Source organism: Burkholderia sp. Tr-20390, from assembly GCF_017104595.1.
Taxonomy (GTDB): Bacteria; Pseudomonadota; Gammaproteobacteria; order Burkholderiales; family Burkholderiaceae; genus Burkholderia.
This window is the reverse complement of record NZ_JAAGPC010000002.1, coordinates 1-57671: the sequence shown is the minus strand read 5'-3', so window position 1 is coordinate 57671 and position 57671 is coordinate 1. Positions and strand designations below refer to the sequence as shown.

Annotated in this window: 52 protein-coding genes and 3 pseudogenes; 19 read left to right on the top strand and 36 right to left on the bottom strand. The window is 61.5% G+C overall.

Translation table 11 applies throughout. From position 1 onward, the window contains the following. Positions 1-18: 18 nt before the first annotated feature. Positions 19-783, top strand: a complete 765-nt coding sequence (locus G3N98_RS01390; protein ID WP_206146952.1) for an SDR family NAD(P)-dependent oxidoreductase — start codon at positions 19-21, stop codon at positions 781-783. 118 nt (positions 784-901) lie between these two features. Here the strand turns inward: G3N98_RS01390 and G3N98_RS01385 are convergent, their stop codons facing one another. The 18 genes from G3N98_RS01385 to G3N98_RS01300 form a co-directional block, all read right to left on the bottom strand. Beyond that, on the bottom strand, positions 902-1924 hold the full coding sequence (locus G3N98_RS01385; RefSeq protein WP_241025681.1) for an amidohydrolase family protein: 1023 nt from the start codon (positions 1922-1924) through the stop codon (positions 902-904). A gap of 31 nt (positions 1925-1955) precedes the next feature. Beyond that, positions 1956-2648 carry an ABC transporter ATP-binding protein gene (locus tag G3N98_RS01380; protein ID WP_206146951.1) on the bottom strand — a complete coding sequence of 231 codons (693 nt, stop codon included), beginning with the start codon at positions 2646-2648 and terminating at the stop codon, positions 1956-1958. A 2-nt stretch (positions 2649-2650) separates the two neighbouring features. Beyond that, positions 2651-3418 carry an ABC transporter ATP-binding protein gene (locus G3N98_RS01375; RefSeq protein ID WP_206146950.1) on the bottom strand — a complete coding sequence of 256 codons (768 nt, stop codon included), beginning with the start codon at positions 3416-3418 and terminating at the stop codon, positions 2651-2653. Further along, entirely contained in the window at positions 3415-4413 is a 999-nt protein-coding gene (locus G3N98_RS01370; RefSeq protein ID WP_206146949.1) for a branched-chain amino acid ABC transporter permease, read from the bottom strand. The genes G3N98_RS01375 and G3N98_RS01370 overlap by 4 nt, the downstream gene beginning before the upstream one ends. Before the next feature lie 3 nt (positions 4414-4416). Further along, on the bottom strand, positions 4417-5283 hold the full coding sequence (locus G3N98_RS01365) for a branched-chain amino acid ABC transporter permease (RefSeq protein ID WP_206146948.1): 867 nt from the start codon (positions 5281-5283) through the stop codon (positions 4417-4419). Between the two features lie 96 nt (positions 5284-5379). Further along, complete coding sequence (locus G3N98_RS01360; RefSeq protein WP_206146947.1) at positions 5380-5625, bottom strand: hypothetical protein; 246 nt, start codon at positions 5623-5625, stop codon at positions 5380-5382. A 355-nt stretch (positions 5626-5980) separates the two neighbouring features. After that, the gene (locus G3N98_RS01355) at positions 5981-7660 is read right to left on the bottom strand and encodes an electron transfer flavoprotein-ubiquinone oxidoreductase (RefSeq protein WP_206146946.1); all 1680 of its coding nucleotides are present in this window, start codon (positions 7658-7660) and stop codon (positions 5981-5983) included. A gap of 90 nt (positions 7661-7750) precedes the next feature. Next, on the bottom strand, positions 7751-7978 hold the full coding sequence (locus G3N98_RS01350) for a hypothetical protein (RefSeq protein WP_124905847.1): 228 nt from the start codon (positions 7976-7978) through the stop codon (positions 7751-7753). A 64-nt stretch (positions 7979-8042) separates the two neighbouring features. Continuing rightward, on the bottom strand, positions 8043-9500 hold the full coding sequence (locus G3N98_RS01345; protein ID WP_206146945.1) for an NAD(P)(+) transhydrogenase (Re/Si-specific) subunit beta: 1458 nt from the start codon (positions 9498-9500) through the stop codon (positions 8043-8045). A gap of 5 nt (positions 9501-9505) precedes the next feature. Continuing rightward, positions 9506-9823, bottom strand: a complete 318-nt coding sequence (locus G3N98_RS01340; protein WP_206146944.1) for an NAD(P) transhydrogenase subunit alpha — start codon at positions 9821-9823, stop codon at positions 9506-9508. A gap of 8 nt (positions 9824-9831) precedes the next feature. Further along, complete coding sequence (locus G3N98_RS01335; RefSeq protein ID WP_206146943.1) at positions 9832-10992, bottom strand: Re/Si-specific NAD(P)(+) transhydrogenase subunit alpha; 1161 nt, start codon at positions 10990-10992, stop codon at positions 9832-9834. Between the two features lie 185 nt (positions 10993-11177). Further along, positions 11178-12383, bottom strand: coding sequence for a 3-oxoadipyl-CoA thiolase (pcaF, locus tag G3N98_RS01330; protein WP_206147027.1), 1206 nt, complete (start codon positions 12381-12383; stop codon positions 11178-11180). A gap of 306 nt (positions 12384-12689) precedes the next feature. Beyond that, the gene (locus G3N98_RS01325; protein ID WP_206146942.1) at positions 12690-13898 is read right to left on the bottom strand and encodes an ABC transporter substrate-binding protein; all 1209 of its coding nucleotides are present in this window, start codon (positions 13896-13898) and stop codon (positions 12690-12692) included. Positions 13899-13987: 89 nt separating this feature from the next. Then, on the bottom strand, positions 13988-15505 hold the full coding sequence (locus G3N98_RS01320; protein WP_241025680.1) for a 3-hydroxyacyl-CoA dehydrogenase: 1518 nt from the start codon (positions 15503-15505) through the stop codon (positions 13988-13990). A 524-nt stretch (positions 15506-16029) separates the two neighbouring features. Then, positions 16030-16965: an electron transfer flavoprotein subunit alpha/FixB family protein gene (locus G3N98_RS01315; RefSeq protein ID WP_206146940.1), complete on the bottom strand. Its 936-nt coding sequence runs from the start codon at positions 16963-16965 to the stop codon at positions 16030-16032. Positions 16966-16981: 16 nt separating this feature from the next. Then, entirely contained in the window at positions 16982-17731 is a 750-nt protein-coding gene (locus tag G3N98_RS01310) for an electron transfer flavoprotein subunit beta/FixA family protein (protein ID WP_206146939.1), read from the bottom strand. 66 nt (positions 17732-17797) lie between these two features. Then, complete coding sequence (locus tag G3N98_RS01305) at positions 17798-19873, bottom strand: acetate--CoA ligase family protein (protein ID WP_206146938.1); 2076 nt, start codon at positions 19871-19873, stop codon at positions 17798-17800. A gap of 30 nt (positions 19874-19903) precedes the next feature. After that, complete coding sequence (locus G3N98_RS01300) at positions 19904-20692, bottom strand: enoyl-CoA hydratase-related protein (protein ID WP_206146937.1); 789 nt, start codon at positions 20690-20692, stop codon at positions 19904-19906. Between the two features lie 500 nt (positions 20693-21192). On the opposite strand from G3N98_RS01300, the gene G3N98_RS01295 reads away from it, so the two are divergent. The 7 genes from G3N98_RS01295 (at position 21193) to G3N98_RS01265 (ending at position 29596) form a co-directional block, all read left to right on the top strand. Continuing rightward, complete coding sequence (locus G3N98_RS01295; protein ID WP_206146936.1) at positions 21193-22179, top strand: NADPH:quinone oxidoreductase family protein; 987 nt, start codon at positions 21193-21195, stop codon at positions 22177-22179. 268 nt (positions 22180-22447) lie between these two features. Next, the gene (locus G3N98_RS01290; protein WP_206146935.1) at positions 22448-23242 is read left to right on the top strand and encodes an enoyl-CoA hydratase/isomerase family protein; all 795 of its coding nucleotides are present in this window, start codon (positions 22448-22450) and stop codon (positions 23240-23242) included. Between the two features lie 526 nt (positions 23243-23768). Then, positions 23769-24548, top strand: a complete 780-nt coding sequence (locus G3N98_RS01285; protein ID WP_206147026.1) for an enoyl-CoA hydratase-related protein — start codon at positions 23769-23771, stop codon at positions 24546-24548. A gap of 27 nt (positions 24549-24575) precedes the next feature. Beyond that, positions 24576-26246 (top strand): class I adenylate-forming enzyme family protein, encoded by a 1671-nt coding sequence (locus tag G3N98_RS01280; RefSeq protein ID WP_206146934.1) that lies wholly within the window; start codon positions 24576-24578, stop codon positions 26244-26246. Between the two features lie 123 nt (positions 26247-26369). Then, positions 26370-27113, top strand: a complete 744-nt coding sequence (locus tag G3N98_RS01275; protein WP_206146933.1) for an SDR family oxidoreductase — start codon at positions 26370-26372, stop codon at positions 27111-27113. A gap of 695 nt (positions 27114-27808) precedes the next feature. Continuing rightward, complete coding sequence (locus G3N98_RS01270; protein ID WP_206146932.1) at positions 27809-28987, top strand: porin; 1179 nt, start codon at positions 27809-27811, stop codon at positions 28985-28987. Between the two features lie 327 nt (positions 28988-29314). Further along, positions 29315-29596, top strand: coding sequence for a fibronectin type III-like domain-contianing protein (locus tag G3N98_RS01265; protein WP_206146931.1), 282 nt, complete (start codon positions 29315-29317; stop codon positions 29594-29596). A gap of 78 nt (positions 29597-29674) precedes the next feature. Here the strand turns inward: G3N98_RS01265 and G3N98_RS01260 are convergent, their stop codons facing one another. From G3N98_RS01260 to G3N98_RS01245, 4 genes are all read right to left on the bottom strand, one after another. After that, positions 29675-30853, bottom strand: coding sequence for a thiolase family protein (locus G3N98_RS01260; protein WP_206146930.1), 1179 nt, complete (start codon positions 30851-30853; stop codon positions 29675-29677). 10 nt (positions 30854-30863) lie between these two features. Beyond that, on the bottom strand, positions 30864-31277 hold the full coding sequence (locus G3N98_RS01255) for a Zn-ribbon domain-containing OB-fold protein (RefSeq protein WP_206146929.1): 414 nt from the start codon (positions 31275-31277) through the stop codon (positions 30864-30866). Positions 31278-31315: 38 nt separating this feature from the next. Beyond that, entirely contained in the window at positions 31316-32794 is a 1479-nt protein-coding gene (locus tag G3N98_RS01250; protein ID WP_206146928.1) for an NAD-dependent succinate-semialdehyde dehydrogenase, read from the bottom strand. 94 nt (positions 32795-32888) lie between these two features. After that, complete coding sequence (locus G3N98_RS01245) at positions 32889-33377, bottom strand: MaoC/PaaZ C-terminal domain-containing protein (RefSeq protein ID WP_206146927.1); 489 nt, start codon at positions 33375-33377, stop codon at positions 32889-32891. A gap of 291 nt (positions 33378-33668) precedes the next feature. Here G3N98_RS01245 and G3N98_RS01240 point away from each other — a divergent pair, with 291 nt between their 5' ends. Next, positions 33669-34238: a DUF2889 domain-containing protein gene (locus G3N98_RS01240; protein ID WP_206146926.1), complete on the top strand. Its 570-nt coding sequence runs from the start codon at positions 33669-33671 to the stop codon at positions 34236-34238. A 71-nt stretch (positions 34239-34309) separates the two neighbouring features. After that, positions 34310-35767, top strand: a complete 1458-nt coding sequence (gene mdtD, locus G3N98_RS01235; RefSeq protein WP_206147025.1) for a multidrug transporter subunit MdtD — start codon at positions 34310-34312, stop codon at positions 35765-35767. A 100-nt stretch (positions 35768-35867) separates the two neighbouring features. Here the strand turns inward: mdtD and G3N98_RS01230 are convergent, their stop codons facing one another. The 8 genes from G3N98_RS01230 to G3N98_RS01195 form a co-directional block, all read right to left on the bottom strand. Beyond that, on the bottom strand, positions 35868-36989 hold the full coding sequence (locus G3N98_RS01230; protein ID WP_206146925.1) for a CoA transferase: 1122 nt from the start codon (positions 36987-36989) through the stop codon (positions 35868-35870). Continuing rightward, positions 36986-37774: a 3-hydroxyacyl-CoA dehydrogenase family protein gene (locus G3N98_RS01225; RefSeq protein ID WP_346779052.1), complete on the bottom strand. Its 789-nt coding sequence runs from the start codon at positions 37772-37774 to the stop codon at positions 36986-36988. Before G3N98_RS01225 ends, G3N98_RS01230 begins: the two co-directional genes overlap by 4 nt. Continuing rightward, positions 37672-38547 carry a 3-hydroxyacyl-CoA dehydrogenase family protein gene (locus G3N98_RS01220; protein ID WP_206146924.1) on the bottom strand — a complete coding sequence of 292 codons (876 nt, stop codon included), beginning with the start codon at positions 38545-38547 and terminating at the stop codon, positions 37672-37674. Before G3N98_RS01220 ends, G3N98_RS01225 begins: the two co-directional genes overlap by 103 nt. Positions 38548-38556: 9 nt before the next feature. Then, complete coding sequence (locus tag G3N98_RS01215) at positions 38557-39807, bottom strand: acyl-CoA dehydrogenase family protein (protein ID WP_241025678.1); 1251 nt, start codon at positions 39805-39807, stop codon at positions 38557-38559. A gap of 7 nt (positions 39808-39814) precedes the next feature. Continuing rightward, entirely contained in the window at positions 39815-40585 is a 771-nt protein-coding gene (locus G3N98_RS01210; RefSeq protein WP_206146923.1) for an enoyl-CoA hydratase-related protein, read from the bottom strand. Positions 40586-40800: 215 nt separating this feature from the next. Beyond that, complete coding sequence (locus tag G3N98_RS01205; protein ID WP_206146922.1) at positions 40801-42351, bottom strand: tripartite tricarboxylate transporter permease; 1551 nt, start codon at positions 42349-42351, stop codon at positions 40801-40803. Continuing rightward, the gene (locus tag G3N98_RS01200) at positions 42348-42797 is read right to left on the bottom strand and encodes a tripartite tricarboxylate transporter TctB family protein (protein ID WP_241025677.1); all 450 of its coding nucleotides are present in this window, start codon (positions 42795-42797) and stop codon (positions 42348-42350) included. The genes G3N98_RS01205 and G3N98_RS01200 overlap by 4 nt, the downstream gene beginning before the upstream one ends. Positions 42798-43034: 237 nt before the next feature. After that, entirely contained in the window at positions 43035-44264 is a 1230-nt protein-coding gene (locus G3N98_RS01195) for a CoA transferase (protein ID WP_206146920.1), read from the bottom strand. Positions 44265-44725: 461 nt separating this feature from the next. Between G3N98_RS01195 and G3N98_RS01190 the strand changes: the two genes are divergently transcribed. From G3N98_RS01190 to G3N98_RS01180, 3 genes are all read left to right on the top strand, one after another. Next, complete coding sequence (locus G3N98_RS01190; protein ID WP_206146919.1) at positions 44726-45055, top strand: carboxymuconolactone decarboxylase family protein; 330 nt, start codon at positions 44726-44728, stop codon at positions 45053-45055. 184 nt (positions 45056-45239) lie between these two features. Continuing rightward, complete coding sequence (locus tag G3N98_RS01185) at positions 45240-46208, top strand: amidohydrolase family protein (protein ID WP_206146918.1); 969 nt, start codon at positions 45240-45242, stop codon at positions 46206-46208. 277 nt (positions 46209-46485) lie between these two features. Then, positions 46486-46827, top strand: coding sequence for a hypothetical protein (locus G3N98_RS01180; RefSeq protein WP_206146917.1), 342 nt, complete (start codon positions 46486-46488; stop codon positions 46825-46827). A gap of 417 nt (positions 46828-47244) precedes the next feature. Here the strand turns inward: G3N98_RS01180 and G3N98_RS01175 are convergent, their stop codons facing one another. Together G3N98_RS01175 and G3N98_RS01170 are read right to left on the bottom strand one after the other, a co-directional pair. Then, positions 47245-48132 carry a LysR family transcriptional regulator gene (locus G3N98_RS01175; RefSeq protein ID WP_241025676.1) on the bottom strand — a complete coding sequence of 296 codons (888 nt, stop codon included), beginning with the start codon at positions 48130-48132 and terminating at the stop codon, positions 47245-47247. A gap of 242 nt (positions 48133-48374) precedes the next feature. Continuing rightward, positions 48375-48962, bottom strand: a complete 588-nt coding sequence (locus tag G3N98_RS01170) for a sigma factor-like helix-turn-helix DNA-binding protein (protein ID WP_241025675.1) — start codon at positions 48960-48962, stop codon at positions 48375-48377. Between the two features lie 193 nt (positions 48963-49155). Here G3N98_RS01170 and G3N98_RS39635 point away from each other — a divergent pair. After that, a pseudogene (locus G3N98_RS39635) lies at positions 49156-49618 on the top strand (transposase); the annotation flags it as partial. 124 nt (positions 49619-49742) lie between these two features. On the opposite strand, the gene G3N98_RS01160 reads toward G3N98_RS39635, so the two are convergent. Further along, on the bottom strand, positions 49743-50096 hold the full coding sequence (locus tag G3N98_RS01160; RefSeq protein WP_241025674.1) for a helix-turn-helix domain-containing protein: 354 nt from the start codon (positions 50094-50096) through the stop codon (positions 49743-49745). Between the two features lie 142 nt (positions 50097-50238). Beyond that, on the bottom strand, positions 50239-51081 hold the full coding sequence (locus G3N98_RS01155) for a hypothetical protein (RefSeq protein ID WP_206146915.1): 843 nt from the start codon (positions 51079-51081) through the stop codon (positions 50239-50241). 384 nt (positions 51082-51465) lie between these two features. On the opposite strand from G3N98_RS01155, the gene G3N98_RS01150 reads away from it, so the two are divergent. The 3 genes from G3N98_RS01150 (at position 51466) to G3N98_RS01140 (ending at position 54332) form a co-directional block, all read left to right on the top strand. Beyond that, positions 51466-52356 carry a sce7726 family protein gene (locus G3N98_RS01150; RefSeq protein WP_206146914.1) on the top strand — a complete coding sequence of 297 codons (891 nt, stop codon included), beginning with the start codon at positions 51466-51468 and terminating at the stop codon, positions 52354-52356. Positions 52357-52363: 7 nt separating this feature from the next. Beyond that, the gene (locus tag G3N98_RS01145) at positions 52364-53299 is read left to right on the top strand and encodes a sce7725 family protein (RefSeq protein ID WP_206146913.1); all 936 of its coding nucleotides are present in this window, start codon (positions 52364-52366) and stop codon (positions 53297-53299) included. A 121-nt stretch (positions 53300-53420) separates the two neighbouring features. Then, positions 53421-54332: an RES family NAD+ phosphorylase gene (locus G3N98_RS01140; RefSeq protein ID WP_346779051.1), complete on the top strand. Its 912-nt coding sequence runs from the start codon at positions 53421-53423 to the stop codon at positions 54330-54332. Positions 54333-54570: 238 nt separating this feature from the next. Here the strand turns inward: G3N98_RS01140 and G3N98_RS01135 are convergent. Both G3N98_RS01135 and G3N98_RS01130 read right to left on the bottom strand, forming a co-directional pair. Next, positions 54571-56022, bottom strand: a pseudogene (locus G3N98_RS01135) (phospholipase); the annotation flags it as partial. A 105-nt stretch (positions 56023-56127) separates the two neighbouring features. Next, positions 56128-56886, bottom strand: a complete 759-nt coding sequence (locus G3N98_RS01130) for a DeoR/GlpR family DNA-binding transcription regulator (RefSeq protein ID WP_039339705.1) — start codon at positions 56884-56886, stop codon at positions 56128-56130. Positions 56887-57094: 208 nt separating this feature from the next. Here G3N98_RS01130 and G3N98_RS01125 point away from each other — a divergent pair, with 208 nt between their 5' ends. Further along, the gene (locus G3N98_RS01125) at positions 57095-57280 is read left to right on the top strand and encodes a hypothetical protein (protein WP_006480515.1); all 186 of its coding nucleotides are present in this window, start codon (positions 57095-57097) and stop codon (positions 57278-57280) included. 73 nt (positions 57281-57353) lie between these two features. Further along, positions 57354-57671, top strand: a pseudogene (locus G3N98_RS01120) (EamA/RhaT family transporter); the annotation flags it as partial.

The following is a 57671-nucleotide window of genomic DNA, read 5'->3' as shown; positions in this document are numbered from 1 at the left end:
TGAAAAGGAAAAGGTGACATGAAGCGTTTTGAAGGGAAAACGATCCTCGTAACGGGAGCCGGCAGCGGGATTGGCGCGGCGTGTGTTCGACGTCTGTTCGCCGAGGGCGCATTGGTCGTCGCAGCAGACGTACGCAAGGGCGATGTTGACAAGGTCGCCTCGGAATTCGGCCCGACTAGCCGTATCCACGCCGTCGCGATGGACGTGTCGAATCGCGACGACGTCAACGCCATCGTGGCCGACGCCGCTCGACGATTCGGCCCGCTTCACGGGCTCGTGAACTCCGCCGGCATCCGCGGCGTGGGCAACGTGCTGGATTTCGATCCGGAGGCGTGGCATCGCGTCCTGTCAGTGAATCTCGATGGAACGTTCAACGTCTGCCAGGCATTTGCACGCGTCGCGACGGAAGCGAAAACACCCGCGGCAATCGTCAACGTTTCGTCGGGGGCGGGAATCCGCGGCGTACCGAACCGCCTCGCATACTCCGCGTCGAAGTTCGGCGTCTCGGGCATCACGCATACCATGGCGCTCGAACTTGCCTCTTACGGTATCCGCGTGAACGCCGTAGCGCCGGGGATGATTCGCACCCCGATGACAGCCGTGATGTTCGAGGATCCAGAAAACGAAAAGCGCATTCGCGCGGCGCATCCGATCGGCCGCGAGGGAGAGCCTGAAGAGGTTGCCGCCGCCATCGCGTTTCTGCTGTCGGATGATGCCAGCTTCGTCACGGGCATCGTCATGCCCGTGGACGGTGGCTCCACGGCGGGCATTCCATCTCACTGAGACATCGCGCCTGCCGTCCACGATGCGCGGACGGCAGGCTGAACTGTGGATCTTCTCGCCGGGTTCGTGCGGCGCGTCGATCAATCTGCTCGCGCGCCCCCGGCGCACGACGCCCGGTTCAGGAAAGGTCGATGCGGTAAACGCGGGCCGCGGTATCGTGAAAAAGCGCCGCCTTTTCTCGAGGCGATGCGCCCCGGACGATATGCTTCAGCGCGTTCCACATCGGCACGAATCCGCAGGATCGACCATCGGGCGGATAATTGCTTTCCATCATGCAGCGCTCGACGCCGAAAGCATCGATGACGGTCTCGACATAGGGCCTCCACGCATCGGCGAGTTCCAGATAGCCGACCGGCTCCGCGCGTTTCTCGAAACCGAACCCCCAAAACGGCAATCCCAGGCCGCCGATCTTGCACAGCACGTTTTGGCGGCGCGCCACCTCGCGTACGGCCGATCGCCACTGCGCGAACACGCCGGCACGGCCGTCGGCGTCCATGTCCATGCTCATCGCCTGGCCCAGGTGATTGAGGACGATGATCGTATCGGGAAACATATCGGCAAGCTCGCAAATGTCGGCCATCTGATGATGGAACACTGCCGCATCGAACGTCAGGCCGCGTGCTGCCACCTCCTGGAAGCCGGCGCGAAATCCCGGGGATTTCATGATTCCGGGCGCCGGCCGGTTCGTGACATAGCGGAAAGGCGCATCGCTCGGATCCTCGATCGTGATCTGCCGAACGCCCCGGAATCGCTCCGGCGCGGCTTCAAGCGACCGGTCGAGCAATTCGGCCACTGCCGACCCGAATCGCAGGTCCGCGTTCCCGACGATCGCCGCGCAGACGCGGCAATCGCCATAGGCGCCGCTGGCGCTCATCGCCGCAACCCCGTTCGCGAACTCGACCTCGCCAAGCGGCCGCAGCACCTCTGGGCCGTCCTTCCGTGCGAAGGCAAGCGTTTCCACGTAGATGGACGCGACGATTCGGTGTCCCGCGTTCACGTCCGCCAGGTAATCCTCGAACATGTAGCGCAATGCCGGTCTGTCAAAGAGATGGTGAGCTGAATCGATAATCGGCAGGTCGGGATCGATGATAGGCTCATCGCGACCGGCCTTCAGTTGCGGGTACGGAAACATGTTCGTCATTGCATCACCTTGTCTTGATGTGAATTCGAATTCAAAGATATTCCTCCGCGAGTGCGACATCCCGAATCTCGTCGACCGTGCCGCTGCGCCGCACCTCGCCGCCACGCATGACGTACGCGCGGTCGACAAGCTTGAGCGCGGGGCGTGCCATTTGTTCGGTCATCAGAATCGTGGTGCCGCGACGCTGCAGCTCCCGAATCGACTCGCTGATGCGCTCGATCCAGACGGGTGCCAGTCCGAGGAATGGTTCGTCCAGAAGCAGCAATTTGGGCAGCGTGCTTGCCGCTCGAGCCAGCGCGACGACCTGCTGCTGCCCGCCGCTCAGTTGGTTGGCCGGTTGGTCTGCACGCTCGGCGAGCAACGGAAAAGTCCGCTCCATCCACTCGAGGTTCGCTTGCGCCTGCATCTTCGAAATACCGAGCGTGCCCGCCAGTACATTTTCCCTCACGCTCAGCGAGCGAAATATCCGGCGCCCCTCCGGCGAATAGCCGATGCCGAGACGGGCGCGACCGGGGCACGAGACGCCAACCAGGTCCTTCCCGGCAAAACGGATCTGACCGGACACCGCGGGAACCAGACCAACTACGGCATTGATCAGGCTCGACTTGCCCGCGCCATTCGCGCCGACCAACAGGACCGTTTCGCCCTCCTCCACGTCGATCGACACTTCCCGGAGGGCCACGATGCCGCCATAACGAACGACCAGTTTCTCGATGCTCAGCATTTTCAATCCTCACTCACGCCCAGATAGGCCTCGATGACGTCACGACGGGAAAGCACATCGCCCGGCGCTCCCTCGGCGAGAAGCCGCCCCGCCTCGAGCACGACAATGCGCGGGCACAGTCGCTTGACCATATCCATGTCGTGCTCCACGATCATGACGCCGCAGCCCAGCACGCTGCGCGCATGCTCGATGAAGCGGTCCACCTGCGGCCGCTCCCGGGCCTCCAGCCCTGCGGCCGGCTCGTCAAGAAGCAAAAAACGGGGTCTCGAAGCGAGCACCATCACGAGGCCCAACATTTTCTGGAGTCCATACGGCAACTTGTCGCTCGGATCGCAACGGTGCTGTGCAAGACCGAACTCGTCCAGCAAACCTTCGATGCCGAGATCTGCATTCGAATGGGAGGTGCTGAAGCGCTGCGCACGAAACAGATTCTCTTCGACCGTCGCGCTCTTGAACGTGTTGGTCTGCTGGAAGCTGCGCGCGACGCCAAGACGTGCCACGTTGTAGAACCGCATCCCGGAGATGACCTGCCCGCCCAGCAAAATGCGTCCCGACGTCGGCGGCAGCATGCCGCTCATGACATTGATCAGCGTAGTCTTGCCTGCGCCGTTCGGGCCGATCACGCCAAGCACGTCGCCCGCCGGCACTTCGAACGAAATGCCTTCGAATACGCGCAGGCCGCCGAATCGCTTGGTGATCGCTTCGACTTGCAATGTCGCCGGCACGGGCGCTCGGTTGCTCTGTTTTGAAATATCAATAGGCGAACTCATGCTCGGCGATCCTCGATACGCGGTTGAAGTACGCCGCGATGGCGTCCCCTCATCTTGTCAAACACGTTCGTCAGCGTTCCCACGATGCCACCGGGTGCAATCATCATCACGATGACGAGCAGCAGCCCGAACAATCCGGACGACAATTGAGCGTAGCTGCTGAAAACATCGTTCATCGTGATAAGCAGAAGGCTGCCCACCACGACACCCAGCAACGATCCGCGGCCCCCGACGAAGACATACGCGATGTAGCTGTTCACCGACCACGTGGTGAACGAGCTCGGATGGGCGGTCGAAAGCATGTTGACGAGTGCGAAACCCGCCAGTCCGGACACGGCGGCCGAGGTAACGAAGCCGATGGTGCGATATTTCCAGGGAGCAACGCCAAGGCTTTCCGCGAGCGTCTCGTTCTCCTCGATCGACGAGAACTCGGGCCGGAGAACGTGCGTCATGCCGAGCGTAAACAACGCGGAAACGATGCAAATGGCAACAGTGACGACGACGACCGTCGCCGGCGACGTGGCACCCATCCCGAATAGCAATGCTGGCGGGACACCCGTGATCCCGTTCGCACCGCCCGTCAATGTCGGCGTTTGGAAGATGACGATCTGAAGTATTTCGTTGAAGACGAACGTAATGAAAATGAAGTACACGCCTTTGAGTCGGAGGACCAACGCCCCGAGCGGCAGCGCCACGAGCGCCGGCACGATCGCACTGATGAGCATGAGCAGAATGAGGTTCGTCGTACCGGCATTCGCCGCGATGGCGGCGGCATAGCCACCGAGCGCCATGAAAGACGGCGCGGAGAACGACAGGAGCCCAAGCCGCAGCATGATGTAGATGCCAAGCGCGGCGCACACGCCGATGGCGGACTGACCGGCCAGCGAATACATGAACGGGTCCGTTGACGCGAAGGGTACGATGAGAAGCAGTAGCAGTACGATCACGCCCGATATGTCGAGCATGAAGTCACGGCGACGATGGGTCATTTTCATAATTCAGGCCTTGCGTGTAACGGTACCGAACAGCCCCTGCGGGCGAATCAAGAGGATCAGCATCACGATCACGAACAGCACGAGCGCGCCTTGGGAACCACCGAGATAGACACTCGCGTAAGCCTCCACGAGGCCGACGACGAATGCGGAGATCGTGGCACCGCCGACACTGCCCAGTCCGCCCATGACGACAACGATGAACGCCCTGCCGAGCACGGCATCTCCGCTGGAAGGCTCCAACGCAAGAATCGGTGTGACGAGTGCGCCGGTGAGCCCCGCCAGTGCCGTTGCAATGGCAAACGCCAGCGGGAACATGCGTGCGGGCCGGATCCCCTGTGCGCGCGCAACCGGACTGTCGTCCGCCATCGCACGCAGCGCGATACCGTATCGGGTCCTGAAGACGAGGTAATAGACGCTGCCGATCGCGAGCGCGCACACGCCGAAGACGATCAGGTTTGCGTAAGGAATATAGAAACCAGGACCGCGCAGCGAGCCGGTCACCGGGAACGGGAAATTCATCGGCTCGGCCCCATAGGCGGCCGTCATGCCGGTCGTGATGATCTGATAGATGCCCAACGTCATCAGCATCGTCGCCAAATGGTCGGAGACATTCCGCTCCACAACCACGACCTCCACCAGATAGCCGATCGCGCCCGTGGCCAACGCGGCGATCAGCACCGCTGCCGCAAACGGCACGCCCATGGACTGGGACAGCGAATAGGCGATGTAACCGCCGAGGATGTAGAAACCGCCATGAGCGAAGTTCACCACGCCCATGATGCCGAATATGAGCGTGAACCCGATGCTGATCAATGCATACTGGGTGCCCAGGCTCAGCCCGATAACGCCAGCCGAAATCAAGCCTTCCATGACTTTGATACCTCTTTTTCGATCGTTGGGATAGAGGACGCGCCGAACGAACGGCCGTCAACGTTCGGGACGGCGTTCACTCAATCGAAAGGCGGATCACCGATGGCCGCGCATGGGGAGCGTGATCTGTCCCGCGCCGCGCGTCGCGGTGTGCGGTTTCGAAAAATGGAAGGTGGTGCATCGATTGTCTCCTGTTTTTTTTACTGCTATCGCTCGACCTCGAATGCCGCCGGCTGTCTGCGCGAACGACGAACCGTCCGCGACCTCGGTGGCATCGGCCCTGTGCTTGAATCCGCAGCCCTGCAGCGGCACGTCAAGTAGCACGGATAATGCAATGCCCATGCCAGCATCAGGCCGGTGTTCCAGGCGACCCGCACGGCGCCGACGCCGGGCGAACGTGATCTTGAAGCGAAGGAGCCGGGGCCCGTGTCCATGCGGCTCCGATCGGAAGGCACCTGGCAAGATGCGACTTCATTGATCATCGAAGTCGACGGAGATGCGAAAGGAACGTGTGCAGACAACGCGGCAGATGTGTCCTTGAAAAAGACAGATGTCCATTCCAGCGACTCCCGCCAGGCAAGGCCCCGGGCATCGGGAATACCCTCGGAAGTAGCCTGTGCCTTCCACTTCGGAAGCCGTACCGAACTGGCACGGACCGCCGATTTCGCGTCACGACCGCTCTCGTTTCGATGGTGCGCTACATGTTCGGGTAATTCGGCCCGCCACCACCTTCCGGCGTGACCCACACGATGTTCTGCGTCGGGTCCTTGATGTCGCAGGTCTTGCAGTGCACGCAGTTCTGCGCGTTGATCACCAGGCGATCGCTGCCGTCGTCGTTCTTCACGAACTCGTACACCGCCGCCGGGCAAAAGCGTGCCTCCGGCCCCGCGTAGGTACGCAGGTTCACGTTCACCGGCACGCTCGCATCCTTCAGCGTCAGGTGCGCCGGCTGGTTCTCCTCGTGGTTCGTGTTCGAGATGAACACCGACGACAGCCGGTCGAACGTCAGCTTGCCGTCCGGCTTCGGATACGCGATCGGCTCGCACTGCGACGCCGGCTTCAGCATCTCGTGGTCCGCATGCTGGTGATGCAGCGTCCACGGCACGTTGCCGCCCATCACCTTCTGCTCGAGCCCGACCATCAGCGTGCCCAGGTACAGGCCCTTGGCCATCCACTGCTTGAAGTTGCGCGCGCGGTACAGCTCCGTGTACAGCCACGATTGCTTGAACGCATCCGGGTACGCGGTGAGCTCGTCCGACTGACGGCCGGCCTGCACCGCGTCGAATGCCGCATCGGCCGCCAGCATGCCGGTCTTGATCGCCGCGTGGCTGCCCTTGATCCGCGACGCGTTCAGGAAACCCGCGTCGTCGCCGATCAGCGCGCCGCCCGGGAACACCGTCTTCGGCAGCGACAGCAGGCCGCCGGCCGTGATCGCCCGCGCGCCGTACGACACGCGCTTGCCGCCTTCGAGGAATGCGCGGATCGACGGGTGCGTCTTGTAGCGCTGGAATTCCTCGAACGGCGACAGGTACGGGTTCGTGTAGCCCAGGCCCACCACGAAGCCGACCACGACCTGGTTGTTGTCCATGTGATACAGGAACGAGCCGCCGTACGTATCGGACTTCAGCGGCCAGCCGGCCGTGTGGATCACGAGGCCCGGCTTGTGCTTGGCCGGATCGATTTCCCACAGTTCCTTGATGCCGATCCCGTACGCCTGCGGATCGGCGTTCGCGTCGAGCTTGAATTTCGAGATCAGCTGCCGGCCGAGATGGCCGCGGCAGCCTTCGGCGAACAGCGTGTACTTCGCGTGCAGTTCCATCCCGAGCTGGAAGTTCTCGGTCGGCTCGCCGTCCTTGCCCACGCCCATGTTGCCGGTGGCGACGCCTTTGACCGAGCCGTCGTCGTTGTAGAGAATCTCCGCCGCGGGAAAGCCCGGGAAGATCTCCACACCGAGCGCCTCTGCCTGCTGGCCGAGCCACCGCGTGACGTTGCCCAGCGAAATCACGTAGTTGCCGTGGTTCAGGAAGTTGGCGGGCAGCGCCCAGTTCGGCGTGGTGACCGCGCTCTTCTCGGACAGGAACAGGAAGCGGTCTTCCGTCACCTCGACGTCGAGCGGCGCACCGCGTTCCTTCCAGTCGGGGAACAGTTCGTTGATCGCGCGCGGGTCCATCACCGCGCCCGACAGGATGTGCGCGCCGATCTCGGAACCCTTCTCGAGCACGCACACGCCGATCTCGGTGCCTTTCTCGGCGGCCAGCTGCTTGAGCCGGATCGCCGCCGACAGCCCGGCGGGGCCGCCGCCGACGATCACGACGTCGTATTCCATGGATTCGCGCTGTTGCGCTGCGTCACTATGCACGACAGCTGAATTTGTCATCGATCTCTCTGAATAAACGGACGAACTGCGCGATGGCGAGACGGCGCCCAATGCGACGCGTAACCCGGAATCGCAGACCGCCGTCTCGCGTCATCCGTCGAACTGCTCGAGGACATGCAGAAGGTCTGTCTTGCTCGGGCGCGTGCCCCAATTGCTTGCACCGGCGCTCGTGGCCACGATCATCCATGACTGGGGCGGAAAGAATTCGTGCGACAGCACGCCGTTCGACGATATGCGAAGTCGTCCCGAGCCTTCGTGAAATTCGGCCGTCAGCGACGTGTTGCCGACATGCCTTTGTACCAGCGTCGAACCAAACATTTTCCCCTCCTGATCACTCGGACACGGATGCGGACCGGAGCGAGGTCCGTGTCAGTCGGCCCGTTTAGTCGATGGCCTTCACCATGTCCTCGACAACCTTCTTCGCGTCGCCGAAAACCATCATCGTCTTGTCCATATAGAACAACTCGTTGTCGAGCCCCGCATATCCGGCAGCCATCGAACGTTTATTGACGATGACCGTTCGCGCCTTGTATGCATCGAGGATCGGCATACCGTAAATCGGACTGCCCTTTTCCAGCGCGACCGGGTTCACCACGTCGTTGGCACCGAGCACGATCGCGACGTCGGCCTGCGAGAATTCGCCGTTGATCTCCTCCATCTCGAACACCTTGTCGTACGGCACCTCGGCTTCCGCGAGCAGCACGTTCATGTGACCGGGCATGCGCCCCGCGACCGGATGAATCGCGTACTTCACCGTCACACCCTTTTCCGTGAGTTTCTGAGACAGCTCGTTGATCGCATGTTGCGCACGCGCGACCGCCAGGCCATATCCCGGAACGATGATCACGGATTCCGCGTTCGACAGCATGTACGCGGCGTCATCCGCACTGCCGCTCTTGACCGGACGCTGTTCCTTGGCCCCGCCGACATCGGCATTGGCCTCGCCGCCGAACCCGCCCAGAATCACGTTGAAGAACGACCGGTTCATCGCCTTGCACATGATGTAGGACAGAATCGCACCGGAGCTACCCACCAACGATCCGGCAATGATCAGCATCGGATTGCTGAGCGAAAAGCCGATGCCCGCGGCCGCCCAGCCGGAGTAGCTGTTCAGCATCGACACCACCACCGGCATGTCTGCGCCGCCGATCGGGATGATGATCAACACGCCCATCACGAACGCGAATGCCAGCATCAACAGAAACACGGACCAGCTTTCGTTCGCCATGAACGTCAGGCCGAGCGCGATCGTGGTCAGTCCCAGCACGAGGTTCAGAAAATGCTGCCCCTTGAACTGAACCGGCGCGCCCTGGAATACGCGCAGCGTGTATTTACCGCTGAGCTTGCCGAACGCGATCACCGATCCGCTGAACGTGATCGCGCCAATCGCCGCTCCGAGGAAAAGCTCGAGCCGGTTGCCGGTCGGGATCGACGGATGCGCGAGACCGTCTAGCCCCGCGCCCGCAGCCAACGGCGCAGGCGTAATGCCGAACGCCCAAGGCTCCGTCACCGCGGCCACCGCGATGAAGACGGCTGCCAAGCCGATCATGCTGTGCATGAACGCCACCAGCTCCGGCATCTTGGTCATTTCCACGCGATACGCCATCAGGGCGCCGACGGTTCCCCCCAGGAGCAGACCGAGCAGCACGAGCCCGAGCCCGGTCGGCGTGGCGGCGAGCTTCACGATCAGAGCCGCGGTGGTCAGTACTGCGATTGCCATGCCGGTCATGCCGAATGCGTTTCCGCGAATGGCCGTCGTCGGGTGAGACAGCCCCTTCAGCGCCTGAATGAAACAGATGCTGGCCAGCAAATACAACAAGGTAACGAGGTTCATGCTCATGATCGTTACGCCCCCGCCTTTTCAGTCGTCTTTCTGTCTTTCTTCCTGAACATTTCCAGCATCCGTCGCGTGACGAGGAAGCCCCCGAACACGTTGACCGCCGCGAGCGCAACCGCGAGCACGCCAGCGGTTCTGCCGAGACCGCTCGATGTCAGTCCCGCCGCGAGCATCGCGCCGACGATAACGATTGCCGAGATCGCGTTGGTCACGGCCATCAACGGCGTATGCAGTGCGGGCGTCACATTCCAGACGACGTGATAGCCGACATAGATGGCCAGGGCAAAGATGATCAGGTTAGTGATGATGTGGCTGACAGCTTCCATGGCGATTCTCAGTTCGTGGTCGAAGCTTCCGCCGTTGAACGGACGGGAGCAGGTTGATCGCGCATGACCATTCCGTCCCGGGCAACCAGGCAGGCGGCAACGATGTCATCCTCGAGATCGATCGTCACGCCGCCGCCCTTCGGTAGAATCAGTTTCAGGAAATCGAGTACGTTGCGCGCATACAGGTTGCTGGCGTCGGTGGCGACCAGCGCAGGCAGGTTCGTTTCGCCGACGATCGTCACCCCATGCCGAACCGCAGTGCTACCCGGCTCGGTCAGCGGGCAATTGCCACCCTGGGCCGCCGCGAGATCCACGATGACGGAACCCGGCTTCATCGATTCCACCATCGCCTCGGTCACCAGCACCGGCGCGGGTCGCCCGGGAATCAGCGCCGTGGTGATGACGATATCGGCGGCCGCGACACGCCTGGCCACTTCAACCTGCTGACGCTGCAGCCACGAGGCCGGCATCGGCCTCGCGTATCCGCCGACACCCTCCGCGGCCTCTTTTTCTTCCGCCGTTTCGTAGGGCACGTCGATGAACTTCGCCCCCAGAGACTCCACCTGCTCCTTGACGCTCGGACGCACGTCGCTCGCTTCGATGACAGCGCCCAGGCGCTTTGCCGTCGCGATGGCCTGCAACCCGGCAACCCCGACACCGAGAATCACGACCCGCGCCGCCTTCACGGTCCCCGCTGCCGTCATCAACATCGGGAAGATGCGCCGATATCGATCGGCGGCGATCATGACAGCCTTGTAGCCCGCGATATTCGCCTGGCTCGACAGCACATCCAGGCTTTGCGCGCGAGTCGTTCGCGGCGCGGCCTCGAGCGCGAACGCCGTGATGCCAGCTTTGGCGAGCCGTTCGAGACCGGCTGCATCGAACGGATTGAGCATCCCGACCAGCACGGCCCCCATGCCGAAAGCGGCGAGTTCGCTGTCGAGCGGCGATCTGACTTTAAGCACAACCTCGCAGCCGAGCGCAGCCGCATGATCCACGATCTCGGCGCCGGCGGCCCGATAAGCGTCGTCGGTATAGCTGGCCCTCAGCCCTGCACCGGAAGCCACGCGCACCGTGTATCCCTGATCCTGCAGTTTCCTAGCCGTCTCCGGGGTAACGGCGACGCGGGCTTCGCCCGGCGTTGTTTCGACGGGCACACCTATCAGCATCACTTCTGCTCCTTGAGAAAAATGATCGTTCGTTGCCGCGCAGCGAATATGCGGACCAACGCTCGATGTCACGCCGGCGATGAGCCAACGATGAGCGGCGCGTGTGTTACATGAACGCCGCGTGGTCGGCGCGCGAAATTAACTCGCTGGTTTCAGCCGAATTCGCTACGCGTATCCGATCGCACTCAGACGCGCTCCAGGATCAATGCGATGCCCTGACCCACCCCGATGCACATCGTGCACAATGCGTAGCGACCGCTCGTGGCGTGCAACTGATTGATTGCCGTCGTCACGAGACGCGCGCCCGATGCGCCGAGCGGATGACCGAGTGCAATCGCCCCGCCGTTGGGATTTACCCGGGGATCATCGTCCTTCAGGCCCAGCAGGCGTAACACGGCCAGCCCCTGTGCGGCGAACGCCTCGTTGAGTTCGATCACGTCGATCTCGTCGAGCCGCAATCCGGCCAGTGCCAGTACCTTCTCCGTCGCCGGCGCCGGACCGATACCCATCACGCGCGGCGGCACACCTGCGGTTGCCATCGCGACCACCCGAGCACGGGGCGTGAGACTGTGTTGGGCGATCGCGCGCTCGTCGGACAGCAGCAACGCACAGGCTCCGTCGTTGACGCCGCTCGCGTTTCCGGCCGTCACGCTGCCGTCAGGCCGCACGACACCCTTGAGCTTCGCAAGGGCTTCGAACGACGTCTCGCGAGGATGCTCGTCCTGCTTCACGACCAGCGGCTCGCCTTTTTTCTGCGGGATGTAGACAGGCGTGATCTCGCTATCGAAGAACCCGCGCTTTTGCGCGGCCAGCGCCTTCGTCTGCGATGCCAGCGCCATCCGATCCTGAGCGTCGCGCCCGATCTTGTAGTCGACCGCAACGTTCTCCGCCGTTTCCGGCATCGCATCGACGCCGTACTGCTCCTTCATCAGCTTGTTGACGAATCGCCAGCCGATCGTCGTGTCGTAGACCGCGTTCGCACGGCTGAAAGCCGACTCCGCCTTCGGCATGACAAAGGGTGCGCGACTCATGCTTTCCACGCCGCCAGCAACCATCAACGCTGTTTCGCCGGACTTGATCGCGCGCGCCGCGCTGCCCACCGCATCGAGGCCCGAGCCACACAGTCGATTGATCGTGGCGCCCGGTACGCCGAGCGGCAGGCCGGCGAGCAAGCTCGCCATGCGCGCGACGTTGCGGTTGTCCTCACCGGCCTGATTCGCGCAGCCGAGTAGCACGTCGCCGATCGCCTCCCAGTCGACGCCAGGATTGCGCGCCATCAGCGCCCTGATCGGAATCGCGGCCAAATCGTCGGCGCGCACGGAAGAAAGCGAGCCGCCATAGCGGCCGAACGGCGTACGGATTGCATCGCAGATAAAGGCTTGTGTACTCATGACGTGGCGTCGCATCGAGAAGTTGAAATCACACTCTTATTGCAATGAACATGCCAGTGACGCCCGGATTCGGCTTTCGGGCTCCAATGCGGTCGGCACGGACATGCGCAACGGGCTTTCACCGACGTGCGACGCCCGCTCCTCGCGCCACGACATGATCACGTTCACGCGACAGCGATGCATCGTTGTCTGCGGTCTCTACATCAGATGTCGTTTCGACGGACATGTGCCGAGTCGAGTCCGACATGATGTGCAGTGCTGCTTCCTGAACGGCATACCGTGCACGCGCCTGTAACGTACGCTCGCTCAGTGTGCGGTGAATTGGCACCCACTCTGCTGGAGCGTCTGGAACGCCGTTTCCTTCGGGATCACCGATCGAATCTTCAGCAGGTCCCACTCGCCCTTCGATTCCGACGGTTTCTTCGCCTCGGCCAGATACATGTCGTGCACCATCAGGCCGTTTGCCAGAATACGGCCGTCCCGGGCAAAGAAATCATTGATCGGCATCGCCTTCATTTTCGCCATGACCGCATCGCTGTCCACCGTTCCCGCCGCCTGAACGGCCTGGAGATAGTGAGTTACGGCGGAGTACATGCCCGCCTGGACCATCGTAGGCATCTTGCCGGTCTCGGCGTTGAATGCCTTCGCGAACGCGCGCGTCCGATCGTTGTAGTCCCAGTAGAACGCGGTGGTGAACTGAAGACCCTGAGCCGTCTTCAGGCCGATGCCCTTCAGATCGCCATCGAAAATCAGCAGCGGTGCAACGATCTGCTTGCCGATCATCATGCCGAACTCGGCAGCCTGACGAATCGCATTTTGCGTGTCGCGCCCCGCGTTCGCGAGCCCGATGACCTGGGCCGTCGACGACTGAGCCTGCATCAGGAAAGACGCGAAGTCCGGTGTCGCCAGAGGGTGGTCGATACTTCCCACGACCTGTCCGCCCATCGACGTGACAACCTGCGTGGCCTGCGACTGCAACGAATGACCGAATGCGTAGTCGGCCGTGATGAAGAACCAGCGTCTCCCACCTTCCGATACCACCGCCCGGGCCGTCCCGTTCGCAAGCGCATAGGTGTCGTACACATAGTGCACGCCGTACGGGGAACACTGCTTGCCGGTCAGCTCCGTCGTTGCCGAGCCAGCAAAGATCGTCACCTTGCGCTTTTCCATGCCCAGCTTCTGCAGCGCGAGCGCCGAGGCCGAATCGGTCGATTCGATCACCATCGACACGTTATCCCTGTCGTACCATTGCCGCGCGCGCGTCGCCGTAATATCGACCTTGTTCTGGTAGTCTGCAGACAGCACTTCGATCGGCCTGCCGAGTACCTTACCGCCGAAATCGCGCACGGCCATCTTGACCGCCGCCACCCCGCCCGTTCCGCCGATGCCCGAGTAGACGCCGGACATATCGACAATCACGCCGACCTTCAGCGGCTCTCCCGACGAAGCCGCAAAGGCGCCCGGCATCGCCACGGCGACGGCGAGCGTCCATGTAAGCGCAAATCGCAGTTTCATCATCAGTCTCCTCCCGTTTTATTTCCGGTTGCGCGACGCACAGTACGCGGAACGGCCGGAGCAGTCCGTCGTCCGTCGATCGATGTTCGTCAGGCAGCGGCCCGCTCCGGTGACGTCAACGGCAGACCGAGACGTGCACGCCGGACGAGCCACGGCGACGGTCGGTATCGCTGATCCCCGAAGGTCTCGTAAAGTCCCCTGAGGACGTCGAGCACCCGATGTGCGCCGAGCGCATCGCCCCACTCGAACGGCCCCGTCGGATAACCGAGGCCGAGACGCAGCGATACATCGATATCCTCCGGTGACGCGATGCCCTGCTGGGCCATTTCGCAAGCGAGGTTGACAATGCACGCCACCACTCGGGGCGCAACGAATCCAGGGGAATCCGAAATGACAAACGCGGGAATCGATTGCGCTGCAAATATCGCCTGCGCGCGAACTACCGTCGACTTCACTGTTCCCGGGCAGGTCATCAACGTCACGCCCGAAGTCCCGCAGAACACGGGATCGATCCCGACGACCTTGCTCGGATCGAGCCGGAAATTCGCAATCGCAGTTGAAAGGTCCGTGTCCAGTGGCGCGATCAGGACCACATCGGCGGCATGCAAGTCGGCCGCACGCGTCGCCTGCGACAGCAACGGCACAACCGTTTCGGGCAACGCCGCCCCCCCCTCCGTCGGCCACCACACCGCGAAGTCAACCACCGGGACCCCCTGCTGCTGCTGCTCATGTGCCGCCGCCGGCTTGCCGTCGTAGTTGTAAAAACCCTGTCCCGCCTTCCGACCCAACAGACCCGCGTGGAGGCGCGTGCGTGCGAGCATCACAGGTCGGTAGCGATCGTCGCCGTAGTACTGCGCATGAATCGATTCCATCACTGGAACGGACACGTCGAGCCCGGTCAGATCCAGCAGCTCGAACGGCCCCATGCGGAACCCTGCGCACTGGCGCAGGATCGCATCCAGCACCGAGTGTTCGGCGTTTTTTTCCGCGAGCAGCTTCAGCCCTTCAGTGACGAAGGCACGGCCCGCATGGTTGACCACGAAACCCGGCGAATCCGGCACAACGATCGGCCGATGTCCGATGCGCCGCGACAACTCGACCAGCGCATCGATCGCTTCCGTTGCCGTTCGGGGCGCCTGCACGATCTCGACCAGTCGCATCCGCGTAACCGGATTGAAGAAGTGCCACCCTGCCACGCGAGATGGCTGCACACAACCGGATGCGATAGACGTCACGCTCAGCGACGACGTGTTGGTCGCCAGAATGCACGACGGCGACACGATCGACTCCAGATCCTGCAACAGCCGCTGCTTGATGCCGAGGTTCTCGACGATCGCCTCCACGACCAGATCGCACCTGGCCATTTCTGCCAGACTGGCTGCCCCGGTGATCCGCTGCAGCGCGGCGTCCGCGTCGCGCTGCTCGATCCGCCCATGTTCGACCGACCGCATCAGATCGTTGCGTATCGCCGAAACGGCCCGCGTCACCGCGCCGTCATTCACATCGAACAAATTTACGTCGCAGCCGGCTACCGCGCAAACTTGTGCGATACCGCGCCCCATGGCGCCCGCGCCTACCACGCCGACGCTATTCAGAGATTGTCCCAATCTCGATCTCCCATTCAATTTGCGCTTCATTCAATCGACAAACGTCGGTCACCGGCAATCGTGCGCGCACCGCCGACGCGCTAAACACGCGTAAGATTTTTTCTTGGTTCATGTACGTCAAAGAGAAACTGGCCGGCATAGCGCGATCCGCCGATCGCCGCGCGCGTTCGGTCGGGAGGATAAACGTGCCACGCCCCGTCGTCGTGACGAAAGAACACGATCGACAAGGGTCCGGACGGGCAATCGATGTCGACTCGCACACAACGCCACCGGCTTTCATCCGATCGGCCGATACGCGAGAGACGAAAATGCCCGGCAGCGCCGCAGCCCAACCATTTCCAGATTGCTGCTCGCAGAGAATGTTTCGCTGCAGTCATCTCGGCTCCTCCGCCCGGTGATATCGCGGCATTGCGTGCGCTCGTGATCGGGGCGTCGGCCTGAACGATCCCCGGTGGCGTCGCCGCCTGTTCACGAAGCAAGGCCGCGGTGCGTCACCAAAATTCGACGTCACGATATTGCGCGCGTCAGCCCAGTTGGCCGACGAGTTCCGGCACGACCGTGAACAAATCGCCAACGAGGCCATAGTCGGCCACGCTGAAGATCGGTGCTTCCGGATCCTTGTTGATCGCGACGATCACCTTCGAATCCTTCATGCCGGCCAAATGCTGAATCGCACCCGAGATGCCGACCGCGATGTACAGCTGCGGTGCGACGATCTTGCCGGTCTGGCCGACCTGATAGTCGTTCGGCACGTAGCCCGCGTCGACTGCCGCGCGCGAGGCACCCAGCGCCGCGCTCAGCTTGTCCGCCAGCGGCTCCAGCACCTTCGTGTAGTTCTCGCCGCTGCCCAGACCGCGGCCGCCCGACACGATGATGCTTGCGCTCGTCAGTTCCGGACGGTCCAGCTTCGTCACTTCACGGCTCACGAACTGCGACTTGCCGGCATCGGCTGCCGCTTCGATCTTCTCGACCGACCCGCTGCCGCCTTCCGCCGCCACCGGATCGAAACCCGTCGCACGTACCGTGATGACCTTGATCGGATCGCTCGACTGCACCGTCGCGATCGCGTTGCCCGCGTAGATCGGGCGCTCGAACGTGTCGGCCGAATCGACCGCCGTGATGTCCGAGATCTGCGCGACGTCCAGCTTCGCGGCGATACGCGGGGCGATGTTCTTGCCGTAGGCCGTAGCCGGCGCGAGGATGTGCGAGTAGTCCTTCGCGATGTTCAGCGCGGTCGCTTCGACGTTTTCCGCGAGACCCGCTTCGAGTTGCGGCGCGTCGGCCAGCAACACCTTGCCAACACCTGCGATCTTCGCTGCCGCGTCGGCAGCCGCTTGCGCATTGTGGCCCGCGACCAGCACGTGAATGTCGCCGCCGATCTTCGCTGCCGCCGCCACCGTGTTCAGCGTCGCGGCCTTGATCGACGCGTTGTCGTGTTCTGCAATCACCAGAATCGTCATTTCTTTCCGCTCCCTCTCACAGCACCTTGGCTTCGGTCTTCAGCTTCTCGACCAGCGTCTTCACGTCCGGCACCTTCACGCCGGCTGCGCGCTTCGGCGGCTCGACCACCTTCAGCGTCTTCAGACGCGGCGCGACGTCGACGCCCAGGTCTTCCGGCTTCACGGTTTCCAGCGGCTTCTTCTTCGCCTTCATGATGTTCGGCAGCGTCACGTAACGCGGCTCGTTCAGGCGCAGGTCGGTCGTAATGACGGCCGGCAGCGACAGCGACAGCGTTTCCGCGCCACCATCGACTTCGCGTGCGACCGTTGCTTTACCGTCGGCCACCGTGACCTTCGATGCGAACGTCGCTTGCGGCAGGCCTGCCAGCGCGGCCAGCATCTGGCCGGTCTGGTTCGAATCGTCGTCGATCGCCTGCTTGCCGAGGATCACCAGTTGCGGTTGTTCCTTGTCGACCAGCGCCTTCAGGATCTTCGCGACGCCCAGCGGCTCGACACCATCGTTCGATTCGACGAGGATCGCGCGATCCGCACCGATCGCGAGCGCCGTACGCAGCGTTTCCTGCGCTTGCGCAACGCCCACCGACACGGCGATCACTTCAGTCGCCACGCCTGCTTCCTTCAGGCGCACGGTTTCTTCCACCGCGATTTCGTCGAACGGGTTCATCGACATCTTCACGTTCGCGATGTCGACGCCTGTGTTGTCCGACTTCACGCGGACCTTCACGTTGTAATCGACCACTCTTTTCACTGGCACCAGGATTTTCATTCTTTAACCCGAACATCAAGAACCGAAGCAGCCGGACGCGCTGTCCCCAGCGCGTCCGGCATTCTTTCACTGCACCGTCACCAGCGCATCGACGGCAACCAGTCCCCGTCCACGAGACTTCACGATCACCGGGTTGATCTCGAACTCCTGGATCGCCGGGCTCGCGAGGAACATGTCGCCAAACCGCACTGCAGCCTCCACCAGCGCGTCCAGGTCCGCCGCAGGCTTTCCACGGAAACCTTCCAGAAGCGTCCACAGCTTGAGCTTCCGAAGCGCCTGACGAACCTGGTCGGCAGTCACCGGGAGCGCCAGGTGCGACATGTCGCGGTACAGCTCCACCGCGACGCCACCGGAGCCGATCGAGATGATCGGTCCGAAGTCCGTCTGCCTCATGCACGACACCACGATTTCGACGCCATCACCGATCATTTCCTGAACCAGCACGCCCATATCCGGTCTGCCTACCCGCTCGCGAAACTCGCGTGCACACGCATCGACCTCCTCCGCGGTTTGAACGCGCAACTTCACGAGGCCAAGCTCGGTCTTGTGCTCGCATTCCGATGGCAGCACTTTCACGACCAGCGGGTACGCCATTCCGGCACATGCGTCCAACGCGCGGTCCTCCGGCCCGAGCACCACCCACCTCGCCGGCGTCATCCCGCTTTCCGCACAGAACCGCATCGTCTGCGCCCAGTCCTGCGGCGCCGCCCGGCTCGCCAATGGCGTCCGAATCGCTGATCTTGGCAACGACAGCATCCGGCTCCGCTTGTACAGCAGCGACAGCGCTTTCATCGCATGCGACGGATCCGCGACCAGCAGCACGCCCGCCTCCCTGAACGAGCGGCATGCCTCGTGATCCGGCAGTTCCCCGATGAAACTCAGCACCACCGGCATGGACTGCGCCACTTTCTTGAACACCTCAGCGTTCGGCTCGAGGTACCGACGACCGCTACTGGCAAACTGCACGATCAGTGCCTCCGCCCTCGGCTCCGCCTCGATAGCGAAACACGTGTCACGGAACAGCGTCGGCACGCTCTGAATTTGTCCCGTCAGATCCACCGGATTGGCTGTGCGCGCGAACGCCGGCAGAACCCGCTCCAGTTCTGCTGCGGTTTGCTGGCCGAACTCCGCCATCGAGATTCCATATTCACTGCTGTGGTCGGCGAGCAGCGCGCCTGCCCCGCCCGAGGAACTCAATACGGCCAGCCCGCCCTGCCGATCGCCGCTCACACGCGGTGACGGCAGATACGCCAGCACCTCGACCGCCGACATTGCATCGATCAGGCTGTCGACCGTGATCACCCCTGCCTGCTCCAGCACATCCGCATAGACCGCGTGCGCCGAAGCAATTTTCCCGGTATGCGACGCCGTCGCCTGCTGGCCGATCGCCGATCGACCAGCCTTCAACGCGACGATTTGCACACCGCGTTCTCGCGCACGCTCGGCAATCCTCACGATCCGGCTCGCTTCATCGAGTCCTTCGATGTAGAGCGCGACCACGCGCACATCTTCCTGCTCGACGATGTGTTCGAGTACGTCGAGCGCATCGGCACATGTCTCATTGCCGACGCTGACGATATACGAGCATCCGATCCCGTTGCTCTGCAGGAAATTGCCGATTGCCCCGGCAAGCGCGCCACTCTGGCTGACGACCGCGATCGGCGCGTGCTTGAGCGCCGGAAGACTCATTGCTGCTGATCCGAACGTCATCATGACGCGCCGACGAACCGACCACACGCCCTGACAGTTGGCGCCGATTACCGCCACACCGTGCTCCCGCGCCGCTTCGGCCAGGCGCTGCGCATGTTCCTTTCCGGCTTCCGTCTCTTCGAATCCGGAACTGAAGACAATCGCGCTGCGTATCCCCTTCTCACCGCACTCCGCAATGACGCCCGGCACTGTGTGAGCCGGCGTGATCACCAGCGCAACGTCCGGCACTTCCGGCAATTCCGCCACCGACGGATACGCCTTCAGCCCTTCTACCTCGGCGTGGTTCGGGCTCACCGGATACACGGTGCCGTCAAATCCATGCTTCAACAGCACACGCACCAGCGAATTGCGCGGACTACCCGGCTGCGGTGATGCGCCGACGATCGCGACGCTGCGCGGTTCAATAAACTTCTCGAATGCCTGTCTGTCCATATTCCGTTTCTTCTCGAGTCGACAGCGCTGTCAGCGCCCAATGAATTTAGGTGTGCGCTTCTCCTTGAACGCATTCACCGCTTCCTGATGGTCCTCGCTCGCGCGTACAATCGGCAGATTCGCAGCCACCAGTTCGTGAGCCGTCTGAAGGTCTTTGTCCAGACCGAACCGCATCACTCGCTTGATCAACTGCACGGCAAGCGGCGGCCCGTCCGCGATCCGGCGTGCGAACGCATATGTCTCGTCCATCAACTCGGCGTCGGGAAATACCCTGTTCACCAGACCGATGCGTTCCGCGTCGCACGCCTCCACCCAGTCCGCTGTCCAGAACATCTCGAGCGCCTTCGACATCCCGACGATGCGCGGCAGCAGATACGCCCCGCCGACGCCGGGAATCAGTCCCATGCGCACGTAGGTCTCGGCAAAGCGCGCACTCTGCGCTGCGAAACGGATGTCGCATGCGAGGGCGATGTCCAGACCACCACCCGTCGCCAGACCGTTCAACGCGGCGATCACCGGCTTGTCGAGCTCGGTGATCTTGCGTGGCAGACGCTGTACGCCATCGGCTACTCGCGCCTTGATGTTCGCCGGGGTCTGCGCTGCCGACGCGGAAAAGGTCTCGATGTCCCCCCCCGTCGTGAATGCGCGCCCGGTACCCGTCATCACCACGACGCGAATCTCTGGATTCACACGGCATTCCTCGAGCGCCTCGAGCCATACATCCTGCATCGCCTCGGTAAAGGCGTTCAGCTTGTCCGGACGATTGAGCGTAATCGTCGCAATGCCGCGATCGATTTCAAATTTCAGTTGGTCAACCATATCGTCATCCTCACTACTCCGCTGGCTCTGAATGCTTCAGCACGTCGCGTATCGCATCGATTTCCTCTGATGTCGCCTGATCCACTCGCCTCCTCCTTCACGGGTCTTACGGTCTAGGCTTCGGTCGGGGCGCGCCGAACGGCATCCTTATCGGCCCACCTTGCGTGCTTTTCGACACGTCATCTCAGCAACATGCATGCCATCGATCACCATGAGTCGTTTTGCAACCGCTATCGGCCGCCGGAGCCCGCGCTGCCAGCAGCGACAGCACGCACACGTTCTCGATCATGTACATCAGGCGGACGGGCGCACTGCGAAGTGTCCGCGACGCGGACACGAGTGAAATGCCGCGCACGATCCAATGACATGCCGCGCGGGCTGGTGGCCGATCCAGCCTGCGACGAAGATGGCACGCGCATTGCAAGCGATACACGCGGCCCAGCGGGTTCACCCGGCTCGGCCAGAAGCACTCGGCCATATTGAAAAACGGAGGAACGTCAATGCGCGCGGTTCGGATCAAGACGCTCGGCCAGGCTGAAGCCAATACGATTGAGGAGCTTCCCGATCTCGAGCCGGGGCATCACGAGGTCGTCATCGACGTCAAGAGCGCTGCGATCAACTATCCGGATCTGCTAGTGATTTCCGGTCAATATCAAATGCGCCCGCCATTGCCGTTCACCGCGGGGAAGGAAGCGGCGGGTGTCGTACGCATCGTCGGAGCGGGCGTCACGCGGGTCAAACCCGGAGATCGCGTGCTGATCCACGTGGAATGGGGCGCCTTCGCAACGCAGGCGCTCGCGCACGAAGATCAATGCCTGCCGCTGCCCGACGGAATGCCGTTCGCGGAGGCGGCCGTCCTCGGCCTTCCGGCGCAAACGGCATGGTTCGCGCTGATGGAACGCGGCCGCTGGCCCGGCGACACCGTCCTCGTCAATGGCGCCACAGGCGCAGTCGGGTATGCCGCCGTGCAGATTGCACGCGCGATGGGCGCGACAGTCCTCGCAGGCGTGAATTCGCCGGAGCGTGCGAGAACCCTACTGAGCGACGTGTCGTGCAGCATCATCGACCTGAGTGCACCGGATCTGCGCAATAGCCTTCGCGCCCAGGTCCATACTGCGACTGACAGCCGAGGCGCGGACATCGTGATCGATATGCTCGGTGGTGAAATCTTCGACGCGTCGCTGCGTGCGCTTGCATGGGATGGCCGAATCGTCACTGTCGGTTTCGCCGCCGGACGGATTCCCGAAGTCAAGGCCGGCCACCTGCTCGTAAAGAACGCTACGGTCAGCGGATTGCAATGGACAGACTATCGCGATCGACAGCCATGGAAGGTCGCACAAGCGCACACGGTCATGGCATCCATGTGGGCCAACGGGACACTGCGCGCCAATATCATGCAAACGATTGCGCTGAGCCACTTTTCCGAAGCCCTCCGGCTGATCGCCACACGTCGCGCGACGGGGCGCGTCGTACTGACGATGGACTGAACGCGGAGTTGAATAGGGCCGTGTTCTCTGGCGTGTCCGATGCGCGACGAGCGCGTAAGAGCTCGATTGCGCGACCTCCATGCCGGCGCTCGTTGCTCGATACGTCGACGTTCGTACGTGTATCGCGTGTCTGCCGCCCGGGCACATCCGTGTTCTGCAAAAACGCATTCCCCTGGCGCTGAGTGCCCACCACGCGAACCAGGCGGATTGGCATGGCGATTGCATGCATCTTCAATCACTCGTCAAAGCAGCATCCAGGAGACATCGCATGACCCAACAGTTGGTGAACACCTCGGTCGAAGGTTCCGTACTCGTCATCCGGCTCTGTAGCCCTGCCGACCGCAATGCGTTGACGACGGAACTGCGCGAACAGCTCGGCGATGCGATCGAACGCGCGCAGAACAGTCGCGCGGTGCGCGCGGTTTATCTCACGGGCGAAGGTCCGACGTTCTGCTCCGGCGGAAATCTGAACATGCTGAAAAATGCGTCCGCACCATGGGCCGTCCATCGGCGCTTTCGCGGTCTGAGCACATGGCTCACCCCGCTCATCACGCTCGACAAGCCAGTCGTCGTGGGCGTGCGAGGTCAGGCAGTGGGAGGCGGATTCGGCCTTGCGCTGACAGGCGACCTCCTGATCGCCGGTCAGGGGGCGAAGTTCATCCCCGGATTCTTCCGTATCGGCGTGGTGCCCGACATTGGAACGATGTATCACCTTCCGCGGCTCATCGGTATGGCGGCTGCGAAGCGGCTGCTGTACAGCGGCGCGACGCTATCCGCGCAGGACGCGCTCGAACTGGGGCTCGTTGCCCAGGTGGTGCCCGACGAGAAAGTCGATGAAGCCGGACTCGCGGAAGCCACGCGTCTCGCGAATGGTCCCGCCGAGGTCATGGGGCTTGCCAAGAACCTGATGGCGCGCAGTTTCGAAACAAGCCTTCAGGACATGCTCGCGTTCGAAGGATTCGGGCAGATCCTCGCCATGTCCGGTCCCGAGTTTCAGGAAGGACTCGGCGCCGCCCTGGACAGCCGCCCCGCGGACTTCACCCGAGCCGCATCGGACGAATAAGCCGCTGCAAGTACTCGCTCTCGGCGCGACCATGAGGCGACCGCTGACCTCGAAGCCGACGCTTGCCGTCGACGCCGTTACCGCGAATATCGCCCGCCCTCCAGGCGGGCTTCTTTTTTATCCGGACTCGCAGCGCGACGCCGGCATCGCCCAATCTCATCCCGGTATGCCTGTACATCGGCGGTCGGCACTGCGCACTGCAATGTGACCTGTGGTGTCTGCGCGGAAATGACCTGGGCACGGCCGACCACTGTCGTCGCCGCGGACACTCCCCGGCGGTTCGACCAGATCCGGGTACCGCGTTTTCCGGGCGTTTTACGGGCATTTTCCGGCCGCAATCGCGACTGCCCACCACACTCCGGTTTGGCACGGAGCTTGCAGATCAGATATCGCGACGACATTCGCGACGCTCGCGCCGGCTGCCATCGGTTTGACCGCAAAGCCCCGATTGCGCTGTCGCAGTCCATCGCGATCGTCCGAAATTCGTCAACTTCGCGCGCTGCGCATCGCTCTGAAAGGACAGTCCATGCAATTCGAAGAAATCATTTATCAGGAAGACGGCCCGATCGGCACCATCACGCTCAATCGCCCGCAAGACGGCAACATGTTCACACCGCGCATGTGCCACGAGATTCGCGATTGCATCAACGAAATCCGTCGCGAGACGCGCACGCGCGTCGTCGTGATTACCGGAGCCGGCGACAAGTTCTTTTGTACGGGAGGCCGCAAGGAGGGCATGGAGGACTCGCTGCTGTATGCAGGCGTCCTGCCGACCCTGGAAATGTACGAGAGCATCGACCGGCTGCAAAAACCGGTGATCGCATCGGTCAACGGCTACGCCGTAGGTGGCGGCAACGTGCTGCAGGTCGTGTGCGATATCACCATCGCGAAGGAAAGCGCGGTGTTCCGACAAGTCGGACCGATGGTCGGCAGTTTCGATGGCGGCTACGGCACCTGGTATCTCGAAGATCTCGTCGGCAAGAAACGCGCGAAAGAGATGTGGTATCGCAACCCCAAGCTGACTGCACGAGAAGCGCTCGAATGGGGCCTCGTCAATCACGTGGTTCCCGACGCGGAGCTCCAGGAGGCGACGCGCAAGTTGGCGCTCGAAATCGCCGACCGCGGCGCATTCGCACTCGCGTCGATCAAGGCCGCATTCAACGCGCGCCACGGCGGTGTGTCCGGCCTCTCACGCATGGCGCACGACCTGCTGCTGCGTGCATACCTCGACTCCGGCGAGCACGCGGAACTGGCCGATGCATTCGCCGATCGCAGGGCGCCGGATGCAACGCGATTCGGCCATTAACGCGCACGACTCCTGGAGCTCCCGACCATGTCGCATCTCCTTACCTTGCATGATCCGGCAACGGCCCGAAAACACTATCTGACCGGAATCTGGCAAACCGACACGCTTTACTCGCTCGCGAGACGCCACGCAACCGAGCGAGGCACCGCTTTCGCCGTGAGAGACAGCACCAGGCGCCTAACCTGGAGCGCGCTCGTCGCGTGGGCGGACGCCGTCGCCGCCGATCTTCACGACAGCGGACTGCGCAGCGGCGATCGCGTGTCCGTATGGCTCCCAAACCGCGTCGAAATGGCGGTCATTCAACTGGCGTGCTCACGCAACGGATACGTCTGCAACCCGTCGTTGCACCAGAACTACACGGTTGCCGAGATTGTGTCGATGCTCGGCCGCATCGAATGCCGGGCGTTGTTTGCCCAGCCCGGCTGGGGCGCGGATGCCGATCGGGCCGATGTATTCTCGGCCGCCAGCGCTTTGAGTCACGTCAAGCGCGTCTATGCGCTGCCTTCATTGCGTGCAGCCGATCCCGACACGCCGCCCGGAACCCACGCGTTCCCGCTTCCGGGACACATGTCGCAAATTCCGCTTCCTCCGCCGAGCCAGAATCCCGATCAAGTCGTCTACCTGGCATTCACGAGCGGCACGACCGGCGCACCGAAAGGCGTGATGCACAGCGACAACACGCTGCTCGCAAATGGGCGCGCATTGGTATCCGACTGGAAACAAACCAGCGACACCGTACTGCTCACTTTGAGTCCGCTGAGTCATCATGTCGGCACAGTGGCCTTCGAACAGGCGCTCGTCGCAGGCTGCGAGCTGGTCATCTACGATCCCACCGCCGCCATCGCGCCGCTCGATTGGATCGTATCCACCGAGGCCACCTACGTGATGGGTGTCCCCACGCACGCAATCGACCTGCTGCAGGAAATCGAGCGACGCGGCGTCACCCAGCTCGGCTCCGTCAAGGTTTTCTACATGGCCGGAAGCTTGATTCCGAGCGAAACCGCCCGCAAGCTGCTCGCGCTTGGCGCAACGCCGCAGAACGTGTACGGGATGACGGAAAACGGCTCGCATCAATACACCAGCCCCACCGATTTGATGGACGTCATTACCGCGACATGCGGAAAGGCATGTAACGGATACGAGGTGCGCCTCTGGCAACCCGACAACCCCGATCTGGAGGCCGTTCCCGGCGAAGTCGGCGAAATCGGCGGCCGTGGCGGCGTGCTGATGCTTGGCTACTTCGACAATCAGTCTGCCACCGAATCGTCCTTCAACAGCAGCGGCTGGTTCATGAGCGGCGACCTGGGGCGCTTCGATGGCGACGGCAACCTCGAAATCGTCGGGCGCAAAAAGGACCTGATCATACGCGGCGGCCACAACATTCATCCGTCGCACATCGAGGAGTTCGCTCATCGTCATCCTGCCGTCAAGAAGGCGGCGGCATTCGGTGTGCCGGACGAGCGCCTCGGGGAAAAGGTGTGCCTTGCGATTATCGGTGACGGCGCGCCACCCGCCGCCGAAGAGTTGCTTGCTCATCTGGCCCGAGAAGGGCTATCGAAATTCGACATGCCCGAGTACTTCGTCGTGTTGCCAACGTTTCCGCTGACCGCCAGCGGCAAGATCCTGAAACGCGAGTTGGTCCAGTGGGTACGGGACGGCCGTATCGCGCCGGCTCCCATACGGTTTCGTGCTGCCTGACATATTTCCGATCCGCAATTCCGCATGTGTTGAGAGGGCCTAAAGTCGAACCGCGCGCCGATGGCCGCGTACGCGTGTCGACTCGCCCTCCAACACCGCAATCGTTTCCCTGGAGTAGTCTTCATGACCCGTGATTGCATAGTCGTAACCGGCGCGAGCCGTGGCATTGGCGCCGGCATCGCGCTCGCGCTGGCCCAGCAGGGCCTCCATGTGGCGTGTCTGTCACGTTCGGGCGCGCTGCCGCCCTTTTCCGACGTCAGTCCCGACGTGTCCGCGCGCTGGCTGCCGCGCACCGCGGACGTCATGCGTCCCGGCCACCTCAAGACAGTACTGGGGTCGCTCGCCCAGGAAGGATGGCGTATCGTCGGCCTCGTCAATAACGCGGGATTGCACATCGACGCACCGTCGGCGGAGCTTCCTCTCGACGAGTGGCATCAGGTGATGGACATGAACGCGACGTCTGTCGTCGCTGCATGTCAGGCCGCCTACCCCCATCTCGTATCGGCGGGTAATGCGCTGATCGTCAATATCGGCTCCTTCTTCGACAAGCTCGGTGTCAAACGCAACCTCGCGTACTGTGCGAGCAAGGCAGCCGTCGGAGCCATCACCCGCTGTCTGGCCGTCGAGTGGGCCAGCAAGGGGATCCGGGTCATCAACATCGCGCCCGGTTACATTCACACTGACCTGAACGCCGACATGATCGCGTCAGGTGCCCTGTCTGCTTATCTCGAAAAGCGGATTCCGCGGGGTCGTCCTGGTAGTGCTGAGGAAATCGGCACGCTTGTCGCGACGCTCTTTGCGCATGGAACGACGTTCCTGACCGGGGAAACGATTTACGTCGACGGCGGGCAAGGAATCGCACACTGACGGTTCAGCAATCGAGCAAGGTCGCGGTGGCGCGGCCTTGCCGAGCGGTACATGTTTCCCGCTGACGCACGCCCCTTCCCGCCATGCGAGACACCCAGGATCGTGATCTGTTGTCCCCAAGTACATCACTGTCGAAATCAAAAACACGCTCGAACACGACGACACGGACGCACAACGCAATAGCGCACCGCGCGCCGTCACGGCTGGCACTCGACACATGACATCAGCTTGACACGGCGCTGCCTCGCTGGCACGGACGTTGCGTTATCGATAACAGCTGCCACGTATGACCGAATCGTTCGGCGACGCCAGCAAATAAAAAAACTCATCAATTGGAGACTCCCGTGACGATCAGCCCTCCTTCGTAATCACACGTCGACCCGCATCGACGCCTGGCAAGCATCTGCTGCCCGCACTCGATCATTCCCGTCCGAACGCACCGTAACCGACAAGGCTTGCGCGACCTGCCACGCGTTGTCCTCGACCCGAAGGAGATGTTCGCAGAAGCACGTCATTTCAATTTCGCGCCGTTCAGGCATCGCGCCGCACACCCGCATTCCGCCTACGCATACCGATATATCGTCCGCATTCAGCGGACTTTCGATCCCATCGCGGCCGAGTAGGCGCGATGGCCATTTCGGACAAATCTCGGCTCGGCGGCGCCAATATTCATACAATACTTCGTATACCTAATTATGAACAAGACTTTTACGCGGAAAATTCTTTGCGCCTCCCTCGTCAGCGCATTCGCAGCAGCAGCACACGCTCAAAGCAACATCACCCTCTACGGTGTCATCGACGAAGGCATCATGTTCCAGAACAACAACGAAGGTGGCCGGAGAGTCTTTCTTGATTCACTGAGCGGCATCTTTGGCAGCCGGTGGGGGATGATCGGCAGCGAGGACCTTGGCGGCGGGATGAAAGCGATCTTCACGATCGAATCCGGCGTCAACCTGAACAACGGCGCGTTCGGCCAAGGGGGCACCGCGTTTGGCCGTCAGGCTTTCGTCGGTCTGAGCAGCGACCGTCTCGGTACCGTCACCCTCGGCCGCCAGTACGACATGATCTACTACTATCCTCTGCCGCTGACCGCAGCCAGCTTGATCGGCGGCCCTGCCGCGGTGCACCCGGGGGATATCGACAACGGCGCGAATACGGTGCGCGTCAACAATGCCATTCGCTACATGAGTCCGAATTTCAACGGCCTGAAGTTCGGCGGTGAATATAGTGTGGGCGGCGTTGCGGGGAATCTCACCGCCAACAGCGGGTATTCATTGGGAACGTCCTATCAATATGGCCCGCTGCAGATCGGCGCCGGTTTCGAATACTTCAAGAATCCGACCGCTGCGACCGCCGGATCCGGATTCTTCACCGATAACGTGAGCGGCGCCTCCCCACTGGCTCTTTCCCTCAACAAGGGGTACAAGAGCGCGCAAGCGTATCAAACGGCCCTGGTCGCCGCCAACTACAGAATCGGCGCATTGACGCTCGCGGCATCCTACTCGAACGTTCAATACGGGCAATTGGGCGCCGGGTTTGCGAGCGGCTCCGCGCGTTTCAACAACTTCGACGTAGGCGCGCAGTATCAATTCGCGCCGACCTTTTTCGCCGGCATCGCCTACGACTATTTGAACGGCCGAGCCGTGCATACGGCGACCGGCACAACAGTGGGTGGCCAACACTACAATCAAGTCGCCATCCTGGCGGACTACCTGTTTTCCAAACGAACCGATATTTACGGAACGGTGGGCTGGCAGCGCGCGTCCGGGACCTCGTCTGTGGGCACGCCCGCCGTTGCCGACATCGACAACCTTGGCGATTCGTCGAACAATCACCAGTTTCTGATCCGCGTATCGCTGCGGCATCGATTCTAATTACGCGCCGGATTACACGCGGCAGCCTCGAGACGAGGCGTGCCGCGTGCGATTTTCTCGAATATTTCCGCTTGTCGTCGTTTCCGTCAACGGAAGATTATTTTCCATTCGCGACTGACCGACTGCCGCTACCCGTTCAGCTTTGCACGACTGCCAGCGCCCCCTCCTCCGACGAGCCCCGACGTCCGAATCCTCCGCAAGCATCGCTTCCTCTCTCTCCGCGGCGCTCGAAAACGGCAGCCCCGTCCTGATGCCATGCTGGCGAGCGTGCATGGCGTATTCGAGAGCTGGTGCCCGGGCGTGGAAGGCTGAACATCACGAACACCGGTGCGCGCTTGCGCTGAAGTCGCGCAAATCTATGCGTCCCTGCCGGCCAGCCTCAACGAACCGCCACAATGCCTCGTCGGATGGAACAAGGTGATGCTGCAACCTGGCCAATCTCGGCGGATCAGCGTCACCATTCGCGCTCGACGGTTCGCGACGTGGAATGCCGACACGCATGCATGGCAGGTCAACCCGGGACATTACACACTGACCGCTGCCGGATCGTCACGCGCCCCGAAGGCCCAGCAGCAGACACTCGACCGGACCGCAACACAACCGCCATAACGGCAACCGACAGTATCGCCCGAGGGCGAGCATGGCGATACCCTCGCGCACACGGCTGCGGTACCGACCCGGAGCGCGTCAGCCCATCGCGTTCGCGAGGATGACGGTGCAATGGGACGACAGTATCCCCCCTTCGTTATGCACCAGCGCGACTTCCACACCCTCCACCTGGCGCGGCCCGAGACCTCCCCTCAACTGGCGCACCGCCTCGACGATCCCGAAAAGACCGCCCGCCGCGCCTGCATGGGCGTGGGAGAGCATGCCTCCGTGAGTGTTGATCGGCAGCTTGCCACCGATACGCGCATGTCCGTCGGCGAAGAAGGCACCGCCCTCGCCACGCTTGCACAGGCCGAGTTCTTCCATTTCGATGATCGGGACGATCGTGAAGCAGTCGTACAATTGCGCCACGTCGATATCACCGGGACCCAGAGCCGCCATTTCGTATGCGAGGCGCCCCGATTCCATGGCACCGAACTCGGTCAGACTCGGCGCGCACATCAGGTGCTCGTGGGTATGATATTCCCCGATCCCTTGCAGATAGACAGGCGCGGCTTTCAAATCGGCCGCACGCTCCGCCGACGTGACGATGAACGCTCCGCCGGCGTCCGATATCAGACAGCAATCGAGCATGCCAAGCGGATCTGCAATCGGCTTGGCTGTCAGAACCTGCTCGATCGTCAACGGCGTCTTCATATGTGCGTTCGGATGCAGCAGCGCATGCTGGCGGGTGTTGACCGCAACGTGTGCCAATTGCTCGCGGGTGGTGCCCAACTCATGCATGTACCGCTGCGCGATCATCGCGTAGAAGCCGGGAATTGACGCGCCGTACGGTTGCTCGAAATACGGATGCCCCACCGCCATTAACGATGCGACTGCCGCGTCGCGCGTGAGACCTGTTGCGCGATTCTCCCCGGCGCAGATCAGGATGGTTTCAGCCTGCCCCGAGGCGATCGCTTCGGCCGCATGCTTGAGCATCACGGCAGGACTGGCCCCGCCCGTCACGAGCGACGCATTGAATCGAGGCTTGACTCCCAGATATTCGCAAAGCACCGAACCCAGCATGAAGTATGGCTCGGTAAAGGAATAGGCTGTCAGTACGCCGTCAATGTCCGATACCTTGAGACCCGCGTCATCCAACGCGCGCTTTGCGGCCTGAGCGTTCAGACCCAAGCCTGTCATACTGGGCACCCGCCCGATTTCGGATTCACCCACTCCGACGATGGCGACTTTGTTCTTCAGCGATTCAGCTTTCTTCATATCGTCGATCTCAAGCGTTGACACGATGGAATTGCGGAAGCATCGCGCCACCGCCACGATCCTCGAACGTGACACCGACCCGATCGCCGATTCGTACGGATAACGCCTCATCGCCGACGATATTGGTCAGCATTCGGGGGCCCTCGTCGAGATCGATCAGTGCCACGACATACGGCGCGTGCGCACCGAACGAGGCAAGCGGCGCACGCCGAATGATCGTGAAGCTATGCACGTGGCCAGCCCCGCTGCTCTCAACCCATTCGAGCTGGTCGGACCAACAACTCGGGCACAGATATCGAGGCATGAAGTGAGTCGTGCCACAAGCTTTGCATTTTCGAATCAGCAGGCGTCGCTCTCGCGCTGCGTCCCAGTATGGCTGCGAATCGGCATTCGCAACCGGCGTGGGTAGTGCGGTTGCTTCCATAGTCAGTCTCCCTCTTGTTTCGTCCTCAACCGGCGCAGTCAAACGCGCGCCATCTTCTGCAATACCGCCTTGCTTACCATGTACGCGTCGAGCGATTCCGCGCCACCTTCGCGCCCGACGCCGCTGTCCTTGACTCCGCCGAACGGCATGTCTGCGCCCGGAACGCCGAAATGGTTGATCGACAACACGCCGCACTCCAGCTCACGTGTAAAGCGATCGGCATCATCGATCGAATTCGTGAACGCGTATGCAGCCAAGCCGACCGACAGGCTGTTCGCGATGGCCAGACCGTCACTCATGTTCTTCACGGAAACGCATGCCCCGAGCGGACCAAATGGTTCGGTACGCATCGCCTTTGTGAGTACAGGCGCGTCAGCGAGTACTGTCGGCGCGTAAAAGTAGCCGCGTTCGCCAATCCGATGTCCGCCGGCCGCCACGCGCGCCCCCGCGGCCCGGGCGTCGGCCACAAGCGATTCCATCGCTGCCAGCCGGCGCGCATTGATCACCGGTCCCATCTGCACATCCGGCTCGAATCCATCGCCGACGCGAATTTCATTGGCCGCATGTGCGAATGCGTCCACGAAATCGGCGTACACGCGCTCATGCACGATGAATCGTGACGGCGATGCACAGATCTGGCCGGCCATGCGCATCTTCGCCGCCACCGCGAGACGCGCGATCCTGGCAACGTCGACGCCGTCGCAGACGAGAACCGGCGCATGCCCGCCCAACTCCATCAGCACGGGCTTCATCGCGGCGCCGGCAAGCTGGGAAAGATGCATGCCGACCTGCACTGAACCGGTCAGCGTAATCATTCGGATCGCCGGCGACGCGATCAGGGCCGCCGAAATTTCAGCCGGATCGCCGAACACGAGATTGAGTACGCCTGACGGCAAACCCGCATCGACGAAGCATTGAACGAATGCGCATGCGGCGCCTGGCGTTTCTTCGGCCGCCTTGATGACAATGGAGCAGCCCGCCGCCAACGCCCCGCTGATCTTCCGTGACGGAGAGCTGATCGGCACGTTCCACGGCGTGAATGCCGCCACCGGGCCAATGGGCTGCTTGATGACCATGCGCTGCATGCCCGGCTCGGACGGGGCGACAACTCCATAAGAACGAAGCAGTTGTGCCGCATCCCACTCAAGGAACGTGCGGGCGCGCTCGACTTCCGCTCGGGCGTCTGCGACGGGTTTGCCCTGCTCCAGCGTAATGACCGACGCGATCGCATCGACGCGTTCACGTAGCAACCCGGCGACGCGATGCAACAACGCCGCGCGCTCGTCGGGGGCCGTATCCCGCCAGATCCTGAACGCGCAGTACGCTGCGCTCGATGCGCGTTCGAGATCCTCCCGCGTCGCTCGCGGTACCGGACCCAGCACACTTTCATCGCCGGGATTTTCGACTGCGTGACAAGCGGCACGATCATAAATCCAGTCACCGTCGATATACAGCCCGATGCGAGGATATGCTCGACGAGCCATTGTTCGATCCACGTTCGACCTGAGGTCCGACATCTCAACTTCCTTCGTATGGTCTGCCACCGTTCCGTGGCCTGCGTTGCAGCCCCGTGTTGCTGAATGCTCCCGAGCCGGGTACTCCGGGAGTGGTTCAGGTCGCGCTCGATGCAGATTCACTGTCTCCGGTCGGCCGGCGGCGATAAAGCAATGTCACTTCCATCTGCTGTACGACCGTTCCGTCGTGTCGCACGAAGCGACGATTCATCTTGACTGTCCCACGGTCCGGTTTGCTGGATTCCTTGCGATCGACAACCGTCATCTCCGCATGCAGCGTGTCGCCATGCTTGACGGGCGCAAGCATGCGCCATTGGTCGACCTGAAGCAGCGCGAGCAACGTGCCATCGTTGACGCCGCTCGCATATTGCAGCCCACCCATGATCCCGTAGATCAGCGGACCATGTGCGATGGGTTCGCCGAACGGAGTCGCCTTGCAGTACTCCCAATTCGTGTGGACTTCGTTGAAATCGCCGGTCAAGCAGGCGAAATTCACGATGTCGGTCGAAGTGATCGTGCGAGCCGGTGTTTGAATGACCTTGCCTATTTCGAAATCCTCCCAGTACAACCCTCGCCTGGTCGACATTGCCGATCTCCTTTGTGTGAATGAGTATCGCTGGCAATCAAGCAATCATCGTGCCTTCCCAATATCGCCGGAGGGCACTCGGGCCCGGCGCAGCCGGCGCCGCACCATGTCGCGACGGGCGACACTGTGTCGTCGTCGTCGACACGCGGCACGCCAACCGCAATTGGATGGCTGCGCGCCACGCCGTCCGAAGTGGAGAAGCGCATGTGGCACGACGATTGCTGAAGCTCCGTGTGACAAGCCCCGTCCCGCCACGCGGATCGATATCGTTCACTTCCGGGAGAATCCTCCGTGCCTTTATCCGAACCGAGCGGTCGTCGCGAACTCCATCACCGCGTGATCGATATGCGCACGTATGCGCGCGATGATGGTCTCTACGATGTCGAAGCACATCTCGTCGATACCAAACCGTTCGATTTCCAGCATTCGGGCCGAGAGGATCCGCTGCCGGCTGGCGCGCCGCTGCATGACCTCCGGGTCCGCGTCACCGTCGACGATCAATACGTGATTCATCGCATAGAGGCAGCATCGGACGCGACGCCGTTCGCGTTGTGCAAGGAAGCCGAAACGACTTTGAACGTGCTCGTGGGGCAGCGTATCGGCAAGGGGTGGTCGTCCGTCGTCAAAGACAACCTGCGGGGACCAGCGAGCTGCACGCATCTGAGGGAAGTACTGATTCCGCTCGCGACGACCATGATGCAGGGGGTTCGCGGGGTGACCGGCGCGCCGAGCCAGTTCGTCGACGCGAACGGCAAACCGACCATCCTGAACAGTTGCTATGCGTATGCGGATCATCGCGATGTCGTAAAGCAGCGGTGGCCTCAGCACTTCCGATCGACGACGCGGTCCACCGCCGACTGATGCATACCGTGGTCCCGCCGGAGACCGCGCCGACCGTCCCTCACGTCCCCTTCATCAGCACCGTAACCATCATGGGCTGCACTCCGCATCTGCCACAACGCAACCGCACGACAAGCGGCACGCATGACCGCAGGCTGACAATCACGCTCTGGCTGGTCGCGGCCGGGTTCTTCATGCAGACGCTCGATACCACGATCGTCAATACGGCACTACCGGGGATGGCGCGCAGCCTCGGCGCAGCGCCACTCCATATGCAATCGGTGGTCGTCGCCTACTCGCTCACGATGGCGCTGATGATTCCGGTTTCCGGATTTCTGGCTGATCGACTCGGCACGCGCCGGGTATTTCTTTCCGCCATCGTCGTCTTCACGCTCGGATCGCTGTTATGCGCGAATGCGCAAGCGCTTGGGCAACTGGTCCTGTTCCGTGTCGTGCAGGGTATAGGTGGGGCGATGCTGTTGCCGATCGGTCGGCTCGCCGTTATTCGATCGTTTCCGCCCGAGCGCTACCTGCCGGCCCTCACGTTCGTTGCGATTCCTGGCCTGGTCGGACCGCTGATTGGTCCGATGCTCGGAGGCTGGCTCACCGAATCCGCATCATGGCACTGGGTATTTCTGATCAACGTGCCGATCGGCGCGCTCGGGTGCGCGGCGACGGCGATCTACATGCCCGGAGAACCGTTGCCTGGGTCCGCTCGATTCGACTTCCTCGGTTATCTGATGCTCGCGATCCCGATGCTGTCGATCACGCTTGCGCTCGATGGAATTGCGGAATTCGGGCTGACCCGTCGCGCAGTGATCGGCCTCGTCGCGCTGACATTCGCCGGCATCGTCTTGTACTGCGTCCATGCGACCCGCGTCCCGGACCCGCTGTTTTCGCTGAAATTGTTTGACATCCGCACGTTCAGGATCGGTTTGCTGGGCAATCTGCTCACGAGAATTGGCGGTGGAGCCATGCCGTATCTGCTGCCGTTGCTGCTCCAGGTAAGCCTCGGCTACTCTCCTTTTCACGCCGGCATGATGATGCTACCCGTTGCGGCCGCCGGAATGGCGGTGAGGCCTCTGGCCGTTCGTTTGATCACGGCTTACGGCTATCGCACGGTTCTTCTGGTCAATACGCTCGCAATCGGTTTGACGATCTCGAGCTTCGCGTTGATATCGCCGCCGCAGCCGCCGTGGCTCCAGGTCACGCAGTTTGCGTTGTTCGGCGCCGTCAATGCGTTGCAGTTCACCGCGATGAATGCGATCACGCTGAGGGACCTCGGAACGGCAGGCGCGAGCAGCGGCAACAGTCTCTTCTCTCTCGCGCAGATGCTATCGATGAGTCTCGGCGTGACGATTGCCGGTACGTTGCTCGACCAGTTCATGGAGACGTTTGGCCGCCACACGCATTCCCAGACGCTGACGGCCTTTCACGCGACGTTTGCGTGCATCGGCATCATCACCGCGTCGTCGGCACTGGTCTTCGCACGGTTGACGCCTGAAGCAGGTGTGATGACCGTTCGCAGCAGCCCTGCCAAGGAGGGGTGACCGAACACGAAGATTTGGAGCGCCCCCCGGATCGCGCGGCCTTTGACAAAAAGGGGGGCTCGTGGCCCCCGAAAGTGAAACGGGACATCGCCGTCGTTGCTTAGCCGTCGCGTCCGACACCGCCGCCGCCCGCGTCGAGCGCCGGGGCGTCACCGATTGAAGCGTCGCCGCGAAACGCGTCGGCAATCGGCACCGGCAGCGCGTCGATGACCTGCCCGCCCGGCATCCGGACTTTGCGATCGAACAGTCGTCGGCCGGTGAAATGCGGATCCGTGACCGCCTGCTCGAGTGGGACAACACGCACGGTACATGTGTCGGTCCCCGCGAAACGTTCGAGCCATGTCTCGGCAGTCTGGCCGGCGATCAGCTCCGCCACCCGCTGTGTGACGCCCGGTTCGTCGCCATTCTTCGTCGCCAGTTCCGACGCGCCAATCACTTCGGTGAAGTTTTTCCAGAATTTCTCTTCCAGCGGTGCGGCGGCAAGATACTGGCCGTCGAGCGTTCTGTAAATCTGATACCGTGCGGTGCCGCCCGTCACCAGCTCGCCACCCGGCGTGGGCCAACCGTTGCCCGTCGTGCCGTTGCCCAGCGCCCAATACATGAACGTGAACAGGTTGTCGGCCATCGAGATGTCCAGCCGGCAGCCCTTTCCGGTCGCGTCACGCTGCTTCAGCGCCAGCAGGATATTGATGACCGCGGGGTACGCACCGCCGCCGATGTCGGCAATCAATGCCGGCGGCAACACAGGCGCACCGTCCGGACCACAGGACAGCGCAAGCATCCCGGTTTCCGCGAGATAGTTGAGGTCATGAGCAGCGACGCCTGCCTTCGGTCCGCTTTGGCCGTAGCCGGTGATCGAGCAGTAGACGACGCGCGGATTTCGCTCCGCCACTTCCTGGTAACCGAGACCGAGACGCGCCATGACGCCCGGTCGAAACTGCTCGACCAGCACATCCGCATCGTCGATCAGCGCGAGGACCGCGTCTCGACCGGCGGGGCTTTTCAGATCGAGCGCCACCGACCGCTTGCCGCGGTTCAGCATACCGAAGTTGACGCTGTCAGTCCCCGCCTTCGGAACGTACGAACGCATCTCGTCACCGCCGGCGGGCCTTTCGACCTTGACGACGTCCGCGCCCGCCTCGGCCAGCAGCAGCGTGCAAAGCGGGCCGGGCAACAGCGTGCTCAAATCGACGACTTTGACACCCTTCAGAGGCTGATTCATCGCTCGCCGCCTTCCATGCGCTGATATGCGACCTGGGCTCGCCGTGCAGGTGCATATGCACTGTCGCCCAATGCTTCATAAAGCGCCTGCGTCACACGATAGTGATGACTCAGACCGGTACGCTCGAGCAGCGCGATCGGCCCCTCCGGATACCCGAGGCCGAGACGCAGCGTCGTGTCGAGATCGGACGCGGTGGCCAGCTTCTCGTCGAGACGGCGCAGCGCCGCGTTGTAATACGGCCGCACGAGCCGATCGACGATTCGGCCCGGAAAATCGCCGCAAACAGCGACGACGAAGCCGGCGTCCTCGAACGCCTGCTTCGCCCGCGCGAGCGCCGATTCGTCCGGTTGAGCCGGCTTGACGAGCTCGATCAGCCGGCTCGGCTCGGCATCGCCCAGTCGAAAGCGCGCGAAGCCGAACACGTTCGGTGCTGCCTTGCCGCGCTGATCGGCCGACGCAGAATCACCGGTATGAACCGCGAGGCACTCGTGACCCAGCTCCACCAGAACGAAAGGCGCATCTGCGGGGTTCCAGCCGCCCCCTATGTCGCGCACGAATGCCGTCGCGGCCTTCGAGTCGATGTAAACGCGCGCCGCCGCGTCATCCCGCGCCGCTTCAACAAATGCGTGGCCGCCCTGAAATGAACGGCTCTCGCCGTTCTGGATAATGCGATAGCTCATCGTCATGCTCCGAACATCTTCGTGTCGTTGTACGTGTGAAAGCCTTGCCCCGTCTTCTTGCCGAGGCGGCCCGCCGCGATCATCCGTCTGACGAGCGGCGGACACGCGGCGCGCGCTTCGTGCGTGAGTCCGTACATCGCTTCGCAAAGCAGGCGCTGCGTATCCAGGCCGACCAAGTCGAGCAACTCGAGTGGGCCCATCGGATAGCCGAGCGCGGTCTTGATTGCCTTGTCGATGTCGGCCGGCTCCGCCACGCCCTGCTCGACGAGCCGGATCGCGTCGTTGTTGAACGGAATGAGAAAATAGTTGAGGATGAAGCCTGGCGTGTCCTGAGTCCGGACCGGACGCTGACCCAGCGCTTCCGCAAACGCCCATGCGCGCTCGAACGACTCGTCACTCGTGTTCAGCCCAGGCGACATTTCGATCAGTTTCATCAGTTGGGCCGGAAGGCAGAAATGCATGCCTACGAAGCGATCGGGCCGGCCCGATCCGCCCGCGATCTCGGTGATCGAGATCGTCGATGTGTTCGAAGCGAACAGCGTATGCGCCGGACATACCTTGTCCAGCGTACTGAATAGCTGATGCTTGACGGCCAGATCTTCGAACACGGCCTCGATCACGACATCGCAATCGGCGAGGTCGTCGAGTTTCGTCGTCCCGTGCCAGCGAGACATGATTTCCGGCACCGCGTCGGCGGGAAGCTTGCCGCGCTCCGCCGACTTTCGCAGAAAGCTTTCGGTCTGGCCGCGCGCGCGCTCGAGCGCCTCCTGCCGCGTGTCATACACGCGCGTCACGAAGCCCGCCCGGGCCGCGACGATCGCGATACCCGTGCCCATCGTTCCGCCACCTGCGATTCCGACTGTCTTGATTTGCGCCATGCGCGTCTCCTATTTGAGAATGAAGCTGCGGCCGATCAGTTGGCGATGAACCTGATTGGTTCCCTCCCAGATCTGCGTGATCTTCGCGTCGCGCATCAGCCGTTCGACGCGATAATCCGAGCAATATCCGTAGCCGCCGAGCAGTTGGACAGCATCCGTCGTGATACGCATCGCTGCATCCGATGCACGCATCTTCAGCATCGATGCTTCGATCCCGAAATCCGTTTCGCCGGCGTCGATCATCCCGGCAACCTGCCAAAGCCACGATTCACACAGCGCGAGTTCCGACGCGAGGTCCGCCAGCATGAATTGAATGCCCTGGAACTCGATCACTTTGCGGCCGGATTGCTTGCGCTCGTTGATATACGCGACGGCATCCTCGAATGCACCGCGCGCAATACCGAGCGCGTGCGCAGCCACGCTGGGCCGGGAGCGGTTCAACGAACCCAGCAGAATCCGCAATCCGTCGCCGGGTTCTCCAACCAGATTCGCACGAGGTACACGGCAGTTGTCGAACGACAGCGTCGCCGTCCCCGACGCGCGCGTGCCCATCTTGTCTTCCAGGCCGATCACGCTGAGGCCAGGCGTCTCCTTCTCGAGAATCAGCACCGAGATCGCGCGCTTCGGATCGTCGATGCCGTCCCACTTGCCGAACAGCAGATACAGGTCCGCAACATCCCCGTTTGTAATGAATGTCTTGCCGCCGTTGATCACGATCTCGCCGCCATCCTCGCGGAACGTCGTCCGCATGCCGGTCGCGTCGGAGCCGGCACCCGGCTCGGTAATCGCCAACGATGCGAGCGCGCCGCCCGCAACTGCCGGCAGAAAGCGCTGCTTTTGCGCTTCGCTGCCATACTCGATCAACGGCTTGATCGCGTGGAAATTCGTCGCCCAGATAATGCCGGTCGCTGCACACGCCTTCGCGATCTCGCGCACGCAGAGCGCATAGCATGTGAACGACAACTGCGCACCGCCGTACGCTTCCGGGATGAACATGGCATTCAGGCCCAGTTCATTGATCGCGTCGATGTTCTGCTGCGGAAACGTCCCGGTACGGTCGTACTCGGCCGCGTGAGGCGCAATCCGATCGCGAGCGAGCGCGCGCACGCTGTCCACGATCATGCGCTCGTCGTCGCTCAGGCGAATGTGAGAATCGATTCTCTCCAGTATGTTCATTCCATGTTCCGATTCGATTGACAACCATCGACGCGCCGATATCGGCGACGGCAGTCCACCGGCCGTCGGCGTGCCCTCGTTCATATCCGCGTCAAGCGTCCTTGAATACCGGTGAGCGCTTTTCGATGAAGGCGCGCATGCCTTCGGCCGCGTCTTGCGTGCGGTATGCGAGCGTCGACAAATCCGCTTCGATACGCAGCCCTTCGCCGAGATCGACGTCAGCGGCACGGCACACGGCTTCGCGCGCCAACAGCGACGCGCACGTGCTGAAACCGATATAGCGCCGCGCATACTCGGCCCCGAGCGCCCGCGGATCGCCGTCCTCGACGATGCAGTTCACGAGACCGATACGCTCCGCCTCCTCTGCACCGACGGTTCGCCCTGACATGACGATGTCGAGCGCCCGCGCGTGACCCACGAGGCGAGGGAGGCGTTGCGTGCCGCCGTAACCGGGAATCAGGCCGAGTTTGATTTCCGGCAAGCCGACCTTCGCCTTTGCCGTGGCAATGCGGAACGTACACGCCATTGCAAGCTCCAGACCACCGCCGAACGCATAGCCGTGAATGACGGCGATCGACGGAATGCGCAAACGGTCAAGCTTCGCGAACGTCGCTTGGCCGAACAATGCGCCGTCCCGCTCCGCGACAAGATCCCGGCCCATCAATTCGCGAATGTCCGCGCCCGCGCAGAATGCCTTGTCGCCATGGCCGGTGATCACCAGAGCGCGCGCATCCGACGCGGACACTCGATCGAGCGCATCGGAAAATTCCTGCAGGACTTCGAAACTCAGTGCGTTGAGTGCCTCCGGCCGGTTCAGCGTGATATACGCAATCGGACCTTCGACACTGGTTTGAATCGGCATGCCATTCTCCTGACTACATTCGGAAGGCGACATTTCGCCCGTCGACCATGAATAAGCAAACATCACGCCAACGACGGAATCTCCCTATATCGACACTTGCAGCGCAGCGAGTGTCCGCACAAAAGACAGTGTGTTGCCCGCCGCGACAACTGCAGGCCGACCGGTATGACTGCCGGCATGCAGCCACGATGCAGCGGCGGCATGACCGTTCCCACCTACTCAGCCCCAGCGCCCTCGATCGAGCGAAGATCGTCCGATGATTTGGCTTGTCTCCGGTTTCTGGTCGCTCGCCACGCGAAGAACAATTGCGCCACCAGCAACACGACGCAGATGCCCATGAACCCCGCGCTGATCGGACGTTCGAAAAACACGAGCGCGTCACCGCGGGACAGCAGTAGCGATCGCCGAAAATTCTCTTCCACCATCGGGCCCAGCACGTATCCGAGCAGAATGGTCGAGACGGGAAACTCCAGTGCCAGCAGCACGGCGCCTATCAGGCCGAATACCAGAACCTCGCCCACTTCGAACAGGCTGTTGTTCGTGCTGTAGACGCCCACGGCGATAAAGAACAGCGCCGCCGGATACATGTACCGATACGGCACCTGAAGCACTTTCACCCAGATGCCAATCATCGGCACGTTCAGGATCAGCAACAGGACGTTGCCGATCCAGAAACTCGCGATCAAACCCCAGAACAGATCGGCATGCTCCGTGATCAATTGCGGTCCCGGCTGATATCCCTGGATCAACAACGCACCCAGCAGCAGTGCCATCACCGCATCTCCCGGGATACCGAGGCTCATCGTCGGAATGAAATCGACCTGGGTCTTCGAATGCGTCGACGCTTCGGGGCTCGCCACGCCCTCGATCGCGCCATGGCCGAACCGCTCCGGCGTTTTTGACACCTTGCGTTCGAGCGCGTACGCGATGAACGTCGTAATTGTCGGGCCGGTACCCGGGATCGCACCGAACAGTGTGCCCACGAGCGTGCCGCGCACCATCGGCATGAACGAACGCTTCAGTTCCGCCCGCGATGGCCGCATGTCGCGCAGACGTACTTTCGCGTTCGTGCCGACGAAATGCACGCGATTGACGTTACGGAGAAAGTCCGCCACGCCGAACAGCCCCATTGCCAGTGCAACGAGTTCGAGATGGTTGGACAGGTCGACCAGACCGAACGTGAATCGTTCGACCCCGGTATTGACATCCGTTCCGACGATGCCGAACAAGAGGCCGAGCGTCGTCATCGCGATTCCCTTGAGCGCGGAGCCGCGAGCCATCGTCGATCCGGCGATCAACCCGAGCAGCATGATCGAGAAGATCTCGGCCGGGCCGAATTCGAACGCGACCTTCACCAGCAGCGGAGACGCGACGATCATCACGACGATGCCGACCGAGGCGGCGAAAAATGACGAGATCATCGTTATGCCGAGCGCAGTGCCGCCCTTTCCCTGCTGCGTCAGCGGATAGCCGTCGATGCACGTCACCGCGTGCGGAGGATGAGACGGCAGATTCAGCAGAATCGCGCCGATTGCGCCGCCGTACTGGGATCCGTAAAAGATGCCGGCCAGCATCAGCAATGCCGGCACGGCATGCATCGTGTAGGTCAACGGCAACAGCATCGCGATCGTCGATAGCGCGCCCATGCCGGGGAGCACGCCGATCAGATTTCCGACCAGCACACCGAAGAACGACCACATCAGGTTCTGCGGCAGCATCGCGACCGAGAAGCCGTACCAGAGATCATGAAGCGTTTGCCAGATCATGCGCCACCCCACGTGAATAGCTGAAGTTGGACATTGAGCGCCCATCCGAATACGACGACACCGACAGCAACCATCACAAGTGCGAGCACGGTCGCGGAACGCCACGAATTGTTCCGGTCACCGAGCGCTGAAATGAAGACGGTCGAGAAAGTCGCCGCAACAAGTCCCAGATATTTGGCGAATACAACGAACGCGACGAGGCCTGCGCAAATGAGCACCCATGCTTTCCACTCCGGCCGGCGTCCCCTGCGTCGATCATCGGGACCGGCCTTCATCCCCTTGATACCGATCGCAATACCGGTCAGCGCGAGAACCACGCCGAGCACCAGCGGAAAATAACCGGGCCCCATGCGCGTCAATGTACCGACGCTGTAGGAAATGGAATGGACGGCAACCCATAGCCCGATACACGTCATCAGCAAGCCACCCCAAACGTCCTTGTTCAAGCCGCGTGCGTGCGCCATGCCACCCCCCTGTCTGCCTCGTGACGGATTCGGCGAACTTCTCCTTGTCGCCCCGGATGCCGTATGCATGCGCGGGCTGCATCCGCGACGCATGAGCGGTGAAATGAAGATGTCGATGTCATGTCTCCTCCATCGGATGTATATGAATGGTTCCGAGGCTCAATCGCAGCCACGCAAATCACGCGCCACCGTGCCAATGACGCGGACTGCCGATAGGGATCACACGATGCCATCCTCTTTCAGTTGTCGAAGAGTTTCAGCTTCAATGTCGAGCCACGCACGCAGCACGTCCTGGCTGTCCTCGCCGAGCCGAGGTGGCGGCTTGCGAAACGTATGTGAGTTCCCGTCGACATGGATGCCCAGTCCCACCTGCGGAATCCGTGCGTCACCGCGGGGAACCGCATAGAAGAATCCGCGGCGACGCAGTTCGGGATCTGCTGCCACTTCGTCGATCCGATTGATCGGACCGGCGGGGATACGGGCATCGCGGAAGACGTCGAGCCATTGATCGCGACGCTTCGTGCCGATGATGGACTGGATCTTTTCGACGATCTCGTCACGCAAACGACGCCGGTCGCTGTTGCTCTCGTAGCGGGCAGCCTGTCCGAATTCGGGCTCACCTACCGCGCGCCAGAATCGTTTCCAGATCCCGTCATTGCCCAGACCGATCGTGAGCGGCGCGTCGGCAGCCTGAAAAACCTGGTAGACGGCGATGACGCTGTCTCGCCCCCCCGAACGGCGTGGCACCTCCCCGGAGCCGAGATAAGGAACGATTCGCGGCGTCATGAAGCGGGTCATGCTCTCGATCATCGAGATGTCAATACAATGTCCGTGTCCGGTACGATTGCGATCGACGAGCGCCGCGAGCACCGCGAGTGCCGCATCGCTGCCGGCCAGCAGGTCTGCAGCGGGTGTACCGATTTTTTGCGGGCCTTCATCCGCCTCGCCGGTCAGATCCATCACACCGCTATAGCCTTCGGCGATCAGGTCGTAGCACGGCATGTCGCTGCGTTCGCCATCGAGACCGAAACCCGACACCGAAGCATGGATGAGGCGAGGGTTGACCTGCCGGAGACTCGCATAGTCGATACTCAGCTTGCGTTGAATCGGCGCGGTCCTGTTGACGACCACCACGTCGGCGCTTGCCACCATCCGTTTGAGCAGTTCGAGTCCCTCAGGCTTGCTGTAATCGAGCGTCAGGCTGTGCTTGTTGCGGTTCACGCTGAGATACCACAGCGACTCGCCATCAAGAAACGGGGGGCCCCACGCGCGGACGTCGTCACCCTGGCCTGGCGGTTCGATCTTGACGACCGTCGCGCCGAAATCCGCGAGCAGCAGCGTGGCGTACGGTCCTGCGACGGACGAAGTGAGGTCCAGTACACGCACGCCGTCGAGCAGTTTCAAAGGTGTTTTCTCGCAGAGAGTTGGCAATGGGTCGAATGCGTTCATGTTTTTCGTCAGGGAATGAGTAGCAGCAGCATTCGCACGGCAAGTCTCATGCCATACGCCCGCCGACCGTCTTCCAGAACACGGTTGCCGAATAGACGCCCTGCGCGACTCGCATGAGCGCGCCACGACTCGCATATGTGTCGTCGTCATGGCCAGCATGTCGACGGCACACATGGACATGTCGTCGGGGCGGACACTGCCGCTGATGCTTCGATGTGGCCGCCGCGCCGAGCACGACTTCGCGAATCGCGATCGCAGCCCCCTTCGAATTCCCAGTGCGGACCGACCATTCGCAGATGGGTCGTCCTGAGGCAGGCAACCCGACCGAGTGGAATGGCATAGCTCTTGCTGAAAATACCTGCCAGTCGCAACCGTATGGCGACGGAGCGAAAGTGCGTATCGCACCATTTCCACCGATCGCGTGGACGTCAAGACCGTGATCGCAATGCAGGAGTCAATTGATGGATCCCGATTCTGAAGGTGCGCGGGTTTACGCAGCCGTGCCGCAGCTAGCCCGAATCCGCGAGCAGGTGCTGCTTGGCGACGTGTGGCAGCAGCCTGAAATGTCGTTTCGCGATCGCATTCTCGTCACGTGCTCGGTTCTTGCCGCGACGGGCAAACTCGACGAGCTGAAAATCTGGATGAGACGCGGCGTCGACAACGGCATCACACTTGACGAGCTTCGCGGCCTGGTCGTTCAGGTCACTTTCTATGCGGGCTGGCCAGCCGGACTGTGTGCGGGGAAAGCAGCGCTCCCCTTGCTGGAGCGTGAGGACGCGCAACAAGCCTGATTCCGGTTCCAGATACCGCTCTTTCCCACCCGCTTCGCGACTCATTCGAATCAGGCACATTTCATAAGCGCTGCGAATACGTCATCCGTCTTTTGGCAAACCCAGCGTCCGAACGAGGAATGGCTGTCGAGCGCGTTACCCGAGAATCCCATCGCTCCCGATCTCCCGATCGTGGACCCCTCACGTGAATTTCTGGCACAGGAACGGATATCGATATTTCGTCGAGAATTTCGCTCGCGACGCATGGGAGTCTGGACACAACATCGAAGCGACCGTTTTCATCGAATGCAACGCGTTCTACCGCGCAGAGGGTCCGGAGCATCTGAAATGCATCGGCGAAACGGAGTTTGCCGCCGGTATGGGGGCGATGGCGGACAGCGGCCAATTTATGTCGATTCAAGCGGCGGCCGGCATCGTCGGGTTCGCCGATCTCACGATCGGGGAAAAGGTAGCGGAAACGCCGCATGCGCATCTCGACGCCGCCAATGGCCGGCTCAAGGGTATCCGTCAACGAGCGAAATGGGACCCGGATCCGGTCGTGCGCGGCCCCACCGGCGCCAATCGCGCACGCTTGTACCGGGAGCACGCGTTCGGCAGAGGAATCGACATGTTGACTTCGATGGGGCTCACGTTCGAGGCAAGCGTCTTCCATCCTCAAATACCCGACGTGACTGCGCTGGCGCGCGCCCACCCGGATGCCAGCATTGTGCTGATTCATTCGGGTAGCCCCGTCGGCCACGGTGCTTACGCGGGCAAGGAAGTCGAAACCCGCGCGCACTGGCTTGCCAGCATGCGCGAACTTGCCAGGTGTCCGAACGTGTCGATCAAGATGGGCGGCTTGCTGATGTGCCTCGGCCATTTCGATTTCACAACCGAGCCGGCACCGCCAACATCCGCACATCTCGTCGAATTGTGGCGGCCGTATATCGAGCCGTGCGTCGAGCTGTTCGGCGCACAACGCTGCATGGCAGCGTCCAACTTCCCGGTCGAGAAGGCGGGTTGCACGTATGGAGTCATCTGGAACGCCTTCACGCGAATCATGTCCAGATGCTCTGACGATGAAATGACATCGCTCTTTAGCGGTACGGCGAACGCGTGTACAAACTCGAGTATCAGCGCGCCGTTTGAGCCTCCGATACGGGACAGGGGATGACGAGCCGAGTGGCCGTGCCGTCCATGCCGGGCGGGACAGCATTTGGGCTTTCGATGCTGCCGAGGAAGTGTCACGTTCACCGCTCTCGCAATTCCTCGATTTCCCGAGTTCTTTGGCGACAAACTGCGGGAACGCACGCTACTGCAATGGACGTCACCGCAGCACGCTTGGCATGAAATCTGCGTCTCCGAACGTCGGCCCCTGCGCTTGACGTGCCGGTCGCAGATTCGTGAAGCCGGCGAGCGCGGGGATGTGTGACATTCATCTGAAATCCGCCATGAAGACATGCGACCGCAAACCTTCGTCACAACGCCTTGTTGAAGCCAATCCCGAAGCTATGTCGCACTACAGAAAGATGCGCGACCAACTGTTTCCGCCTGCGGACGTCGACGAAAAAACATGCGAAATCATGCTCGCGATGCAACTGGCGGTATTGGGCCGCGAGATCCCTTTCAAGGTTCATGCATTGCGCGCGTTATCGCACGGTGTGACCCAGGCGCAACTGGAGGGTTTGCTGCTGTGCGGAATGGGGGTGTCACTCGTAGCGTTCGAAGCGGCCCAAGCCCTAATTTGGCTGGACGAGGCCTGTGCCGAAGCGGATACGACCCGGCACGTTTAGACCTGACAACCGTGCGATCCCTTTCTCCATACGGGCTCCCCATATGCCATAGAGGCCGGCTGCAGAACAGTCGCAGCAGACTCCATTTGACAGCCCGCTATGACGCAGCCGTCTATGCAGAATAGACTCCCGGTAACGTAGCACGTATGGATAGAGTGGAATGGCCGTTGCAGCGCCGCCTGATCACATGCACGTATACGGGGTCGTTATCTGCCGAACGTTTCCTGACGCTTCCAGACTCGTGACCGAGTCCCGCAACGACTCGGCAATCTCGTCACCGAACGATATGCATCGCAACACCGGACTCCGCGCTAAAGTGGGACCGACAATTTCCGTCGGACATGGTCCATGTCGCACCAGTTTGAGCGGGCGTCAGCGACCCAGAGCCGAGAATCACTCGTTCATCTCCGGCACCGGTCACAATCCAAGTGGTTGAAGTTCGCGGACAAGATCGATCAATAGGCGTAGGCCGGTCGGCATCTGACGTCTGCTCGAATAGTAAATGTAGAAACCCGGCTCGGACGGCGCCCAGTCGTTCAGCACGAGACGCAGTTTCCCCTCCCTCACGTACGTCGCGACGAACGGTTCGGGAAAGTACATCAACCCCGCTCCGCCGAGTACAGCGACGAGTCCTGTTTCAGCATGATCAACCGTCAATGACGACGGCACCGCCACTTCGAGGTTCTCATCGCCCCGCTTGAATTCCCATCGGTAAATTCGATCGTCGCCAAGGCGATTGCTGATGCAGCGATGCTCGAGCAGATCATTGGGGTGATTGGGAACGCCGAAGCGACCAAGATAGTCGGGCGCCCCTGCAACGACCCAACGTATGTTGGCCGAAAGGCGCTGCGCGATCATGTCCTCAGGCACCGTGCCGCCGTAGCGAATACCTGCGTCAAAGCCGCCTTCCGTCACGTCGACCAAACGGTTGCTCGCAACGATATCCAGTTCCACGTCGGGATAGCGCTCGACAAATGTCGGCAAGATGGGCGCCAACAGCAACGTCGAAGCCTCGACGGCCGCATTGACCCGAATGCGGCCCGTAGGCGCGTCCCGGAAGCGATTCAGGGTCTCCAGAGCCGTGTCGATCGCTTCGAAAGGCATGCCGATCGACGCTGCCAACGCGTCTCCCGCAGCGGTCAGTGTGACGCTCTTCGTCGTACGGTTCAGTAGACGAACGCCCAGTCTTGCTTCGAGACCCTTCAATGCATGGCTCAGTGTCGAAGCGCTCACTCCGAGCTCTATCGCGGCACGACTAAAACTCCTTTGACGAGCAATGGCCAGGAAATAGATCAGATCAGCCATATCAGATCGATTTATTTGCATATCAAGAACTCCTCGTTAAAAATCTTTCCGATTTCAAGAGCATTTCGCTTAATGAGCTGCACCACACCCGCCCCCCGTCAATCTTGCCCCGCTGTCGCCTACCGCAGGATAGGCCAAGCTCGACTTGGTCTCGTACTTTACGTGGCTAGTCCAGGTGTTGCGTAATCTGCTCGGCAATGCGTCGAAACTTACGCCGAAGGCGTAGACCGAAGCAAAGTTGTCTACATGAACGCCCCCTTAGCGCCGGACTTTCGAGTCTTCGAAAAACAGGATGGGCTGCAGATCGACGCGCCAAGTACCGCGACGAAGAGCTCCGCTTCACGGATATCGCCCGTTGCTGCATCGACGATCGCGACTCTGTCTCCGGAGTAGTCAACGAACGGCTTTTCGCCGGGAGCGTGTGTCTGTCGTAATGTCAGGGGCAACGAGTTGGCCCACTGGCTGTAGTGCGTGCAGAACCACGTGTAGGGGTAGCCGTCCGGATGCTCGGCCTTGTACTCGTTCCACAGCAGATCGAGCGTGGCGCCCTTGCGCGAGAGTTCGCGACGAACGGTATGCCAGTGGAGTTCGGGCCGCCGCCCTTCGACCTGTGGTGGTGACGGATACAGCCGTGCCTCGAATTCGTCGTCGGACAGCGTCGCCGACACCGCCCAGGAAAGCCCTGCGCGCGCCATGCGCCGCACATATTGTCCGACAGTCGTCGGAGAGACGCCGACTGCCCGCGCAATCTCACGCTGCCTGAACCCGCAGTCGAAATGCAGGCGCAGCACTTCACGAATTTTACGCATGGTCAACGTTGGATATCCCATGTGGCCTCTCGACGAAATCGTTGAGCGTGCCACGGTTAACCCGCGTCGCTACATCAGAGCGTTACTGTCTAGCGTCGTGTGAAATCGCTGTCCAGCTTGCTGCGAAATCAGTGTCCCGCTTGGTGCGAAATACGAAGTCTAATCGATCCGGACACTGATTTAGGCGAGAACGCTCGCCATGGAAAGGTATCTGATGTCGAAGCAACGTCGTTCGTTTTCCCCCGAGTTCAAACAACAAGCAGCCTGTCTCGTCCTTGACCAGGGCTATAGCTTTACCGAAGCGAGCCGCTCGGTAGGCGTTGGCGAGTCGGTACTGCGTCGCTGGGTGCAGCAGTTGCAGATGGAGCGCCAGGGGTCACGCTGCAGGGCAAAGTCATCACCCCGGATCAGCAACGTATCCGGGAACTCGAGGCGCGTGTCGAATGCCTCGAGTGCGAGAAGGCCATTTTAAAGAAGGCTACCGCGCTCTTGATGTCGGAAGGCATCGAACGTACGAAGTAATCGACCAGATCTGCGGAGGCGAATCGGTCGAGTTGATCTGTGCGGTGTTCGACGTCTCGCGGTCCTGCCTGTATGCCCACCGGGAACGAGCCCAGCATGTGGACGTCGAGCGCATGGCGCAGCGCAGTCGCGTGCACGAACTGTTCGTCGAGACCTTTGTCAGCCCGTCGTAGCGTCGGTATTCGTGCTCACGCGTTTTCACCACATCGATGGGATACAACGATCTATCAAGAGCGTTACTCGCGAAGTTTGCCCCTCCTTCTCATAGAGGGAAACGGATCAGATCATGCTGATCGGAAGATTCAATTGCAACCAGATGCCCCCGCGGGGCGTCGATTGTTGCGGTGTCATCGAACGCAGCACATAGTTGCCGACGACGTGAATAACACCGCACTCCGTCGCATGGGCGACCGGGATTGTCACGATTCGATAGCCGCTCTTGCGAAGTTCATACACTCGTGCACGGGGATCAATGATGTCGAGAAAACGCATCGCTTCGACAGTTGTCACGCTGCCGAAGTCCAAGAGCGCGAGCAGCAAGCGTTCGCGCTGCCGCTGTGCGCTATTGCCCGGGTGACGGTTCAAGATCGTCGTCAGTGCCACCGCAAACATTGCTGCATCGATTCTGGCCATGCTTTTCCTTCTAGTTGTGAGCATGAACACATAATCGTCTGACTTTGCCGAAACCCGACTACCTCAATCTCGCAACATTAAGGAGAGGATACCTCCGGATGAATTGGAAGGCGAAAGCTTACCTATTTCATCCGGAGCTTCGTTAAAGTGCTGTCGGCACAATGCCGAACTCGTTAGCCTGTTCCATGACCATCGCCACCATAACGGTCGCAGCGGTGCGATCGGTAAGTGCGCCAAGCAACCGCACTGCTTCGGCGACCTTTTCGTCATCCCGTCGGTTGTCAACTGCCCCCGACTGGTTTGACACTGATTTCACACTGACTCGGTTGATCAGCAGATGGGTCGCGTTTTCACCGGCAATGCTGGCCGCTCGGTCTATCGCTGCTTGGGCAATGATTGTTTCCCTTACCGCCGGCGTGAGAATCTGACGGATTGTGCGATCACTGGTCTCCTCCCAAGCAAGAACCCCGGCAACCATTAGGAATTTTGTCGGGAATCCGCCACTTAGCACGTACAACGACTGAGCGAGGTGTAGAACGAATGCTCTTCGATCGGCGAGCGGCAGCCGACCTGCCGCTCTCGGTGGTACCCGTGACGGCGCCGCGCAAATTCGACGAAGCGGTTCTCGAAAAGCCGGATCGCTCCGATCCGCAACTACCCACGAGCCAGCAGAATCGAGGTCCGCCTCAAAAGCAAACGCGGAGGCCTGCAATTTTCGGACTTGAGCAACAGTCGGTGCCGCCTCCACGTCCTTCGCCTCGGCGCAGGCCAAGTATGCCTTTGCGACCGCTTCCGCGACCTTCACGCTGAAAACCGTCGACCGCGTCATTGGCGTCGCATCGAAGAACGTTCGGCTATCGCGATCGTCACGCAGGTAGCGACACCAATCGTCAGTTGCTCTCTTCTGGGGCGGTGTGGCCAAGAACGCTTGCGCTCGCTCAACAGTATCGGCAAGCGCCTGATTGTCAGTATCCAAGTCGATCACGGTTTGTTCCGGGCTCTTGATGCAAATCGAATTGATCTAAAAATGAATCGATTGTAGCTGGAGGACGTCGGTCGCCCCAGGGTCCGACCTCGCAAGTAATGGCAAGACAACCTGCGCGGGCGGGAACCCTACAGACGACCAGCGCGCAATGCGGTAGCCTAGCCAGTCCGCGGTGGCCATGTTCGTACGCTTCGAGTCAAACTTGCAACCCACACCACCACCGATACCAGGTACGTACGTTACCCTCTAGCTCGCCGCGGCAACCTCACTGGCCAACGCCGAAAATAGTATAAAATCATTAAATTACATTTCTTGCACCAACATATCCGCGGGGATTGGAGTTTGCAAAGCTTAAACGGGGACAGGACTGGGCTCGGGAGAATCATGATACCAAACGCAACACAGCTGTCAGCACTGTCTCGCCTCTTCTCGTCCAGCGTGTTCCGTGAGATGGCCCGTAAAGGCTACTCTCCCCTTTTCACGCAGTTGCTTACGGAAACAGGTCTGTTAAATCAGAATTCAGCGGCCGTAAGAACTGTTGGCGCGGCATTTGATGCAGCATTTTCGATCCTACGGCGAGCGGGTATACGCGATGAATATGTTTATCGTGCTGCCCTTACGCACAATATCTTACTTGGTCGACACTCCCTGAACACGGCGAGCATGCTGACCGAGTTCCGTGCCGGCTCGTGCAAAGCAGATCTGGCAATTCTGAACGGTACGGCCACCGTCTACGAGATCAAGTCCGACCGCGACTCGCTCACTCGACTGGAAAATCAGATTTCCAACTATCGAAAGGTTTTTGCCAAAGTCTATGTGATTGCCGGTGAGGCCCACGTCCAAGAAATTATCGACTGCACGCCACCGGAAGTTGGTGTACTAAGCCTCGTACGCTGGGATCGAATCTCTACTATTCGTGAAGCGACTGAACGTCCTGATCTGGTATGTCCAATTACAATCTTCGAATCTCTACGGACCGCCGAAGCGCGTACAATACTGAGGAACTTGCACGTTCCAGTTCCAGACGTCCCGAATACCATGCTTTGGGGAGCCATGCGTGAGTGTTTCGCAACCCTGGCACCGGCTGATGTGCACAATCAAATGGTATGTACATTGAAGAAAACGCGCAATTTGGCATCACTGAGTTCACTGGTTGACCAATTACCCGCCTCACTCCAGCCAGCGGCACTGTCAATTCAGGTGCGTCGCGCGGATCATGAACGCCTAGTTAAAGCGGCACATACCCCGCTTGATGAGGCAATGACTTGGGCATAACGAGAATATGTATTACCCATACCTCCGAGGGAAGCAGTTCGAACTTTTGGTGATTCGCGAAACGGCAGAGTTGCTAGCCAGATCGGATTTCGTACCGATCATCGAACCAGTAAAAGAGGCATTGAGTGGCCTAGAACGAGCACTCAGTGCAATCGGCACCGCGAATGGCAAGGCGATTGTCATCATCAACCCGGATTATGGTGATCATGCGGACGATGGCGCAGACATTTCCGAGTTACTGGAAACCAATTTCCAGGACGATGCAGCCATCGCCGCTGGCGTCCTGCTCAAAGACGGGATGTCTGTCGATGATGCGCTCAGACTCTTCGAAGCACATAGAGACCATCAGCCTGTATTCGTTCATGCGGGCTTTACCGAGCCCAAGGCACTTGCAGAAATGCTCGGTGACGCGATCGTGAATACGCAGCACATTTTTATCGAGAAGCATTGCGGCAAGCTATATTGGAGGCATTTCAAGCGCGGTACGCGTATCCTCTTACGTGACGGATTCGAGCGTCGCAAGAATGCTGATTACCCGCAGGTAGAGAAATTCTCCGATCTTCATGTTACATTCGAAGAAGACGGCATGAATGGTTTCGGCGATTTCCTCACGGTCGGGGACGACTACAGTGAAGGCGGGGGGCCTGCCTATGCGGTGGCAATCCACCTCACCTACATCGATTCTGACAAGGACGATGTGATGTACGTCTATCACTTTCTCTCCACTACCAACAACACGCCGACAGATCCTGCCGGGAAGTTCGGACAAGCCCTTGAAAAGCTCATCACGAAGCTCGACTCAGGGACATCGAATTTGTTTGAGGGCAGTGCTATTGATGAGTTTAGAGAGCTTCATTCCAAGAAGCATTTCCCGGGGCTTGGCTACGTGAAGAAGCTGTCGATGAAGCATCATCTCGAAACGCTCGCCAATTTCCTTTCCTAGACCAACAACTATGCCTGCCCGGTGTTGTCCCGAGTGCTTCGGTGATCGCGGACTCAGCAAAAACATTATCCCTTCGCTCAATCCGACCCGGGGAAAGTGCGACTTTTGCGAATCGACGGACGTGGACCTCGTTGAACCAGGTCAGCTCGTTACTGTATTTGAAATGCTCGCAAGCGTGTATGAGCCAAATGGGGAAGGAAAATCTCTCGTCGAGTGGATGAAAGAGGATTGGCGATTGTTCACTCATCCACGGATGGATTTGGTACACGCAAAGGCGTTGCTTTGCGAGATTCTCGACGATGGCGAAATTGTCAGAAGACCGTTTTCGCCATCGCCGGCTTATAAGAGCGAGGGTTTGGTTCGATGGGAAACCTTAAGAGACGAACTGCTCTACAAAAATCGCTACTTTCTGGACGAGGCTCTCGACACCGATCGCTTGCGGGAGCTTCTCTCACATTTGCTCGCTGATCCGCTGCCAGAAGTATGGTTTCGAGCTCGCATCATGGCCGATGATGCACCTTATCCAATCGGCGAGATGGGAGCACCGCCCAAACGGTATGCGACGCATGGGCGCGCCAATCCAGCGGGAATTCCGTATCTCTACCTCGGCTCAGTGCCGGAAACTGCTGCGGCAGAGGTTCGGCCGCATACCGGCGAGATCGCGTGCGTGGCGGAATTTCGAGTAGATCAGCCACTAGCTGCCGTAGATCTACGCGATCCGCGCAAGCTCGTCTCTCCTTTCGTTCTCGCCGATGCAAGCGCTATCGGGCAACTACGTGCAGACATCCCATTTCTAGAGCGGCTAGGCGATGAGTTGACACGCCCTGTCCTCCCTCGTAGTGCCGCCATCGACTACATCCCCAGTCAATACCTGTGTGAGTTCATCAAGAAAAACAACTATGACGGCGTCATTTTCCGCAGTTCCGTCAGCACTGGCATAAACCTAGCTCTGTTCGCTCCAGAAAAAGCTCGAGGAATATCCGTAACGCGCTACAGTGTCAGTCGCGTCTCAGTCGATGTTGAGCCAGTCTAGTCGCAGTTCCAGTCATACAATGCGACGCACATGATATTTGGTCGCAAACAACCAGCCTACACTGGCGACGGCAGCACCAAGCAGACTGCAGCCGCAACTGGCGCCCTGGGATACAACCGCCGTCACCTCGATGCGATGTATCAGCAACTTACGCAGTAACAGTCGAACGTGTTACTCTGGCTGTACGCCCACTAGGTCGGGCACTTGGCGTTGTAACACGTAGATCACGGTTACGGTTGTGGTGGATCACGACGGGCGGAAAAGCCGGCGCCGGCTCCCCCGGGAACAACCGCAATTCCGGCTCGAAACCCTGCGGCACGGTGGCCGGCGAGAAATACTGGGCATCGATCACGTCGTGGTTGTCGCGGCTGCGGTGATATAGCTCGAGGTTCGCGAGCGTCGCGGCATCGAGCGTCTGGCCGGCCTGCTGCCCGGCATCGGCCTTCGTCGCGCTGCCGACGTTGATCTTGTTCACCAGCCCGAACATCATCAGCCCGCGGTCGCCGGCCGCGAAACACGCGTCGCGCAGCGCCGCGTCGGTCGGCATGAACAGGCAGAACGACACCGAATGCTTCGCGGCCGCGATCGCGGCGACGATCGTGTCGATCTCGGTGCGCTGCCCCGCCGGCTCCGGCGAAAACGCGAGCCGCACCTGCGCGCTGCCGATCGTCATCGGTTCCGACCAGCCCGGCGACAGCTTCGCCGTCTCCGCGATCGACGGATTCCCGGCCAGCGCACGCGCGCGATCGTTGTACAGCGCGGCGAGCGCGGGCGAGTCGAATGCATGCAGCACGTTCGCCTGCTCCGTGAGCCCTTCGGTCGTGAAGTTCGCGGAACCGGTCAGCACGCGCGAGGGCGCCGCATTCGACGACGCATCGGTCACGATGAACTTGTCGTGCATGATGTGCGTCTTGTCGCGCGGCGCGAGCGTCGCGAGGCCTTGCAGCGCGTCGACGGCCGGCTGGTTCGGCGACGGCAGCAGCGGCTTGCCCTTGCGCGCCGTCGTGTGCGCGTCATAGACGATCGCGAGCGACGCTTCGCCGTGCTGGCGCCCGAACGCTTCGAACGCGGGCAGCGCCCACAGCGTGTCGGTCAGGTGATAGACGGCCGACGCCGCACGCGACGCGGGGTCGAGCATCTCCGCGAACACCTGCTCCATGTCGTTCGCGAGCCACGTGCGCAGCTTCAGCGCCTGCGCGGCACTTGGCGCCGCATTCGGCGCGAGGCCCAGCGCCGCCACCTGCCTCGCGAAGGCCTGCGAGCTGACCACCGCACGGTTGAACCACGTGCCGATGCCGTCCTCGATGTGCGCGGGCAGCACGACGTCGCACACGCCGGCTTGCGCGTCGAGCACCTGCAGGTTCGCCGGCGTGCCGACGACCGGATACACGTCGTAGCGGAACGCCGCGCCGCGATCCTGCGGATCGATGCGTGCATCCCACCACATGAATTTCTGGATCGGCGCCTGGTCGGTCGGCGCATCGCCCTGCGTGTGTGCGGCGGGGCCATCGAACGTCAGGCGGTTCGGCAGCCAGCTGTTCGGCGCGCGCGTCTTGCCGTCGGCCGACCAGAAGCCCGGCGTGCGCCGGATCGCGAAGCCGAGGAAATCGGAACGCGACGCCGCATCGGGCCAGTCGAAGGCCAGCAGGACCAGAGTGGGGGAAAGATAGCTGCGCACGCTGACGGTCATTCGTTGCTCCCTGGCCTGTCGGCCGGTCGAGGTGAATGGGTCAGTCTTGACGGCAGTTCTTCCCTGCGGATGACGGTTCGATGAACCTTGTATGTCGGACGCGCGTCAGTCGCACACGAGCAGCTCGATCCCGCGCGCGGTCAGTGCACGGCGCACGGCCTTGTCGGGCGCGCGTTCGGTCACGAGATAGCGGGCCGCCGCCGTGCCGTTGATCCGCACCGGCGTCACGCGGCCGAATTTCGAATGGTCGGCGACGATCATCGCGGTGCCGGCCGCCGCGATCATCCGGCTGCGCACCTCGGCCGCGAGCCGCGAGTAGTCGGTGCATTCGCCGTCGGGCGTGATGCCGCCGGCGCCGACGAACGCGAAATCAACGTGGTACTGCGCAAGCTGCTGGATCGTGTCGAGCCCGAAGGTGGCGTCCTCGTCGTCGGACAGCTCGCCGCCGAGCAGCGTCACGCGGTTGCCGTTGCGCCGCGCGAGCACGAACGCGGTACGCCAGTCGTTCGTGTAGATCGACAGCCGGTGCCGGTCGGCGAGCGCGAGCGCGACCGCATGCGGCGTGCTGCCCGAGTCGATCAGCACCGACGCATCATCGGGCACGAACTCGGCCGCGCGCCGCCCGATCGTGCGCTTCGCCTCCGCGTTTGCGGCTTCGCGCTCGGACAGGCTCGGCTCGCGGCGATCCGCGGCCAGCGCGCCGCCGTGCGTCATCACGAGCAGGCCGCGTGCGGCCAGTGCGTTCAGGTCGCGCCGCACGGTCTCGCGCGACACGTCGAGCGAGCGGACGAGTTCCGCGACCGACAATGCGCCCGACCGTCCGAGTTCCGACAGGATGAATTGATGACGTTGTTCCGCCAGCATCGCGTGTGCGCCCGAGGCGACTGGTTATGGGTAAGCCGACCATTGTATTACGGCCGTTTGACCGGCATTTGACTGCGGCGGGAAACCCGCCGGGCCGCGTTTCCCGAAAGCGAAATTCTGTATTGCCTGACGCGCGCGAATCGGCGCGGCGCCGGTTGCTACACTTTGCGCTTCGCCGAACGACCGACCAAGCAAAGGGGCTCGCGCCATGTATCGCAAAGGCAGTGTGATCGAAATCCAGTTTCCGCCCGAACGTCTCAACGACGCGGCCGGCGATCCGTACTGGATCGACCTGACGCTCGACGAGGCCCGCCGGCTCTACGAACAGCTCGCCGCGCGCTTCGCGACCGACGCACGCGCCAACCAGCCGCTCGACACGTTCTCGATCGACTGATCGCCGCGGCTTCACGCTCGCCCGCTCCGCATCCCGGGGCGGCGCTCCGCCTTCTCCCGGCACCGGCGGCCGCCTGCGCGGCACGCGGCATGAGTGCAGGATTCGACAAGACGGCCGCGTCGCTTCCCCCGATACTGGCCGACTTCATGATTCTGTCCGGCCGCGTCGCGGCCCGCCACGCATGCTGACCTCGCTCGTCGCCGCCGCTTTCGTCGCCCTCTGGTCCACCGGCTTCATCGTTGCGCGGGCAATCAAGCCCTACGCCGATCCCAACCTGTTCCTGCTCGCGCGTTTCGCGGGCACCGCCGCGCTGTTCGGCGCGGTGGCGCTCGTCTCGCGCGCGCCGTGGCCGGCCCGGCGCGAATGGCCGCGCCACCTGATCGCGGGCGCG

Coding starts and splice junctions, on each gene's coding strand:
- G3N98_RS01355 (WP_206146946.1), bottom strand. CDS start 7,660: ATGACAAATTCAGCTGTCGTGCATAGTGACGCAGCGCAACAGCGCGAA.
- G3N98_RS01260 (WP_206146930.1), bottom strand. CDS start 30,853: ATGAAGAAAGCTGAATCGCTGAAGAACAAAGTCGCCATCGTCGGAGTG.
- G3N98_RS01360 (WP_206146947.1), bottom strand. CDS start 5,625: ATGGGCATTGCATTATCCGTGCTACTTGACGTGCCGCTGCAGGGCTGC.
- G3N98_RS01210 (WP_206146923.1), bottom strand. CDS start 40,585: ATGCCGATTCAAACCAGTGTCGAAGGTCCGATTGCGTATATCACGCTG.
- G3N98_RS01275 (WP_206146933.1), top strand. CDS start 26,370: ATGACCCGTGATTGCATAGTCGTAACCGGCGCGAGCCGTGGCATTGGC.
- G3N98_RS01150 (WP_206146914.1), top strand. CDS start 51,466: ATGATACCAAACGCAACACAGCTGTCAGCACTGTCTCGCCTCTTCTCG.
- G3N98_RS01215 (WP_241025678.1), bottom strand. CDS start 39,807: ATGAACGAGGGCACGCCGACGGCCGGTGGACTGCCGTCGCCGATATCG.
- G3N98_RS01295 (WP_206146936.1), top strand. CDS start 21,193: ATGCGCGCGGTTCGGATCAAGACGCTCGGCCAGGCTGAAGCCAATACG.
- G3N98_RS01175 (WP_241025676.1), bottom strand. CDS start 48,132: ATGGCTGATCTGATCTATTTCCTGGCCATTGCTCGTCAAAGGAGTTTT.
- G3N98_RS01305 (WP_206146938.1), bottom strand. CDS start 19,873: ATGGACAGACAGGCATTCGAGAAGTTTATTGAACCGCGCAGCGTCGCG.
- G3N98_RS01285 (WP_206147026.1), top strand. CDS start 23,769: ATGCAATTCGAAGAAATCATTTATCAGGAAGACGGCCCGATCGGCACC.
- mdtD (WP_206147025.1), top strand. CDS start 34,310: ATGGGCTGCACTCCGCATCTGCCACAACGCAACCGCACGACAAGCGGC.
- G3N98_RS01335 (WP_206146943.1), bottom strand. CDS start 10,992: ATGCTGATAGGTGTGCCCGTCGAAACAACGCCGGGCGAAGCCCGCGTC.
- G3N98_RS01130 (WP_039339705.1), bottom strand. CDS start 56,886: ATGCTGGCGGAACAACGTCATCAATTCATCCTGTCGGAACTCGGACGG.
- G3N98_RS01280 (WP_206146934.1), top strand. CDS start 24,576: ATGTCGCATCTCCTTACCTTGCATGATCCGGCAACGGCCCGAAAACAC.
- G3N98_RS01315 (WP_206146940.1), bottom strand. CDS start 16,965: ATGACGATTCTGGTGATTGCAGAACACGACAACGCGTCGATCAAGGCC.
- G3N98_RS01145 (WP_206146913.1), top strand. CDS start 52,364: ATGTATTACCCATACCTCCGAGGGAAGCAGTTCGAACTTTTGGTGATT.
- G3N98_RS01300 (WP_206146937.1), bottom strand. CDS start 20,692: ATGGTTGACCAACTGAAATTTGAAATCGATCGCGGCATTGCGACGATT.
- G3N98_RS01180 (WP_206146917.1), top strand. CDS start 46,486: ATGAAGACATGCGACCGCAAACCTTCGTCACAACGCCTTGTTGAAGCC.
- G3N98_RS01290 (WP_206146935.1), top strand. CDS start 22,448: ATGACCCAACAGTTGGTGAACACCTCGGTCGAAGGTTCCGTACTCGTC.
- G3N98_RS01385 (WP_241025681.1), bottom strand. CDS start 1,924: ATGACGAACATGTTTCCGTACCCGCAACTGAAGGCCGGTCGCGATGAG.
- G3N98_RS01380 (WP_206146951.1), bottom strand. CDS start 2,648: ATGCTGAGCATCGAGAAACTGGTCGTTCGTTATGGCGGCATCGTGGCC.
- pcaF (WP_206147027.1), bottom strand. CDS start 12,383: ATGAGTACACAAGCCTTTATCTGCGATGCAATCCGTACGCCGTTCGGC.
- G3N98_RS01190 (WP_206146919.1), top strand. CDS start 44,726: ATGGATCCCGATTCTGAAGGTGCGCGGGTTTACGCAGCCGTGCCGCAG.
- G3N98_RS01270 (WP_206146932.1), top strand. CDS start 27,809: ATGAACAAGACTTTTACGCGGAAAATTCTTTGCGCCTCCCTCGTCAGC.
- G3N98_RS01255 (WP_206146929.1), bottom strand. CDS start 31,277: ATGGAAGCAACCGCACTACCCACGCCGGTTGCGAATGCCGATTCGCAG.
- G3N98_RS01365 (WP_206146948.1), bottom strand. CDS start 5,283: ATGGAAGGCTTGATTTCGGCTGGCGTTATCGGGCTGAGCCTGGGCACC.
- G3N98_RS01340 (WP_206146944.1), bottom strand. CDS start 9,823: ATGGAAGCTGTCAGCCACATCATCACTAACCTGATCATCTTTGCCCTG.
- G3N98_RS01390 (WP_206146952.1), top strand. CDS start 19: ATGAAGCGTTTTGAAGGGAAAACGATCCTCGTAACGGGAGCCGGCAGC.
- G3N98_RS01230 (WP_206146925.1), bottom strand. CDS start 36,989: ATGAATCAGCCTCTGAAGGGTGTCAAAGTCGTCGATTTGAGCACGCTG.
- G3N98_RS01370 (WP_206146949.1), bottom strand. CDS start 4,413: ATGAAAATGACCCATCGTCGCCGTGACTTCATGCTCGACATATCGGGC.
- G3N98_RS01220 (WP_206146924.1), bottom strand. CDS start 38,547: ATGGCGCAAATCAAGACAGTCGGAATCGCAGGTGGCGGAACGATGGGC.
- G3N98_RS01350 (WP_124905847.1), bottom strand. CDS start 7,978: ATGTTTGGTTCGACGCTGGTACAAAGGCATGTCGGCAACACGTCGCTG.
- G3N98_RS01245 (WP_206146927.1), bottom strand. CDS start 33,377: ATGTCGACCAGGCGAGGGTTGTACTGGGAGGATTTCGAAATAGGCAAG.
- G3N98_RS01310 (WP_206146939.1), bottom strand. CDS start 17,731: ATGAAAATCCTGGTGCCAGTGAAAAGAGTGGTCGATTACAACGTGAAG.
- G3N98_RS01250 (WP_206146928.1), bottom strand. CDS start 32,794: ATGTCGGACCTCAGGTCGAACGTGGATCGAACAATGGCTCGTCGAGCA.
- G3N98_RS01375 (WP_206146950.1), bottom strand. CDS start 3,418: ATGAGTTCGCCTATTGATATTTCAAAACAGAGCAACCGAGCGCCCGTG.
- G3N98_RS01170 (WP_241025675.1), bottom strand. CDS start 48,962: ATGGGATATCCAACGTTGACCATGCGTAAAATTCGTGAAGTGCTGCGC.
- G3N98_RS01160 (WP_241025674.1), bottom strand. CDS start 50,096: ATGGCCAGAATCGATGCAGCAATGTTTGCGGTGGCACTGACGACGATC.
- G3N98_RS01205 (WP_206146922.1), bottom strand. CDS start 42,351: ATGATCTGGCAAACGCTTCATGATCTCTGGTACGGCTTCTCGGTCGCG.
- G3N98_RS01345 (WP_206146945.1), bottom strand. CDS start 9,500: ATGAGCATGAACCTCGTTACCTTGTTGTATTTGCTGGCCAGCATCTGT.
- G3N98_RS01195 (WP_206146920.1), bottom strand. CDS start 44,264: ATGAACGCATTCGACCCATTGCCAACTCTCTGCGAGAAAACACCTTTG.
- G3N98_RS01325 (WP_206146942.1), bottom strand. CDS start 13,898: ATGAAACTGCGATTTGCGCTTACATGGACGCTCGCCGTCGCCGTGGCG.
- G3N98_RS01125 (WP_006480515.1), top strand. CDS start 57,095: ATGTATCGCAAAGGCAGTGTGATCGAAATCCAGTTTCCGCCCGAACGT.